The 55458-nt window shown below is 64.7% G+C and carries 56 protein-coding genes, 4 tRNA genes and 1 pseudogene (2 of these 61 cut by a window edge); 25 read left to right on the plus strand and 36 right to left on the minus strand.

The features are described from left to right. The 10 genes from rpoB to ACRECX_RS01965 form a co-directional block, all read right to left on the minus strand. On the minus strand, nt 1–349 hold the 5' end (the start) of the coding sequence (gene rpoB, locus ACRECX_RS01920) for a DNA-directed RNA polymerase subunit beta (RefSeq protein WP_431557126.1). The gene continues 3785 nt to the left of window position 1, outside the view; only the first 349 of its 4134 coding nucleotides appear in the window; the start codon lies at nt 347–349; its stop codon lies off the left edge, out of view. Between the two features lie 157 nt (nt 350–506). After that, a complete protein-coding gene (rplL, locus tag ACRECX_RS01925) occupies nt 507–884 on the minus strand; it encodes a 50S ribosomal protein L7/L12 (protein ID WP_431557127.1) in 378 nt (125 codons plus the stop codon). 44 nt (nt 885–928) lie between these two features. Then, the gene (gene rplJ / locus ACRECX_RS01930) at nt 929–1447 is read right to left on the minus strand and encodes a 50S ribosomal protein L10 (protein ID WP_431557128.1); all 519 of its coding nucleotides are present in this window, start codon (nt 1445–1447) and stop codon (nt 929–931) included. A gap of 334 nt (nt 1448–1781) precedes the next feature. Further along, nucleotides 1782–2480, minus strand: coding sequence for a 50S ribosomal protein L1 (rplA, locus tag ACRECX_RS01935; RefSeq protein ID WP_431557129.1), 699 nt, complete (start codon nt 2478–2480; stop codon nt 1782–1784). Nucleotides 2481–2483: 3 nt separating this feature from the next. Next, nucleotides 2484–2912 carry a 50S ribosomal protein L11 gene (gene rplK, locus ACRECX_RS01940; RefSeq protein ID WP_431557130.1) on the minus strand — a complete coding sequence of 143 codons (429 nt, stop codon included), beginning with the start codon at nt 2910–2912 and terminating at the stop codon, nt 2484–2486. Nucleotides 2913–2954: 42 nt separating this feature from the next. After that, nucleotides 2955–3485 (minus strand): transcription termination/antitermination protein NusG, encoded by a 531-nt coding sequence (gene nusG, locus ACRECX_RS01945; RefSeq protein ID WP_431557131.1) that lies wholly within the window; start codon nt 3483–3485, stop codon nt 2955–2957. Nucleotides 3486–3489: 4 nt separating this feature from the next. Continuing rightward, nucleotides 3490–3687, minus strand: a complete 198-nt coding sequence (gene secE, locus ACRECX_RS01950) for a preprotein translocase subunit SecE (protein ID WP_431557132.1) — start codon at nt 3685–3687, stop codon at nt 3490–3492. Nucleotides 3688–3749: 62 nt separating this feature from the next. Further along, nucleotides 3750–3826, minus strand: a tRNA-Trp gene (locus ACRECX_RS01955). Nucleotides 3827–3956: 130 nt separating this feature from the next. Continuing rightward, nucleotides 3957–4030, minus strand: a tRNA-Gly gene (locus tag ACRECX_RS01960). 121 nt (nt 4031–4151) lie between these two features. Beyond that, a tRNA-Tyr gene (locus ACRECX_RS01965) sits at nt 4152–4236 on the minus strand. Between the two features lie 191 nt (nt 4237–4427). On the opposite strand from ACRECX_RS01965, the gene rlmB reads away from it, so the two are divergent. Further along, nucleotides 4428–5219, plus strand: a complete 792-nt coding sequence (gene rlmB, locus ACRECX_RS01970; protein WP_431557133.1) for a 23S rRNA (guanosine(2251)-2'-O)-methyltransferase RlmB — start codon at nt 4428–4430, stop codon at nt 5217–5219. A 50-nt stretch (nt 5220–5269) separates the two neighbouring features. On the opposite strand, the gene ACRECX_RS01975 is transcribed toward rlmB, so the two are convergent. Both ACRECX_RS01975 and ACRECX_RS01980 read right to left on the minus strand, forming a co-directional pair. Further along, nucleotides 5270–5677 (minus strand): hypothetical protein, encoded by a 408-nt coding sequence (locus ACRECX_RS01975; RefSeq protein WP_431557134.1) that lies wholly within the window; start codon nt 5675–5677, stop codon nt 5270–5272. Nucleotides 5678–5898: 221 nt separating this feature from the next. Beyond that, nucleotides 5899–6222, minus strand: coding sequence for a hypothetical protein (locus tag ACRECX_RS01980; RefSeq protein ID WP_431557135.1), 324 nt, complete (start codon nt 6220–6222; stop codon nt 5899–5901). 265 nt (nt 6223–6487) lie between these two features. Here ACRECX_RS01980 and ACRECX_RS01985 point away from each other — a divergent pair, with 265 nt between their 5' ends. The 4 genes from ACRECX_RS01985 (at nt 6488) to ACRECX_RS02000 (ending at nt 8609) form a co-directional block, all read left to right on the plus strand. Further along, the gene (locus ACRECX_RS01985; protein ID WP_431557136.1) at nt 6488–6757 is read left to right on the plus strand and encodes a DUF883 family protein; all 270 of its coding nucleotides are present in this window, start codon (nt 6488–6490) and stop codon (nt 6755–6757) included. Between the two features lie 9 nt (nt 6758–6766). After that, complete coding sequence (locus tag ACRECX_RS01990) at nt 6767–7186, plus strand: hypothetical protein (RefSeq protein ID WP_431557137.1); 420 nt, start codon at nt 6767–6769, stop codon at nt 7184–7186. Nucleotides 7187–7310: 124 nt separating this feature from the next. Continuing rightward, complete coding sequence (locus tag ACRECX_RS01995) at nt 7311–8315, plus strand: hypothetical protein (RefSeq protein WP_431557138.1); 1005 nt, start codon at nt 7311–7313, stop codon at nt 8313–8315. Between the two features lie 218 nt (nt 8316–8533). Continuing rightward, a tRNA-Thr gene (locus tag ACRECX_RS02000) sits at nt 8534–8609 on the plus strand. A gap of 64 nt (nt 8610–8673) precedes the next feature. Here ACRECX_RS02000 and ACRECX_RS02005 read toward each other — a convergent pair. Beyond that, nucleotides 8674–8916: a hypothetical protein gene (locus ACRECX_RS02005; protein WP_431557139.1), complete on the minus strand. Its 243-nt coding sequence runs from the start codon at nt 8914–8916 to the stop codon at nt 8674–8676. A 172-nt stretch (nt 8917–9088) separates the two neighbouring features. Between ACRECX_RS02005 and ACRECX_RS02010 the strand changes: the two genes are divergently transcribed. After that, entirely contained in the window at nt 9089–9373 is a 285-nt protein-coding gene (locus ACRECX_RS02010) for a hypothetical protein (protein ID WP_431557140.1), read from the plus strand. 1 nt (nt 9374) lies between these two features. Here the strand turns inward: ACRECX_RS02010 and ACRECX_RS02015 are convergent, their stop codons facing one another. Both ACRECX_RS02015 and ACRECX_RS02020 read right to left on the minus strand, forming a co-directional pair. Beyond that, nucleotides 9375–9614 carry a hypothetical protein gene (locus ACRECX_RS02015; protein WP_431557141.1) on the minus strand — a complete coding sequence of 80 codons (240 nt, stop codon included), beginning with the start codon at nt 9612–9614 and terminating at the stop codon, nt 9375–9377. A gap of 55 nt (nt 9615–9669) precedes the next feature. After that, complete coding sequence (locus tag ACRECX_RS02020; RefSeq protein ID WP_431557142.1) at nt 9670–11550, minus strand: hypothetical protein; 1881 nt, start codon at nt 11548–11550, stop codon at nt 9670–9672. A 555-nt stretch (nt 11551–12105) separates the two neighbouring features. Between ACRECX_RS02020 and ACRECX_RS02025 the strand changes: the two genes are divergently transcribed. Beyond that, nucleotides 12106–13656: a S10 family peptidase gene (locus ACRECX_RS02025; RefSeq protein ID WP_431557143.1), complete on the plus strand. Its 1551-nt coding sequence runs from the start codon at nt 12106–12108 to the stop codon at nt 13654–13656. An 81-nt stretch (nt 13657–13737) separates the two neighbouring features. Beyond that, a complete protein-coding gene (locus ACRECX_RS02030; protein WP_431557144.1) occupies nt 13738–14343 on the plus strand; it encodes a hypothetical protein in 606 nt (201 codons plus the stop codon). Nucleotides 14344–14362: 19 nt separating this feature from the next. On the opposite strand, the gene ACRECX_RS02035 is transcribed toward ACRECX_RS02030, so the two are convergent. After that, nucleotides 14363–15874: a sodium:solute symporter family transporter gene (locus ACRECX_RS02035; protein ID WP_431557145.1), complete on the minus strand. Its 1512-nt coding sequence runs from the start codon at nt 15872–15874 to the stop codon at nt 14363–14365. A gap of 53 nt (nt 15875–15927) precedes the next feature. Continuing rightward, nucleotides 15928–16857 carry a LysR substrate-binding domain-containing protein gene (locus ACRECX_RS02040; RefSeq protein ID WP_431557146.1) on the minus strand — a complete coding sequence of 310 codons (930 nt, stop codon included), beginning with the start codon at nt 16855–16857 and terminating at the stop codon, nt 15928–15930. Between the two features lie 173 nt (nt 16858–17030). Between ACRECX_RS02040 and pqqA the strand changes: the two genes are divergently transcribed. From pqqA to pqqE, 4 genes are all read left to right on the plus strand, one after another. Then, the gene (gene pqqA / locus ACRECX_RS02045; protein ID WP_069624483.1) at nt 17031–17120 is read left to right on the plus strand and encodes a pyrroloquinoline quinone precursor peptide PqqA; all 90 of its coding nucleotides are present in this window, start codon (nt 17031–17033) and stop codon (nt 17118–17120) included. Between the two features lie 374 nt (nt 17121–17494). Next, nucleotides 17495–18217 carry a pyrroloquinoline-quinone synthase PqqC gene (gene pqqC, locus ACRECX_RS02050; protein WP_431557246.1) on the plus strand — a complete coding sequence of 241 codons (723 nt, stop codon included), beginning with the start codon at nt 17495–17497 and terminating at the stop codon, nt 18215–18217. Then, nucleotides 18214–18519 carry a pyrroloquinoline quinone biosynthesis peptide chaperone PqqD gene (gene pqqD, locus ACRECX_RS02055; RefSeq protein WP_431557147.1) on the plus strand — a complete coding sequence of 102 codons (306 nt, stop codon included), beginning with the start codon at nt 18214–18216 and terminating at the stop codon, nt 18517–18519. Before pqqC ends, pqqD begins: the two co-directional genes overlap by 4 nt. Further along, entirely contained in the window at nt 18516–19748 is a 1233-nt protein-coding gene (gene pqqE / locus ACRECX_RS02060; RefSeq protein WP_431557148.1) for a pyrroloquinoline quinone biosynthesis protein PqqE, read from the plus strand. The genes pqqD and pqqE overlap by 4 nt, the downstream gene beginning before the upstream one ends. Before the next feature lie 43 nt (nt 19749–19791). Here pqqE and ACRECX_RS02065 read toward each other — a convergent pair whose 3' ends face one another. Beyond that, on the minus strand, nt 19792–20457 hold the full coding sequence (locus ACRECX_RS02065; protein ID WP_431557149.1) for a hypothetical protein: 666 nt from the start codon (nt 20455–20457) through the stop codon (nt 19792–19794). A 364-nt stretch (nt 20458–20821) separates the two neighbouring features. Between ACRECX_RS02065 and ACRECX_RS02070 the strand changes: the two genes are divergently transcribed. Next, nucleotides 20822–22057: an ABC transporter substrate-binding protein gene (locus ACRECX_RS02070; protein ID WP_431557150.1), complete on the plus strand. Its 1236-nt coding sequence runs from the start codon at nt 20822–20824 to the stop codon at nt 22055–22057. A 2-nt stretch (nt 22058–22059) separates the two neighbouring features. On the opposite strand, the gene ACRECX_RS02075 is transcribed toward ACRECX_RS02070, so the two are convergent. Next, complete coding sequence (locus ACRECX_RS02075; protein ID WP_431557151.1) at nt 22060–22935, minus strand: quinoprotein dehydrogenase-associated putative ABC transporter substrate-binding protein; 876 nt, start codon at nt 22933–22935, stop codon at nt 22060–22062. Between the two features lie 112 nt (nt 22936–23047). Then, complete coding sequence (locus ACRECX_RS02080; protein ID WP_431557152.1) at nt 23048–23551, minus strand: hypothetical protein; 504 nt, start codon at nt 23549–23551, stop codon at nt 23048–23050. Between the two features lie 215 nt (nt 23552–23766). Here ACRECX_RS02080 and ACRECX_RS02085 point away from each other — a divergent pair, with 215 nt between their 5' ends. Beyond that, nucleotides 23767–25167, plus strand: a complete 1401-nt coding sequence (locus tag ACRECX_RS02085; protein WP_431557153.1) for a flavin-containing monooxygenase — start codon at nt 23767–23769, stop codon at nt 25165–25167. A gap of 129 nt (nt 25168–25296) precedes the next feature. Next, entirely contained in the window at nt 25297–26721 is a 1425-nt protein-coding gene (locus ACRECX_RS02090; protein ID WP_431557154.1) for a caspase family protein, read from the plus strand. A 15-nt stretch (nt 26722–26736) separates the two neighbouring features. Here the strand turns inward: ACRECX_RS02090 and ACRECX_RS02095 are convergent, their stop codons facing one another. Next, on the minus strand, nt 26737–28038 hold the full coding sequence (locus tag ACRECX_RS02095) for a UDP-glucose dehydrogenase family protein (RefSeq protein WP_431557155.1): 1302 nt from the start codon (nt 28036–28038) through the stop codon (nt 26737–26739). A gap of 189 nt (nt 28039–28227) precedes the next feature. On the opposite strand from ACRECX_RS02095, the gene ACRECX_RS02100 reads away from it, so the two are divergent. Both ACRECX_RS02100 and ACRECX_RS02105 read left to right on the plus strand, forming a co-directional pair. Beyond that, a complete protein-coding gene (locus tag ACRECX_RS02100; RefSeq protein ID WP_431557156.1) occupies nt 28228–30444 on the plus strand; it encodes a CHASE2 domain-containing protein in 2217 nt (738 codons plus the stop codon). A gap of 5 nt (nt 30445–30449) precedes the next feature. Then, nucleotides 30450–30842 (plus strand): DUF3307 domain-containing protein, encoded by a 393-nt coding sequence (locus ACRECX_RS02105; protein WP_431557157.1) that lies wholly within the window; start codon nt 30450–30452, stop codon nt 30840–30842. A gap of 136 nt (nt 30843–30978) precedes the next feature. On the opposite strand, the gene ACRECX_RS02110 is transcribed toward ACRECX_RS02105, so the two are convergent. The 6 genes from ACRECX_RS02110 to cutA all read right to left on the minus strand — a co-directional run bounded on the left by ACRECX_RS02110 (nt 30979) and on the right by cutA (nt 37432). Beyond that, a complete protein-coding gene (locus ACRECX_RS02110; RefSeq protein WP_431557158.1) occupies nt 30979–33201 on the minus strand; it encodes a SulP family inorganic anion transporter in 2223 nt (740 codons plus the stop codon). Nucleotides 33202–33309: 108 nt separating this feature from the next. Further along, nucleotides 33310–33681 carry a cyclic nucleotide-binding domain-containing protein gene (locus ACRECX_RS02115; RefSeq protein ID WP_431557159.1) on the minus strand — a complete coding sequence of 124 codons (372 nt, stop codon included), beginning with the start codon at nt 33679–33681 and terminating at the stop codon, nt 33310–33312. Between the two features lie 60 nt (nt 33682–33741). Beyond that, the gene (locus tag ACRECX_RS02120) at nt 33742–34545 is read right to left on the minus strand and encodes a leucyl/phenylalanyl-tRNA--protein transferase (protein WP_431557247.1); all 804 of its coding nucleotides are present in this window, start codon (nt 34543–34545) and stop codon (nt 33742–33744) included. A gap of 37 nt (nt 34546–34582) precedes the next feature. Beyond that, complete coding sequence (locus tag ACRECX_RS02125) at nt 34583–35512, minus strand: leucyl/phenylalanyl-tRNA--protein transferase (RefSeq protein ID WP_431557160.1); 930 nt, start codon at nt 35510–35512, stop codon at nt 34583–34585. Between the two features lie 76 nt (nt 35513–35588). Beyond that, nucleotides 35589–37094, minus strand: a complete 1506-nt coding sequence (gene glpK / locus ACRECX_RS02130; protein ID WP_431557161.1) for a glycerol kinase GlpK — start codon at nt 37092–37094, stop codon at nt 35589–35591. After that, nucleotides 37091–37432: a divalent-cation tolerance protein CutA gene (gene cutA, locus ACRECX_RS02135; RefSeq protein ID WP_431557162.1), complete on the minus strand. Its 342-nt coding sequence runs from the start codon at nt 37430–37432 to the stop codon at nt 37091–37093. The genes glpK and cutA overlap by 4 nt, the downstream gene beginning before the upstream one ends. A gap of 102 nt (nt 37433–37534) precedes the next feature. Here cutA and ACRECX_RS02140 point away from each other — a divergent pair, with 102 nt between their 5' ends. Further along, nucleotides 37535–38305, plus strand: coding sequence for an NAD kinase (locus ACRECX_RS02140; RefSeq protein ID WP_431557248.1), 771 nt, complete (start codon nt 37535–37537; stop codon nt 38303–38305). A 65-nt stretch (nt 38306–38370) separates the two neighbouring features. On the opposite strand, the gene ACRECX_RS02145 is transcribed toward ACRECX_RS02140, so the two are convergent. The 3 genes from ACRECX_RS02145 to ACRECX_RS02155 form a co-directional block, all read right to left on the minus strand. Then, complete coding sequence (locus ACRECX_RS02145; protein ID WP_431557249.1) at nt 38371–42507, minus strand: HAMP domain-containing protein; 4137 nt, start codon at nt 42505–42507, stop codon at nt 38371–38373. Between the two features lie 413 nt (nt 42508–42920). Next, the gene (locus ACRECX_RS02150) at nt 42921–43256 is read right to left on the minus strand and encodes a hypothetical protein (RefSeq protein WP_431557163.1); all 336 of its coding nucleotides are present in this window, start codon (nt 43254–43256) and stop codon (nt 42921–42923) included. A gap of 14 nt (nt 43257–43270) precedes the next feature. Continuing rightward, a complete protein-coding gene (locus ACRECX_RS02155) occupies nt 43271–43843 on the minus strand; it encodes a nitroreductase family protein (RefSeq protein WP_431557164.1) in 573 nt (190 codons plus the stop codon). 190 nt (nt 43844–44033) lie between these two features. On the opposite strand from ACRECX_RS02155, the gene ACRECX_RS02160 reads away from it, so the two are divergent. Then, a complete protein-coding gene (locus ACRECX_RS02160; protein ID WP_431557165.1) occupies nt 44034–45962 on the plus strand; it encodes a vWA domain-containing protein in 1929 nt (642 codons plus the stop codon). A gap of 48 nt (nt 45963–46010) precedes the next feature. Here the strand turns inward: ACRECX_RS02160 and ACRECX_RS02165 are convergent, their stop codons facing one another. The 4 genes from ACRECX_RS02165 to ACRECX_RS02180 all read right to left on the minus strand — a co-directional run bounded on the left by ACRECX_RS02165 (nt 46011) and on the right by ACRECX_RS02180 (nt 49971). Next, nucleotides 46011–47099 (minus strand): bifunctional transcriptional activator/DNA repair enzyme AdaA, encoded by a 1089-nt coding sequence (locus tag ACRECX_RS02165; RefSeq protein ID WP_431557166.1) that lies wholly within the window; start codon nt 47097–47099, stop codon nt 46011–46013. A gap of 60 nt (nt 47100–47159) precedes the next feature. Then, a complete protein-coding gene (gene thrS, locus ACRECX_RS02170; RefSeq protein ID WP_431557167.1) occupies nt 47160–49103 on the minus strand; it encodes a threonine--tRNA ligase in 1944 nt (647 codons plus the stop codon). Nucleotides 49104–49166: 63 nt separating this feature from the next. Continuing rightward, nucleotides 49167–49499, minus strand: coding sequence for a membrane protein insertion efficiency factor YidD (yidD, locus tag ACRECX_RS02175; protein ID WP_431557168.1), 333 nt, complete (start codon nt 49497–49499; stop codon nt 49167–49169). Further along, nucleotides 49492–49971, minus strand: coding sequence for an iron-sulfur cluster assembly scaffold protein (locus ACRECX_RS02180; protein ID WP_431557169.1), 480 nt, complete (start codon nt 49969–49971; stop codon nt 49492–49494). The genes yidD and ACRECX_RS02180 overlap by 8 nt, the downstream gene beginning before the upstream one ends. A 175-nt stretch (nt 49972–50146) precedes the next feature. On the opposite strand from ACRECX_RS02180, the gene folE reads away from it, so the two are divergent. The 3 genes from folE to ACRECX_RS02195 all read left to right on the plus strand — a co-directional run bounded on the left by folE (nt 50147) and on the right by ACRECX_RS02195 (nt 52390). Then, on the plus strand, nt 50147–50791 hold the full coding sequence (gene folE, locus ACRECX_RS02185) for a GTP cyclohydrolase I FolE (RefSeq protein ID WP_431557170.1): 645 nt from the start codon (nt 50147–50149) through the stop codon (nt 50789–50791). 31 nt (nt 50792–50822) lie between these two features. Next, nucleotides 50823–51311, plus strand: a complete 489-nt coding sequence (gene hisI, locus ACRECX_RS02190; protein WP_431557171.1) for a phosphoribosyl-AMP cyclohydrolase — start codon at nt 50823–50825, stop codon at nt 51309–51311. A 110-nt stretch (nt 51312–51421) separates the two neighbouring features. After that, nucleotides 51422–52390 (plus strand): patatin-like phospholipase family protein, encoded by a 969-nt coding sequence (locus ACRECX_RS02195; protein WP_431557172.1) that lies wholly within the window; start codon nt 51422–51424, stop codon nt 52388–52390. Here the strand turns inward: ACRECX_RS02195 and ACRECX_RS02200 are convergent. Beyond that, entirely contained in the window at nt 52372–52803 is a 432-nt protein-coding gene (locus ACRECX_RS02200; protein ID WP_431557173.1) for a CBS domain-containing protein, read from the minus strand. The genes ACRECX_RS02195 and ACRECX_RS02200 overlap by 19 nt on opposite strands. A 147-nt stretch (nt 52804–52950) precedes the next feature. Beyond that, on the minus strand, nt 52951–53682 hold the full coding sequence (locus tag ACRECX_RS02205) for a rhomboid family intramembrane serine protease (protein ID WP_431557174.1): 732 nt from the start codon (nt 53680–53682) through the stop codon (nt 52951–52953). 141 nt (nt 53683–53823) lie between these two features. Between ACRECX_RS02205 and ACRECX_RS02210 the strand changes: the two genes are divergently transcribed. From ACRECX_RS02210 to ACRECX_RS02220, 3 genes and pseudogenes are all read left to right on the plus strand, one after another. Continuing rightward, the gene (locus ACRECX_RS02210; protein WP_431557175.1) at nt 53824–54360 is read left to right on the plus strand and encodes a DUF1801 domain-containing protein; all 537 of its coding nucleotides are present in this window, start codon (nt 53824–53826) and stop codon (nt 54358–54360) included. 85 nt (nt 54361–54445) lie between these two features. Then, a pseudogene (locus ACRECX_RS02215) lies at nt 54446–54535 on the plus strand (DUF1801 domain-containing protein); the annotation flags it as partial. A 290-nt stretch (nt 54536–54825) separates the two neighbouring features. Then, nucleotides 54826–55458, plus strand: partial view of an ATP-binding protein gene (locus tag ACRECX_RS02220; protein WP_431557176.1) — the 5' portion only. The gene runs 903 nt beyond the window's last position; 633 of the gene's 1536 nt are visible here — the first part of the coding sequence; it begins with the start codon at nt 54826–54828; its stop codon lies off the right edge, out of view.

Here is a 55458-nt window from a genome sequence, read left to right on the forward strand (position 1 = left end):
CGCCGGTCTCCTCGTTGACATCGAACACGATGAGCCGGAGCGTCACCTTGAGCGGCGCGGCGTAGGTCATGCCGCGCTGCTGGCACTCCTCGACGTCGTATTTCGGCAGCTCGAACGCGTAGCGGACGAACTCGAGCTGGGCGCGCTCGCCGAAGTCCCTAATGGGAAACACGGAGCGGAATACCGACTGGAGCCCCTCGTCGCCGCGGCCGCCTTCGGGCTCCTCGACCATCAGGAACTGATCGTAGGATTGCTTTTGAACCTCGATGAGGTTCGGCATCTCGGCCACTTCAACAATGTGGCCGAACATCTTCCGGTATCGCTTGTGACCATTAGTCTGCTGCGCCATGTGGTCCTCTTGGGCTCGTCGCGACGGCTCGCCGGAGACTCCACGCTGTGGGCGCGGAGACTCTGGAGACCGGTCACATCACTCGATTTAGGTGGGTTTGGGGGCCCGGGTCGAACCCCCCTATATGGGGCCGGCCCGGGCGCCTTTCAACCCGAGTTTACTTCAGCTCGACCGTGGCTCCCGCCGCTTCGAGCTGCTTCTTGACCTTCTCGGCCTCGTCCTTGGACACGCCTTCCTTCACGGGCTTCGGCGCGCCTTCGACAAGGTCCTTGGCCTCCTTCAGGCCAAGGCTGGTGACTGCCCTCACCTCCTTGATCACATTGATCTTCTGGGCTCCGGCTGCGGTCAGGATGACGTCGAATTCCGTCTTCTCCTCAGCCACAGCGGCCTCGCCGCTGCCGCCGGCGGCGGCCATCATGGCCACGGGCGCTGCGGCCGAAACGCCCCATTTCTCTTCCAGCAACTTGGCGAGCTCGGCGGCCTCAAGCACCGTGAGGGTCGAAAGCTCGTCCACAATTTTCTGCAGGTCTGCCATTGGTTTGTCCTCGTATGTTCAACTCTCGTATTGGGTTTCCAGCGTCACGCCGCCGCTTCCTTGCTGCCATAGGCCGCAAACAGCCGCGCAAGTTGGGCGCCGGGTTCGTTCAAGGTGCGGGCGATCTTGCTCGCCGGCGCCTGAATGAGGCCGATCAACTTGCTGCGCAGTTCGTCGAGCGATGGCAGTTCGGCAAGCGAGCTCACCGCCTTGGCATCGAGCACCGTGGCGCCCATCGCGCCGCCGAGGATCACGAACTTCTCGTTCCCCCTGGCGAACTTGACGGCCACCTTCGGCGCCGCCATGGGATCGTCGGAAAACGCGAGGCATGTCGGCCCCTTCAAAAGATCCGCGATACCCTTGGCGTCGGTACCTTCCAGCGCGAGCTTCACGAGCCTATTCTTCGCAACCTTGACCCGGCCGCCAGCGCTTCGCATATCGCTGCGCAACTTGGTCATGTCGGCGACCGACAGGCCCGCATAATGAGCGACGACGACGACGCCGGTCTTGGCGAAGACGTCGTGAAGCGCTGACACGACTTCGCGCTTCTCAGCTCTTTCCATGCTCACTCCGTCTCTTAGAGGCCGCGAGCAAAGTTCGCGGCCTTCGGCCACAACGTGCCGCTCGAAGTCCGGGGCAAGGCACGAAGCCGCCCCGCTCTTGCAAGCGGCGCTCTGTTGCCTGTCCCGCTCGCACGCGAAATTGCGTTAGAGCCACATACGAGGTTCAAACCGATCTCCTGGTTGCGGCAGTCCCGCATCCATCGAACCGTTCGTCTCCCGTCTCATGCAGGCCCGAAAGGCTTAAGCGGTTTCCCGCACCTGCAATCTCGGACAGGTTTGGATCGCTTGGACTGCCAAGCGATCCTTCGGGACCGAGGTCCCGAAATTCTTGTCACTACCCGCTGCCGAGGCTCGCGGGCTCGACCTTGACGCCGGGCCCCATGGTGGAGGTCACGGCGATCTTCTTCATAAACGTTCCCTTGGCGCCCGAGGGTTTCGCCTTCATCACCGCGTCGGCGAACGCGCGGATGTTCTCCACCAGCGCCTGCTCGCTGAAGCTCGCTTTGCCGACACCGGCATGGATGAGCCCGGCCTTCTCGACGCGGAACTCCACCGCGCCGCCCTTTGCCGCCTTCACGGCCGGGCCGATATCGGCGGTGACGGTGCCGACCTTCGGGTTCGGCATCAGGCCGCGGGGCCCGAGGACCTTACCCAGGCGTCCGACGAGCGGCATCATGTCCGGCGTGGCGATGCAGCGGTCGAACTCGATCACGCCCTTCTGCACCTGCTCGACGAGATCCTCCGCGCCCACCAAGTCGGCGCCAGCCTTCTTCGCCTCTTCCGCCTTGGCGCCCTTGGCAAAGACGGCGACGCGCAACTTGCGCCCCGAGCCGTGCGGCAAGGCGCACACACCACGCACCATCTGGTCGGCGTGGCGCGGATCGACGCCGAGATTCATGGAAATCTCGATCGTCTCGTCGAACTTGGCTTTCGCCCCCTCCTTCACCAGCTTCACCGCCTCTTCGATCGCGTAGAGCTTCTCGTGATCGATCGGCTCGGCGGCCGCGCGAAACCTTTTGCCGGGTTTGCTCATTGTCTACTCCTGCACCTCGAGACCCATCGAGCGGGCGGACCCGGCGATGATCTTCATCGCTTGCTCGACGGAATTGGCGTTCAAATCCTGCATTTTAAGCTCGGCGATCTCGCGGAGCTGCGCCTGCGTCACACTGCCTGCGCCCGTGCGGCCCGGCTCCTTGGAGCCCTTGCCGATACTCGCCGCCTTCTTGAGCAGAAAGGACGCCGGCGGCGTCTTCATCTCGAACGAGAACGAGCGGTCGGCATAGACCGTGATCACCGTCGGGATCGGCGAGCCCGGCTCGAGCTTTTGCGTCGCCGCGTTGAACTGCTTGCAGAACTCCGGGATGTTGACCCCGCGCTGACCGAGCGCAGGTCCGATAGGCGGCGAGGGATTCGCCTGCCCCGCCGGTACCTGCAGCTTGATGTAACCGTCTATCTTCTTCGCCATCCCTTACACGTCCCGCGTTCCCGCTTATCTCACGCGAAGCTCTCAGAGCTTCTCCACTTGCGCATATTCCAGCTCGACCGGCGTTGCCCGGCCGAAGATCGATACCGCCACCTTGAGCCGCGCCCGCTCCTCGTCGACCTCTTCGACGAGGCCGTTGAACGAGGCGAACGGACCGTCGGCGACGCGCACCTGCTCGCCGATCTCGAAGGTAACCGACGGCTTCGGCCGCTCGACGCCCTCCTGCACCTGCTGCAGGATCCGCCCGGCCTCCTCCTCGGTGATCGGGATCGGCTTGTTGTCGGTGCCGAGAAAGCCCGTGACCTTCGGCGTCGACTTGATCAGGTGATAGGTCTCGTCGTTGAGATCCATCTTCACCAGCACGTAGCCCGGAAAGAACTTGCGCTCGGAGGCGATCTTGCGGCCGCGGCGCATCTCCACGACCTCCTCCATTGGCACCAGCACCTCCTCGAACTTGTCGCCCAGTCCGGCGGCGGCGGAGCGCTCCCTGATGGACTCCGCGACCTTCCGCTCGAAGTTCGAATAGGCGTGGACGATGTACCAGCGCATTGCCATCGGACTACCGGCCCATACCCAGAACGAACTTGACGAGGATGCTCAACACCCAATCGACACCGAGGAAGAACAGCGCCGCGGCGAATGACATGAGGATCACCATGAAAGCGGTGATCAGCGTCTCCCGGCGCGTCGGCCAGGTGACCTTGGACACCTCGGTCCGCACCTGCTGGATAAACTCAAACGGATTCGTTCTCGCCATCTCTGTCCTTGCCGCGGGAACCTGTTCCGGTCCCTTGTCCTTCTTGTTTGAGCCCCTGACCGTGGCAGGAGTGGAGGGACTCGAACCCCCAACCCCCGGTTTTGGAGACCGGTGCTCTAGCCAGTTGAGCTACACTCCTATTCAGGTTCAGAAGTCAGAAATCGGAACTCAGAACTCTTCGCGCTGACTCTGTCGCCCATTTTCCGTTGCTCTTTCTTGCCCTTATCTCTGTGCTTCGATCTGATTTCTGATCTCTGACTTCTGATCCCTGGAGCGGGTGAAGGGAATCGAACCCTCGTATTCAGCTTGGAAGGCTGCTGCTCTACCATTGAGCTACACCCGCATCAGGATTCAGAAATCAGAAGTCAGAAGTCAGAATCAGCGCCGCGAGTGCTATCTCGTCCGTTCCCTCTAAATCTCATCGATCCCTTCTGATGTCCGAGTTCTGCTCTCTGATCCCTGAATGGTGGAGGGGGTTGGATTCGAACCAACGTAGGCATAGCCAACGGGTTTACAGCCCGTCCCCTTTAGCCACTCGGGCACCCCTCCTTGGAGTTCAGATGGATTGACTGGTGATTGTAACCAAGCAAAAACACCCCGCCGTCGGCCGGCAGGGTCCGCAATTGGTGCGTTTATGGGTAGCCATTTGCCCTCTGTCAACTGTAAATCAAGGCGAGCGGACTGGATTTCCTAGGTTTTATCGTCCTAGCCGCCCCTCCCGCCGAGCCACAAACGAACCCATGCCCCGCCAAAAACGTAAGTTTTCCAAACCCTTCGTTCAAGGGCAACGCGGCAAGGCAAGGCCCCCGCGGAGCCGTCCTGAGAGCGACGGGACGATGATCTTCGGACTCCATGCCGTCGAGGCGGCTTTAACCAACCCAAATCGGCCCGTCCTCCGTCTTCTCGCCACGGAGAACGCCGCGCACCGGCTCGGCCCCCTCCTCGCCCGGCTCAAGCTGACGCCCGAGCCAGTCACGCCGAGGGATCTCGACCGGCTCTTGGGTCCCGACACCGTGCATCAGGGCATCCTCCTCGAGACCGAGCCTCTACCGCCGGTCGGCCTCGACGACGTCGATCCGCACGGCATCCTTCTCGTCCTCGACCAGGTGACCGACCCGCAGAATGTCGGCGCGGCGCTGCGTTCGGCTGCCGCCTTCGGCGCTTCGGGGCTTGTCTTGACCGAGCGGCACAGCCCGCCGCTTTCAGGCGCGCTCGCCAAGGCGGCGAGTGGCGCGCTCGACCTCGTGCCCATCGTGCACGTCAAGAATCTGGCGCAGGCGCTGACCGAACTCGGCGAGCGCGGCGTCTTGCGCGTCGGTCTGGCGGAGGAAGCGGACGAGGCGCTCGAGGAAGCTGTGCTCACACGGCCGCTCGCGCTCGTCCTCGGCGCCGAAGGTAAAGGTTTACGCCAGCTGACGCGCGAGCGTTGCGACGTCTTATGCCGCATCTCGACGGCGAGCGCGCTCGCAAGCCTCAACGTCTCCAACGCCGCGGCCATCGCCATGCATTGGGCGCGCCTCAAGACCCGCTAGTCGCAAACCTCTGTCCCGTCATGCCCGGCCTTGTGCCGGGCAGCGCACAGTTAGTTGCAGAAGCGGCGGCCGAACGAATCGTACCAGCAGTTCCTGCGCCAATAGGTGTTGCAGGTGCTTAAGCCGCACTCGCCCCAATAGGCGGGCTGCTTGTAATAGGCGTAGTAGGCCGGCGCCTGATAGCGATACGCGGTCGGGCCGGGTGGCAGACCGCACGGCGCAACGCAAGGCGCGGGTGCCACGGCGACTGGCGCAGCGCACGGCGCAACACAAGGGGCAGGCGCCACGACACGAGGCCTCATCCGGCGGAGCGGGATGGGATTGGGAGCGGGAACGAGAACGGCGGCGTTGCAGCGCCAGCCGGCGCGGCACCAGCCGGCATCCGCTTCGTCGACCGCCGTCACACCGACGCCAACCGCCAGCGCCAGCACGGCGGCAACACTCAACACGACTTTCATCTTTGGGACTCCACTCGGACGAGATACCCCCTCCTGGCGCTTGTCCGGGCCGCCGGAAGGCTGAGCCGAGACTACGCGTCCCAAGTATCGGTAAAGTTAATGAACGCCTGTTTTGGGGACCAAAGACATAAGTAAAACACTAACGATCGGCCCAAAATGAGACAAATCGGCTGGACGTCAAATATTATGGCAAGATAAACTGTGCCGAGACTTCGCGGGTCTTAGCGATAATAGTTGTCCGACTTTGCGCGAGGCGGCCCGTAGGCGGGCTCGAGATAATGGAAATACGGCTCGCAGCGCGGAAAGTCGGCCGGCGCCGTGGTGTAGGGCCGATAGAACCACCAATAGGTCCGGTCCAGGCAATAGACGGTTTTGCCGCGCCGGCCATGGTGGAAGCGCGGCCCCCCCTCCTGAGCTGCATCGAGGACCAGCGCCGCCGCCGTCACGGTTAGTGGAGGCGCCCTCATCGCCTGCGCGGCATTCTGCGGCGCTGCGGCGAACAGGCATGCGGCCGCAAGCGCGGCGAGCCCAAGCTTGTATCCCATGCCGGTTTCCCCCTGCGGCACCCCTCTTAAGCAATCGGACTCTAAACAAAAAGAGAGGAGCAGGCAACGCAAGGCTCCGGCAACGAATGGCCATGCATGGTTCGCGCGCCAGCATGCGACAGCCCTTGACAGCGGCGCACCCGTGTCCCTCAACTCAGCCAACCAAGGCTTTAGCCATAACCCCGCAAACGGAACGAAGCTTTAGCCGCAGAGTTACTTCCTCATATGTACTCACACGAAGCTTCTTCAGGAAGGAAACCCCCCAATGTCCTCAACTGATACCGCGGGCAGCTCCAAACGGAGCCAGGGCCGCGACACGGAAGACTTGGCCGCGCAGCTCGATGCGATCCGGGCCGACATGCAGAACCTCTCCTCGACGGTGAGCCGGATCGCCGGCAAGCAGATCAACCGGGCCCAAGACAAGGCCATGGAGACGGCGCAAGAGGCCGAGGAAGCGATCAAGCGCAATCCGCTCCAGTCCGTCGCCATCGCCGCCGGTCTCGGCTTCTTGCTCGGCATCCTCACCCGCCGCTAGGACGAGCCGATGTTCCGCCTCGCGCTCTCGCTCCTCTCATCTCTCCAGATCGGGGCGCGGATCAAGGACACAGTCGAGCGGTCGATGCGCAAGGCGATCGTCATCGCCGTCGCCATCGTCGTCCTTTTGTTCGCCGCAGGCTTCGGCTTGGTCGCCGCCTATCAGGCGCTCATCGCAGTGTATGGCTTCACGGCGCTTGGCGCGGCGGGGATTGTGGCGGGCGCGCTCGCCGTGCTCGGACTCCTCATCCTCGCCACCCTGCCCTTGTTCGATCGGCCGCGGCGGCGGAGAGAAGACTATGTGGCGGCGCCGGCCGAAGGCCTCGGCATGGTCGACCAGAGCGTCGGCAAGGCGATGCAGCAGGTGGGGCCCCTCACCCTCCTCCTCATCGCCTTCGCCGCCGGGCTCCTCGCCAGCCGCCGCCGCTAACTGACTTCTGATCCCTGGTTTCGTCTCATCCCAGCACGCATTTTAATCCCGTCTTAACCACCCGCCTTGCACCCTTGCGCGTAAGCAAGGGACCCATCCCAACCAAGGGCAAGGCGGACTTGAGATGCTGAGAGGCTTGTGTCTGGTGCTGCTGGCCACGGCCTGCATCGCGGGCGGCGCTCACGCGCAAGTCTATGAGGTGCCGCGGCCCTACGCCATTCCGCTGCCGCCTGGCGCCAACGCCCCGCCGCAATGGGAGCTCGGCCTGCGCTATTGGTGGAGCGAGGGCTCGACCCGCTTCGACATCAATTCGAGCAAGAAGGCGCCGCTCCTCGGCAACCCGACCTCCACGCTCACTTATGACGGCATCAACGCCAACGCGCTCGAGTTCGTGTGGAGCGCGCGCAACGAGACCCGCACCTTCGCCAAGGGCTTCGTCGGTGGCGGCTGGCTCGACGGCGGCAGCCTCGACGACGAGGATTTCTTCGTCGGCCAGATCAAGTTCTCCGACACGTTCAGCCGACTCGATGGCGACGACTTGATCTACGGCACCATTGACGTTGGCCAGGACTTCACCCTGGTCGAACGCGCGCGGGCCAACCTCGTGGTCAGCCCCTTTGTCGGCATCAACTATTGGGAAGAGACGGTCGACGGCTACGGCGCCCGCTGCAACCCGGACGATGTCGGCGGCGCGTTTTGCGGTCCCGCCGGCTCCATCGCCGTGCCGTTCTCGACACGCGTCATCACCAACGAGGCGAGCTGGGCGTCGATCAGGCTCGGCGCCGAGATCAAGGCCAAGCTCTGGAACCGGCTCACCCTACGCGGCGACCTCGCCATAGTGCCCGGCGCCTATCTGTGGAACGAGGACAGCCACTATCTCCGCACCGACCTCGGCCGGGTGCCGAACATCGAGGACCACGGCACCGGCTGGGGCTATCAGCTCGAAGGCGAGGTGCGGCTCGACGTCACCGACTGCTGGGCGCTCGGCGCCGGCGTCCGCTACTGGTACGCCGAGACCAACGGCAAGTCGGACTTCGTCAATCTCGGCGTGACCACCAAGCTCCAGGATTTCGAGAGCGAGCGCTTCGGCGTGTTCGGCAACGCCACCTACCGCTTCTCGACCTTCTGAGGGACCGCGCTCCTCCAACGCCCTCGTCATGCCCGGCCTAGTGCCGGGCATCCAATAGGGCCGTGCAGCTTGGCTCAAGAGGCGAACCGGCACAGGGTCATCATTGGATGGCCGGGACAAGCCCGGCCATGACAGCGTGTGAGTAGAAAAGTAGAGTAAGTCAGGCTAAGACGCTGGGGTTGAAACTGACAGACGTGCAGGCCCATCTTCGGCTCGGGGCCGGCTTAGCTCAGGTGGTAGAGCGGCTGATTTGTAATCAGTAGGTCGGGGGTTCGAATCCTCCAGCCGGCACCATTTCCAAAGCACATTGGGTTTTCTGCGACGGTAGAGGGCGGACGAGATCTCCGGCGAGGCCGTCTTACTCGGCGTCGGCGTCCATGTCGGCCGATTCCATCATGGCCGCGGCCGCATCCTCGTTCTTGAACAGAACGAGCATCCGTTCGTAGCGCGCGAGGCCGTCATCCACCTCGACGATCAGGTCCTCGATGCGCGTCCCCCCGACATCGCGCTTGCCGCCGCTTCGATCGGCGGCGAGCCTGAGATGCAAGGCCGTCTTGGCGCGGATGATCTGCTCAATGAGTTGTGCGGCCGACTTCTTCATCGGCTCCGAGATTTCCCCGAACCGATGAACAATCCCCTAACCCGCGGTACAGCTATGCTAGCCTCGTTGCCAGGGCGCTGACTTGGTTTATGATCCGGGGGCGGGGGAGCCCGCGAAGGCAGGCTCCTTTGTACAGTCGAGCGCTCGGGGACGGCGTCGGGGTAGCGTGATAATGACCAGGATCGTGTTGCTGGCTCTTGGGCTCTTGTTGGCGCCCGCCGCGCTCCTCGCCCAAGAGCCCCTGCAATCCTTGCGACCGACCCAATCGGCGTGCGCCCCAGGCAGTCAAAGCCTGCGCGTCTGCCAGAACGACATCGTCTCCTGCAACAGCGTGTGCAACGCCCGGGCCTTGGACGCCTCCGCCGACATCGCCGGCTGCGGCACCCGCTGCTGCGTCCAGTTCAACACCTGCCTCAGGCTGCGCGGTTGCGGCGCGCGCATCATCGACTGCGACTAGGCTAGGATCTGCGATCGCGCGAATCGGTCGCCCGCTTCAGCGCCGCCTTCGTCTCGGAGTCTTCCGCGAGTTCGTCGTCTTGCGTGATCATGGCCGCGCCCATGGGCAGCATGTCGGCCCTAAGCAGGCGCGCCGCCCGGCGCTGGCGGTGGGTGTCGGGATCTTCAGGTCGGCTGACGGCTTCGTTGGCCTCGGCAAGTCCTTCACGTTTCCCGCTGCGTTTCGGGTTGCGCTTCGTCATTGGCGTCTCCATTCGGAAGGATCAACGCCGCGCGTCGCGCCTCAGTTCCCGGCGCCTATGAACCGGCCGCCACCTCGTCCAACTGCGATCTGAGCATCTGCGGCGGCAGATATTGGATCAGCGATTTGCGGTTGCCGTCGATCTCGTAGGTGAGATTGAGCACGAGGCCGCCATAGGACTCGAAGAACTCCTCCACCGTGATCCCGTCCTCGCCGTCCATCGCTTCCGGCGGGAATGAGAACACGAGCCGGAACGGCGCGTGCGGCGGCACCGTGTGCTCCGGCACGACTTCGAGCGATTGCGCCTGATCGTCGCCGTCATCGATCGCCACCCCCGCCTTGTCGACTTGGAGGGTGAGCTTGAGGGCAGGTCTCTGCACGTCCGGCTTGAGCACGGCCTGAACCGAGGTCAAAGGCTGGTCCGATTCGTTGATGCCGCTGATCTTCAGCCCGTTGATGCGGAACGACGCCGGCGTCCCCGAGAGCGTGAACACCGCCCGCTCCGGCAGCGGCCGGTCGGGTTCCTCGAACGTCCAGGAGATGCCGGCCTCCATCTCCTCCTCGGCGGCCTGTTGCGTTCCCGCGCCGGCCCGCAAGATGAGACCGCCGCCGAGCAACAGCCCGCCACAGACTAGCAATACGGCGCCCGCGATGATCATCATCTGACTTAGGTCGACGTCCCTCGTTCGAGCCCATGAAGACCGAGCCCATGAAGGCCAAGCCCATGAAGGCCAAGCCCGTGAAGGTCCAGCCCATGAGGATAGCGCGTTTTCGCTTTCGACCGGAGGCGCAACGGGCGCCTCCGCAGCGACGGAGAGCGGCTCGTTGAGCGAGACGCCGTTAATGCGATACCCGTCGGGGAACGGCCCGTAGATTTCAACGGCGGCACCTTGCGAACCGGCCGATGGCGCGCCCCGCGCCGGCACGGCCTCCTTGGCGCGGGCGGCGGCCGCCCTCGCATAGCGCTCCGCCTGCCGCCCGGCCTTGGCAATGCGCACATAGAGCGCGGGCGCGAGTGCCTGCACCCTCGGCTTGCTCCACGCGTATGCCGCGGAAATACCGCGCTTGCCCGCAGCCGCACCCGCCGAGGCTTGGCGGGAGGCGATCGCGAGCCCGCGCCTGCACGTCTGGGCGGTTGCATCAGCAAGCCCCGATCCCATGATAGCGGCAAGTGAGAGTCCTTTGCCAAGCGACCGGCCCGCGGAGTGCCCCAGGGCGCCGGCTCTCGACGCCATGAGCGACGACCCCGCCGCGAGCCCGCGCGCGCCCGCGCGCGCAGAGGATTGCGCCGTTGCCGCGACGACTGCCGACCCCACGGCCAGCGCCGCGCCGCCCGCGCGCGCCGAGGCCACAGCCTTGGTCCCGCTCCACTCCGCACCCGACGACACGACACCACCAACCCAGCGCGCTAAGGCCATGACCTTGGCGCCCGTCCATCGCGCCGCGGCGGCGGCTTGGCGCGCGTCGGCGAGCACGAGGCCACGCACACCGGCATAGACAGCAGCAACGCCCCGCGCGATGAGCGATCCGACAAATCTAATGGCGCCGACAATTTTCGCGACGATGAGAAGGACGAGCGAGCGCACGAACAGCCCGGCTGCCCAAACCGCCTGCTGCACCGCGCGTAACGCGCGTTGCCGCATGAGCTGGCGGCGGCGGCGGGTCCGTTCCTTGCGCGCGATCGCCACGCGATGGTCGCGCTGGCGTTGCAGCCAGCGCTCGTGCCGCGCGCGGTCGCGCTCCACGGCGACCGTCTGCGCCTGCAGCCAGCGGCGATGATCGGTAAGATCTTCTTTGGCGGTGGACAGGAACGCGCCGGACTTGGCGGCGGTGTCCTTGGCGGCGGCAACGGTCGCTTCGAACGCCGCCGTCTCTTTGGATTCGGCGTCGTTTTCCTGCGTCGACCAGGCACGTTTCTCACGCATCGGACTGGCCATGCCGAGAGGCTCCGCTACCGAACCGATCCGGGTTGAGCCTCAGCATCATCAAGACTCATTGCCACCACCCGGGGGAACGCAACACTGTCGCCGCCCAAGGCTCCCCGCCCCCGATCTCGGAGCCTCGGCCGCGATGGACTGCCACCCATGCCCCGCCTTGAGCAAGGCGAACGTCCCGGCACCGCCCCCACCCAAAGGCCGCACGGTCTGGATCGTCACCGGGAAGCGCGGCAGGACTGTTGGCTGTCAGCTCTCCGCTTGCCTTAGCTTATCTGGCAAACCGATTGGGGCCAACGGCGAAACCCCGCCTCCAGGCGATTTATCGGAAGTGTGGCACCGGCAACGCGGAGCCTCAAAGGTCGTCAAGTCCGCCCAGGACGCGGTCGAAGTCGCGCCTCTTCTGGTACTCGATCTCGGCCTTGCTGCTCCACAATGATGGCGCCGTGATGGTCGTGAACTTTGGCCGGCCTACACCCAGGGGCGCCTTGAGACTGCCCGTTTGGCTGCTTAAGTCCGTGAGCAGCCCGCCTTCTAACCTCGGAGCATCGACCGGACGTGACAGACGCCCTCCGCCGTATCGCCGGTGTCCTTTGCCTTGGCGCCGTCCTCGCCCTGTTCGCCCAAGCTCCCGCTCTGCGCGCCGAGGAGTCCCAGGCCCCCAAGGCCGAGCAGGTGAGCCCAACCGAGACGCCAGTTCTACGGCTCCCGCCGGCGGCGATCACCTTCCACACCAAGACCTTCGGAACCGAGAGCTTGAGTTACAGCGCCACGGCCGGCGCCGTTGCGCTTCGCGAACAAGGCACCGCCAAGGCGGAAATCTTCTACGTCGCCTACGCGCACCAGCCGGAGGACGCCAAGCGGCCTGTCACCTTTGTCTTCAACGGTGGACCTGGCGCCGCATCGGCCTATCTCCATCTCGGCGCCCTGGGGCCGAGGATTGTCGAAGCCAACTCCAATGGCGAACTGCTCGGTCCGCCGCCACGGCTGATCGACAACGACGCGAGCTGGCTGTCGTTTACCGATCTCGTGTTCGTCGATCCGGTCGGCACCGGTTACAGCCGCACGGTCGGCGACAAGAATGAGCATGACTTCTGGGGTGTGGAGCAGGACACCGAAGCTCTCGCCGAGTTCATCCGGCTTTACCTGATCGAGAACGGGCGTATGTCCTCCCCGGTATTCCTGGCCGGCGAGAGCTATGGCGGCTTCCGCGCGGCGACCATCACGCGCAAGCTGCAAAAGTCGAGTGGTATCTCGCCTAGCGGGCTTGTGCTGGTGTCGCCTGCGCTCGAGTTCTCCCTCCTCTATGGTGAGGACTACGACCCGCTGCCGTGGGCGCTCGCCCTTCCCTCCTATGCCGCCGTCAAGCTCGAGACCGGAGGCATCACCACGCGCGAGGAACTCGCTGAAGCGTTGAAAGACGCCGAGACCTATGCCTTGTCCGATTACCTCGTGGCGCTCGCCTCCGGCGGCGAGGAAGGCGGCAAGGCGGCAAGCGCGCGCGTGGCCGAACTGACCGGCCTGCCGCTTGACATCGTGGAGCGTCACCTTGCGCGCATCTCGCCCTCTCTCTTTATCAAGGAGTTCGACCGCGCCAATGGCAAGCTCCTGAGCCGCTACGACGGCAGCGTGAGCGGTCCCGACCCGCACCCGTCGAGCTCCTGGCCACGCGGGCCCGACCCCGTGCTCGACGCGACGGTGCCACTGTGGACCTCGGCGTTCGTCCAATACGCGCAGGACGATCTCGCTTATGAAACCGACGAGGCTTACCGCCTGCTCAATCGCGAGATCCGCGGCAAGTGGGACTTCGGCACGAGCCCGACGCGCCAGGGCTATGCCGGGGTGCTCGACGACATCCAGCAGGCCCGTGCCGCGAACCGCGGGCTCGAAGTGCTGATTGCCACCGGCTACACCGACCTGATCACGCCCTACCTCGTGCCGACCTATCTCGTGAAGCAGCTGCCGACGCTCGAAGGCGCGGCCCCGATCACCGTCCAGGACTACGCCGGTGGCCATATGCTGTATCTGCGCCCCGACTCCCGGCGCGCGCTGAAACAGGACGTTGAAGCGATGTACCGCCGTGCGCTGGGCACGCCCTCGCAAGGCTGACCCATGCCGCCTTCCGGATGAACCCGCGCAAGTGATCGGCTAGAATTGCGATTCTGGACAAACCGCACGAAGGAATTGCGAATGTTTGCTCGTCGCCTCGCACTGGCAGCCGCCCTGCTTGTTGCCGCCGCTTCCCCAGGCATCGCCGAGGACAAGACCGAAACGCCGGAGCCTGAGGCCCCGCAATGGCAGGAGTTTCACTTCTCCGAGCGCGGCTTCGTCGCGTCCTTTCCCGGCGTGACGAGCAAGCCCAAGGCGGCGAGCACGCCGGTGTCGGGACAGAATCCGCTGCTCCAACATGACTATCAGGTGAGCGTCGGCGACGACACCGTCTATAGCGTGGTGGTGTTCGAGTATCCTGAAGGGCGCGCCCCCAACCCGCCAAAGCCCGACTATTTTACCAAGGTCATCGACGCTTACACCAAGGGCAGCGGCACCCGCGTGCGCTCGAAGCAGGCCAGGACCATCGACGGACGCCCCGGCTACGAAGCGCAGGCGGAGGACGGCCGAGGCACGCTCAACCACCTGATCGACATCGTGGCCAACGGCGACCGCATCTACATGCTGGTGACAGCCGGCCCCAAGAATCACGCCAAGAGCGAGGACGCGTTGCGCTTCCGCGACAGTTTCCGCCTGCTCGGCGGCCCGCCGCCCCCACAAGCCGCCGCCGACTCACCGTCGGAATAGGGACGCGGAATAACAGCGCCTAAGCCGCGCCGGCGCGCATTTCCTCGACGAAGCGCTGCACGTCCTCTGACGGCGCCCGCGTCAGCAGGCTGACCCCGATCATCACCAGGAACCCGATCGGGACCGCGAACAGGCCGGCGAACGGCCACCGCACGCCCCACCAATTGGCAATCCGCCTCGTCGTCGCCTCCCAGTCCGAAAGCACCGCCTCTTTGGTCGCGCCCTCGGCAAGGTAGTAGCCTTGCTGCATCGCCTCGTAGGCGGAGGCTTGCGCCTCCGTCGCGTTGGAGAGGAAGCTCGACGATTCGTAGAAGGCGAACGGGATGATCTCCGGCGCCAGCATGTAGTAAAGGCACACCAGGAGCCCGGCGGTCATGCCCGCCAATGCGGCGTCGCTCGTGGCGCGCTTCCACCACACCCCGAGCACGAGCGCCGGCAGGAACGCGCTGGCCGCAAGCGACAGGGCCGCGGCCGTCGCCGTCAGCATCGCTTGCGGCTCGGCCACTGCGGCGAGCGCCGCAAGTCCGGCGACGAGAACGACCGACAAACGCGCCACGAGCAGCAGTCGGCCGGTGGACGCCCTTGGCTGCACGGTCTTGTAATAGAAGTCGTAGGACAGCGCGTTGGCGATCGCGAGCGCGAGCGCGCTTCCCGAGGCGAGCAGCGCGGCAACCGCGCCAACGGCGAGCAACGCCTCGGCGGACATGGACAAGCCGTCATCGGCACCGACCCATGCCGCCTCGAACAGCGCCGCAAAGGCCGGGGCGGCGAGACACAGCACGCCGGCGAACGGCAGCGCCGCCAGGAATGACCCCCTCGCCTCCGCAGGCGAAATCGCCGTCAAGCTCCGCATCAGGAGAAAAGGCAGCGCCGCCGTGCCTGCCGCGACGCAGAAGATCAGGCCAACACGGTTGGCGGCGCCGTGGTGCGCGAACGCCTGAATCCCGATTTTCGGGATGACCTCATCGAGGAGGAGCACTTCGGCGCTGAATATGGAGCCGGTCTGCCACAGCACCACGCCTAGTCCGGTCAGCGCGACGATCAGCGCGACGGTGTACTGCGCGATCTGCGCGAGACTGAGCGACCGCATGCCGCCGATCAGAGTGCACAGGAAGATCATCGCCACGCCCGCCCCCACCCCAAGCGGCAGCGTGACCGGGAACACCGAGGATGCGATGAGGCCGAGCGCGAGCAGAGCGGCGGCGAGCGCGGGGAACGAACAGAGCAGCACCGCCACGACCGCGAGCGGCCGCACCTTGTCGCCGCCGAACCGCTCGGCGAGAAAGTCGGGAATGGTGTAGCCGCCATACATGCGCAAGTAAGGCGCGAGCACAAGCCCACCAAGGATTAGCCCCAACGCGCCGCCGACGGCGAGCGCAGTGCTGCCTTCCCAGGACGGGCCGATGCCGCCGGCGAGCCCGATGAACACCGGAACCGGCATCAGCGACACGGCGATCGCCATGCCATTGAACAGAGCCGGCATCAGCCGCGCCGCGACGTAGAAGTCGGACACGGGCCGCACGATCCGCACGAAGCCCGCCCTCACGAAGATGAGCAGCGCCAGCCCTATGGCGATTTGCGTGGTCAGCGTCGCCGGCCTCCCTTCTTACGCGGCTTCCGCACGACGTCGCACAAAAGCTGCGCGAACTGAACGAACTCCGCCTTGCGCGGCGACGTCTTGCGCCACGCGAGCCCGATCTCGCGCTTCGGCTCCGGCGCCGGAAAGCGCAGCAGGTGAATATCGCCGCCCCGATGGATTTCGCTCGAAATTGCCATCTCCGGCAGCAGCGTGATGCCATAGCCGTTGGCGACCATCTGCACGATGGTAGCGAGGCTCGATGCGCCGAAGCTTTCGCGCGCCTCGCGGGTCATCATGTGGCAGTACGATAGCGCCTGGTCGCGCAAGCAGTGCCCCTCCTCCAACAAAAGCAGCCGCTCGTCCGACAGCATGTCGGCCGTCGCGCTGCGTTGCCGCGCGCGGCCCGGCGTCGCCTTGGTCGCCTTAGTCGCCAAGATGAAGACGTCGTCGAACAGATAATGCGTCTCCACCTCCGGATCGTCGATCGGCAACGCGATGAGAATAACGTCCAGATCGCCGGTCACAAGCTCGCGCACGAGATTCTCGGTGAGCGTCTCGCGCAGCTGGAGGTTGAGCGCAGGAAAGCGGCGCTGCAACTCGGGCAGCGCGGCCGGTAAAAGATACGGCGCGATCGAGGGGATGGCGCCCAGCTTGAGCACGCCCGAGAGCACCCCCTCCTGCCCTTTGGCGTAGTCTATGAGATCGCGCACCGAAGCGAGAATAGTGCGCGCGCGCCGCGCCACCTCCTCACCTTTCTCGGTGAGCTCGATTCCGGACTTGCGCCGCTCCACCAGGCTCAGCTTGAGATCGTCCTCGAGCTCCTTGATCTGCATGCTGAGCGCCGGTTGGCTCACGGCGCACGCCTCCGCGGCGCGGCCGAAATGGCGCGTTTCCGACAGCGATTCGAGGTAGCGCAGCTGCCTAAGGGACACCATTGGCGATAAGGGCGGCTTATGCTTCCTATAAGGTTTTACGATTTGAAATTATCACCCGCGGCACCCAATATAAAGGGGCAGAGTCGGGCTGTCCCACTGAGTTCGGGTTCGCAAAGCCGCAAGGGGGCCGCCCCGACCGACGCTTGGTCTTAAACTCGCGGAAGGAGAGCAATATGCGTGAGTGGCACAAGCCGACGATCGAGGAGACGGAGTCCGGCATGGAGGTGACGAGTTACCTGCCGGCCGAGCTGGATCGCGCTTAATTCGGCTTTTCTCATCTCGGAAATCGCGAAGCGGCGATCCGGCTCCTGCCAGGTCGCCGTTTTGCTTTTGGCTCGGGACGCAGCAATGGCGCCCCACGATTGTTCGGATTACGATGCGCCAGCGGAAGGCCGGAGCCGCTTCAGGCGTTCTTAATCCGGCATCAACGCAGTGTTCATGAACGAGTCATGAAACTCTCATTCGGCCTCACCATGTTGCGACATGGTATAATGTGTTCAGAAGGCGCCGGTTCAGAAGCGCGATTAGTGGCAAATATTTGAGGATTGACGCGCATCAAGTAGGCGGCAGCAGCGCTGGGCTACGTTATCCTCTGAAGCCAATGGTTGAGATCGAGGTATAGACCGTGACCAAGATTATGAGCCCCGACGAACTGGAGCAGGAGCTGCGCGCCATCGGCGCCGCCCAATATCACGACAGGCATCCCTTTCATAAGCTCTTGCATGGCGGCAAGCTAAACAAGGGCCAGGTCCAGGCCTGGGCCTTGAACCGCTACTGCTATCAGTCCGCCGTGCCGCGCAAGGACGCGGCCCTGCTCAGCCGTTGCCATGACCGCGAGCTCCGCCGCGAGTGGATCCATCGCATCATGGACCATGACGGCTTTGGCGACGAGGAAGGCGGCATCGAGCGCTGGCTCGTATTGACCGACGGTCTCGGTCTCGACCGCGACTACGTCATCTCGCGCAAAGGCGCCCTGCCCGAGACCATCTTCGCCGTCGAGGCCTACGTCAACTTCGTGCGCGAGAAGACCCTGGTGGAGGCCGTGGCCTCCTCGCTGACGGAGCTGTTCGCGCCGAAGATCCACAAAGAGCGCATCTCCGGCATGCTGGAGAACTACGACTTCATCAGCGACGACGTGATGCAGTATTTCAAGCGCCGCCTGACCCAGGCCCCGCGCGACGCCGAGTTCGCGCTCGAATATGCCAAGAAGAACGCGCGCACGCCCGAGGCGCAGACCGCGGTGCTCGAGGCGCTCAAGTTCAAATGCAACGTGCTGTGGGCGCAACTCGACGCGCTGCACTACGCCTATGTCGAGCCGGGAAACATCCCCCCGGGCGCGTTCGTGCCCGGTGAGGCATGACGAACGAACACAAGTCTCCCGGCCGGCTCATTGTCGGCCGAGAGACGCGGCCAAAATTGCCGCCCTATTTGAAGCTCCGCCATGACGCGGGGCGCGGGCGGTGGGTGCTTCTGGCGCCAGAGCGAATTCTGACGCCTGATCAGACTGCCGTCGCGGTGCTGCAACTCTGCGACGGGAACCGGACTGTGGAGGAGATCGCCGCCAAGCTTGCGGAGGAATATTCGGCGCCGGCCGATGTCATCGCCGCCGATGTCGTCGAGCTGCTGCAAGACTTGGCCGATAAGGGATACATAAAGGGATGACCGAGGAGTTCAAAGGCAACGGACATATCGAGTCGCTCGCCGTCGATGACGAGCCGACCGAGGGCGTGGTCGGCAGCGAAGACACGACCGCGGCTCTGTGCGCCCGTGCGCCCGTCGGCCTGCTCGCCGAGCTGACCCATCGCTGTCCGCTCCAGTGCCCCTATTGCTCCAACCCGGTCGAGCTGGAGGGCGTCAAGAACGAGCTCACCACCGAGCAGTGGTGCTCGGTGATGCGCCAGGCCGGCGAGATGGGCATCTTGCAGGTGCACCTCTCGGGCGGTGAGCCCACCGCGCGCAAGGACCTCGAGGCCATCGTCTCCGCCGCCACGGAAGCCAGCCTCTACTCGAACTTGATTACGGCCGCCGTCACCTTGAAGCGCGATCGCCTCGAAGACTTGAAGGCGCGCGGCCTCGACCACGTTCAGATCTCGTTCCAGGACGTCGATCCCGCGAACGCCGAGAAGATCGGCGCCTATCCCGGCGCTACGCAGAAGAAGCTCGACGTCGCCCGCTGGGTGAGCGACATGGGGCTACCCCTCACCATCAACGCGCCCATCCACCGCCACAACATCCACAACGTGCCGCGCTACGTCGACCTCGCCGTCGATCTCGGCGCGCAGCGTCTCGAGATCGCGCATGCGCAGTATTACGGCTGGGCGTTCCTCAACCGCGCCGCGCTCATCCCGACCTATGAGGAAACCTTGGCCTCGATCGAGTTTGTCGAGGCGGCGCGCGAGCGGTTGAAGGGCGTGCTCACCATCGACATGGTGGTGCCCGACTACTACGCCAAGCGCCCGAAGCCCTGCATGGGCGGCTGGGGCAAGGGCTTCATGAACATCACGCCGGCGGGCAAGGTGCTTCCTTGCCATGCCGCCGAGACCATTCCCGAGCTTCACTTCGATAATGTGAAGGACCGCAAGCTTCTCGACATCTGGCTGAACTCCGACGCGTTCAACGCCTTCCGCGGCACTGACTGGATGAAGGAGCCGTGCCGCTCTTGCGCCTTCAGGGAAATCGACTTCGGCGGTTGCCGCTGCCAGGCCATGGCCATCACCCGCGACCCGCGCAATACCGATCCGGCTTGCGCACTCTCGCCCTACCACGCCGAGATGGTGGCGCTGGCCAAGGAAGAGGCGGCCAAGCCGCCGGCGGAGTTCGTCTACCGCAACCCGCGCAACGTCCCGAGCGCGGCAAAGAAAGAAGAGCGCCAGCCCGTCCCCGCCGAGTAGGCGGCGCGCGGCAACCTTGCTTCCTTTAGGATCGAGCCGCGCGTCAGGGAGCGAGTGTCGCGTCCTGGACCCGTGGCGGGATCTGCCCTGCTTTGGCCGACAGCACCCGGTAGACGTGCACGAACGCCAGCGTCGTGACCGGTACCGCCACCAGAAGCCCAACCAGAAGCGCAAGCGCGCCCGCCAGCATCAGCAGCGCGACCACCAGGATGAAGCCGAGCAGCGGCCAGCGGTAACCCTTGGTGATGCGCATGCTCTCTTTCATCGCCTCGATCGGCCCAAGTTCGCGGTCGATAACGATGAACGTCGTGAAGATGAAGAACAGCAAGGCGATGACGCCCGGCACGATGAGCAGCAGGAAGCCGATGCCGATTGTCAGCCCCACGAGGATCGAGGCGCCGAGAAACTTCCAGAACGGCCGCGGATGCCACAGCGCCGAGAATTCCACCCCCTGCGGGTTGTGATGGGCGGCAAGGAAGAATGCCGTCACACCCATATTGATAAGCGTGCTGAGACCGATATTGACGATGGTACCGAGCAAAGTCGGCTCCTCCGCGGAGCCGCCCGTGGTCGTGTCGATCGCCGTCGTAAGGGTGCCGAGGACGAGATAGGCGATGCCCATGATGACGGTCGCGCCCACGAAGAACCATGGGCGCGTCTTGAACGTCTCCCACCCGAATCTGATTGCCGATCCGACCGTGAAATCCATGCTCAATAGTCTACTCCCCCCGACGGCATGCAATCCCTGCCAATTTCGCACCGCACAACTTTTGTCCGGTCGGGATGCACCTTTGCAACACTCGGCCCGACTGCGGCTCAACGTTGCCCGGCAAAATACGGTGCCAGTCATTCCTGTCTAAGTTTCCACCTTGCAATGCCTCTTTCTTTATCGGTACCATGCGCCTGCCCGCTCGATCGGCCTTTTTTGGGCCGGCAACGGCCCTTCCCGGGTTCGAGCAACGCTCCGACAAAGCCGTGTCATCGGTCCGATCGTCATGAAGCTTGCGCTTTTGTCGCCTCATCGCCCCCGCCGATCGCCCGCCTTGCTCGCCTGTCTCCTGGCCGTAGGCCTGTTGAGCGCGCCGGGTGCGGGCTTCGCCGAGGACGCCAAGAAGCAGCGGCCGGAAGGCGGCGTCGAATTCCAGCTCCCGCAGTCGCCGGAGATGCTGCCGCTGCGCATCGGATACATCCGCGAGGAACCTGACGGTCCACGGCCCGCATCCCGCCTCGATGTCGAACCGGAGAACGCCGGCATCGCCGGCGCCGAGATGGGCATCGAGGAGAACAATGCCGGCGGCCGCTTCACCGGACATGCCTATACGCTCGATGCCGAGACGGTCGCCTCGCCGGAGGATGCGCTCGCCGCGCTGGAGAAGCTCCACGGCTCCGGCCACAACTATTTCATCGTCGATGCCTCTGCCCCCACACTGCTCGCGCTCGCCGATTGGGCGAAGGATAAGAAGGTTCTGCTGTTCAACGTGCGCGCCACCGATGTCGCGCTCCGGCAAGACGACTGCCGCATCAACGTCATGCACATCGTGCCTGACCGTCACATGCTGGCAGATGCGCTGGCCCAGTACCTGATCAGCATGGACTGGAAAGACTGGCTCCTGGTACATGGGTCGACGGAGCCCGACCTCGCCTACACCGAATCGATCAAGCGCGCCGCCAAGCGCTTCGGTGCCATCATCGTCGATATCCGCGAGTACGCGGACGTCTCGGGCGGCAGGCGTGACGACGTGGGTGTCATTCCGGAGCCGACACCGAGCAAGCAGGCGAGCGCCGATAGCGCCATGGTGCCGAGCCAGAGCTACGACGTCATCGTCGTCGCCGACGAGCAACAGCAATTCGGTCCGCTGATGCCCTATCGCGGCGGCGGCGAGCCGAAGATCGTCGCCGGTACCACGGGCCTCACCGCGACCACCTGGAGCCCCGGCCACGAGAAATGGGGTGCTACCCAGGCCAACAACAATTTCGAGAAGGACTTCGACCGCCTGATGCTGCCCATCGACTATCAGGCCTATGTCGCGGCGCGCACCATCGGCGAGGCGGTAACCCGCAACCCGGACAACGACTTCGCCACCGTCGCCGCCTTCATCCGCGGGCCCGAGCTTCAGCTCGCGACGTTCAAGGGCATCAAGCAGCAGTTCCGCCCCTGGGACGGGCAGTTCCGGCAGCCGATCCTTATCGCCACCGACAAGGTGCCGGTCTCGGTATCGCCGCAGCGCGGCTTCCCGCACGCGAGTCACCCTGAGATCGAGGTTGATACGCTCGGCATCGACGAGCCGGAGAGCCTCTGCAAGATGTGAAGTTAGCGGTCGGCGGTTCCGGCCGCGATCAGCTCGCCCTCTTGAGTCAGGATCGGCACGTTATAGTCCCGCAAGATCACGTTGATGTCGGCCTGGTTCTCGGCCAGCACCTTGTTGATCTCATGCTTGAACCTTGGCTCGTTCGGCCGCACGCCAAGCGTAATGCCGTAAATGATGCTCGGCCCCGCGGTTTCCTTGACCAAGGGAACGACCGAAAGCGGCACGTCGGCCTTCTGCGCAAAGTAGCCGCCGACCGGCCCCCACAGGATTGCGGCATCGAGCTTGCCTGACGCAATCTCGGCGATCATTTGCTCCGCAGTCTTCGCGGCGCTTTCGCCTGCATAGGTTTCAAACGGCTTGGCGTTGTCCTCCAGCCCAATCATGGCAAGCAGGCTCGCCGGCGGCGTGCGCGCGAACAGCCCGATCCGCTTGTTCTTGAGCCGCTTGTCCGACAGCCGATCGACGCCTTTGAGGTCCGGGTCGTCCGCGCGGTAGATCAGCACATACGACGTGTAATAGTAGGGATTGGTGTCGTCGATCAGCCCTGTCCCTTGCGCGTATCCCATGACGAGGTCGCAGGCGCCCTGGCCCATCGTGCTGGGCACATAGCCCGTCGACTCCTCGAACCAGGTGTATTCGAGCTCATCGCCCAACCGATCGGCGATAAACTCGGCGAGCTTGTTCTCGAAGCCCTCTTCCTTGCTGTTGGAGAACGGCATGTTGTCGGGATCGGCGCACACGCGAAGCAGCCGGTTCGCGCCGGCCTCCTCGAGCGCCGCCACGCACAGCACCGCAACGAGGCCGAGCGCGCCGGCGCCCACGCCAATGGCACGGGCGCCCGCCCGTACCCAACGCCCTATCGACGCTCTCCCGCTCAACACCGCCTCTTCGTCATCTCGGAACCGGCACAATAGCACGCAAGGCGCGGGGAGCAGCCCCGGCCGCGCGCGGCGTTAAGGATATGGAGATGCGCGAGCCGCCCCGCCAGCCCTATTCGGCTTGCGTCGCGCAGGCCGAGATGTTCGCGGCGCGCTCCTCGCCGGTCGGGTAGTAGGCCCCTGTCGGCTGCTTGCCGAACGTCACCATCGTGCTCCGCGCCGCTTCGATGCTGTCGGCCTCGTGGCGCTGCCGCAGCAACTTGACGGCGCAGCAATCGGCGTCGAGTTCCATCTGTTTCAACGCCGGCGCGATGTAGAAGAACGGCTGCGGTCCGATATGGCCGAGCCCCTCGCGATATTTGCCGACATGGCCGAGCGTGTGGTGGCAGCATTCATGCGCCATCAGGAACCGTCCGTAGGATGGGTCGTCGCGCAGCGTCGCGAGATTGACCACGATCACCGGCCGGCCGCTGGAGTCGCTCATCGACGACGCCTGTTCCGGTACATCGCGCAAGGTGTACGTGGTGACCTCGCAGTAGGGGTTTTCGACCGTCGGCAACCAGCGCCCGGCGTCGGCGCTGCCCCAAAACAGCCCGAGACTTGCGGTAGCAGCCATTGCCACGGCTGGAAGACGCAACCCAAGCCCTCCGCGAAAAGCTCCTTTTCGTGCAAAGCGTAACGCTAGGCCGAGGTAGCGCCAAAGCGATTTGTCGGTCTTGTCCATAGCCGCCATAGTATGCCACGGGCCAAGAGAGCCGGTTATAAACACTGCGTTATCAGGGATATGGGTTCTGTAACCGGAGTCACAAAGACGCCAGGGACGGCTCACCAATGGACGTCAACGCCACTCCCGACAAGGTCTGCATCATCGGCGCCGGCTCCTCGGGGCTCGCCGCCGCAAAGACCTTCAAGGAGCGCGGCATCCCGTTCGATTGTCTGGAGCGGGAGCCCGACATCGGCGGCTTGTGGAACCAAGCGACCGGGACTGGCGTGGTCTACGACACCACCTATCTCGTGTCGTCCCGCGACCATACCGGCTTCGAGGATTATCCTTTCCCCGAGGAATATCCGATCTACCCCTCGCACCGAGAGACGCTCGTCTATTTGCGCGCCTACGCGCTGAACTTCGGCATTCTCGACCACATCGAGTTCAATGCGGCCGTCGAGCGCGTCGACCGCGCCGACGGCGGCTGGAGCGTGAAGATCGCCGGCGAAGAACGGCCCCGCTTCTACCGCGCGCTCGTCATTGCCAACGGTCACCACTACGCGCCGCGCATGCCGGACATCCCCGGCGCGTTCTCGGGCGAGATCCTGCACTCCCGCGACTACCGCACCCTCAAGCAGCTCGCCGACAAACGCATCGTCGTCGTCGGCACCGGTAACTCTGGCTGCGACATCGCTGTCGACGGCGCGAGCGTGGCGCAGCGGGTCTGGCTCAGCATGCGTCGCGGCACGTACTTTGTGCCCAAGTTTCTGTTCGGCCGTCCCATGGACGGCATCATCAATGTCTTCGAGAAGGTGCCGATGCCGCGCGGCTTCCGCAACTGGCTCTACACGCGTTGGCTCAGGCGCATGGTCGGCAGGAACGAGCGCTACGGCTTGCCCGAGCCCGAGCATCGCATCTTGGACGCGCACCCGACCATGAACACGGTGTTGCCGCAGCTCGTCGCCCACGGCCGCATCGGCATCAAGCCCGAGATCGCCGCATTCGCCGGCAACAAGGTGCGCTTCAGCGACGGTACCGAGGTCGAGGCCGACCTCGTCGTCTTCGCCACCGGCTACGACATCGCCATGCCGTTCATCGACACCAGCCTCGTCTTCGGTCCCGACAAACGCCCCCTGCTCTACCTAAACGTGTTTCACCCCGAGTTCGACGATCTGTTCGCCGTCGGCCTGATCCAGGCCAATGGCAGCATCTGGCGCCTTGCCGACCTCCAGTCGCAACTCGTCGCCAGCTTTCTCGTGGCGCAAGCCGAGGGTCATGAGCGCGCCGCCTGGTTCCGCAAATCGAAAGCGCGCGGCCACGCGTCGATGTCGGAGGGAACCTTTGTGCCGAGCGAACGCCACAGGCTCGAGACCAATTATCATGCCTACCGGCGGACACTGAGACGGCACTTGCGGCGCTTTGGGGCGATGGCCACGGCCGGACTGAAGTTCGGGCGTCTCATGGGGCCGCCTCAGGGCTGGACCGCACCCGAATCCGCCAAATCCGGCTTCGAAACCCGCCGTTGACTGAGCCGGTCACGGGACTAGATTCAAACTGCGGCGCGGCGGTCAGCTACCGTTCATCGGTTTGCGGCTAGTCGTGTCGCGCGGCCTCTCTTTCAGGAGACCGGCCCGACCCGGCGGATGGAGACGTTCATGCTCCGGCCTCTCGCCGCTTGTATCTTCTGCCTAGGTCTCGCGATGGCGTTCGGCCCCGCCAGCGCCGAGCAGCGCGTCGCCTTGGTCATCGGCAACTCGGCGTATCAGCACACCGCGCCCCTGAAGAATCCCAGCAACGACGCCACCGACATGGCGGCGCTCTTGCGGCGGCTCGGCTTCGAGGTCATCGACGGCACGGATCTTTCCAAGCGCGACATGGTCGCGCGCATCAGAACGTTCGCCGACAAGGTTCGCGGCGCCGACGTGGGTCTCTTCTACTACGCGGGCCACGGCCTCCAGGTCGAGGGACGGAATTTCCTGGCGCCGGTCGATGCCAGACTCTCTTCCGACGTGGATCTCGACTTCGAGGCGGTCGAGCTCGACCTCGTGCTGAAGCAGCTCGAGCGCAGCAGCCGGCTGTCGCTGGTGTTCCTCGACGCCTGCCGCGACAACCCGCTGGCTTCGAATCTGGCGCTCGCCAGCCGCTCGCTCAGTGTCGGCCGCGGCCTCGCCCAGATCGAGAAGGCGGTCGGCATGATGATCGCCTTCGCCACCCAGCCCGGCAACGTCGCGCTCGACGGCGAGGGCCGCAACAGCCCCTATACCGCCGCGCTGCTGCGGCACATCTCGACCCAAGGCTCGAGCATCAACGACGTGATGATCGAGGTGCGCAAGGACGTGCTGGAGCAGACCGGCGGCAAACAGGTGCCGTGGGAGAACTCATCGCTCACGGGCCAGTTCTTCTTCAAGCCTGGCCCGGCGCAGGCCGTTGCCGGCGGCGACAAGACCGCGGCGGAGATCGCCGCGCTGCGCGAGGAGATCGAGCGCCTCAAGGCCGGTCAGGCGCTGGGCGAGACCAAGGACCGCCAGATCGCCGTCGAAGCCGCCGGCGCCGGCGCTGACACCAAGGTCGCCGCGATCGACGGCAACGCCGAGCCGCAGCCCGAGGCGCCATCGCAATCCACGCCCCCGCCTCTACCCCCGGAGCGGACCGAACAGGAGCTTGCCGCGGATATCTCGGCCGAGCTTAAGACGCTCGGCTGCTATGACGGCACGCCGAGCGCAGATTGGGACACGCTCTCCCAAGACGCGCTGCAGCGTTTCAACACTCTCTCCAAGTTGGACCTGCCGCTCGAAGCGCCGCAAGCCTCGACTCTCGATGCGCTGAAGGCGTGGAAGGGCGGTCCCTGCCCCGCCACGAAAGTCGTGGCACCCACCCCGAAGCCCGATGTCGCGCCAAAGGCCGCCCCTAAGAAACAGGCGGCGCCGACGCCCCAGCCCAAGACCAAGAAGACGGTGAAGCAGCCGGCCGCTACGCCGAAGGCCGCGCAGCGAAAGAAGCCCGCAGACGACGGCATCAGCGACGCGCAGCGCGAATTGCAGCGCGCCTTCCCCTCCACCAACTGGCCGGGCGGCAACTAGCCGCGACGTCACGAGCTAGCGCCCGATGCTCGCGTAGGTAAAGCCCGCCGCGCGCGCCTGCTCCGGCAAATAGACGTTGCGCAGGTCGACGAGCACGTCGCCGCGCATGCGCGCCTTGAGCCGCTTGAGATCGAGCGCGCGGAACTCGTTCCACTCCGTGACCACCACGGTCACGTCCGCGCCCTCTGCGGCCTCGAGCGCGCTGCCGCACCACACCGTGCCGGCGAGAATCGGCTCCGCGTTCTCGCGTGCGTGTGGGTCGTATGCTCTCACCACGGCGCCGCGCTCTTGCAGCATGGGAATGAGGATCAGGCTCGGCGCGTCGCGCACGTCGTCGGTATCGGGCTTGAAGGCGAGACCGAGCACGGCGACCGTCTTGCCGGCGAGCGACCCGCCGGCGGCGCGCTCGATGCGCCCCGCCATGGCGATCTTGCGCTCCGAGTTCACCGTCTGCACCTGCTCGATCAGCGACAGCGGCTGGCGCGCCTCGCGCGCCGTGCGGATCAGCGCCGCCACGTCCTTGGGGAAACATGAGCCGCCGTAGCCTGGCCCCGGATGCAGGAACTTGTTGCCGATGCGGCCGTCGGCGCCGATCGCCGTGGCCACTTCCTGCACGTCGGCGCCGACCGCCTCGCACAGATCGGCGATCTCGTTGATGAAGCTGATCTTCATGGCGAGGAAGGCGTTGGCGGAATACTTGGCGAGCTCGGCCGACTCCCGGCTCACGACGATGACCGGCGCGTTGCGCAAGGTGAGCGGCTTGTAAAGGCGCTCCATCAGCGCCCGCGCGCGCGGCTCGTCGCAGCCCACCAGCACCCGGTCCGGGTGGGTAAAGTCGTAGATGGCCGAACCTTCGCGCAGGAACTCCGGATTGGAGCAGACGGCGAAATCGGCATCGGGGCGGATCGCCTTGAGCCGCCGCTCGATCTCGCGGCTCGTGCCGACCGCCACCGTCGACTTGGTGGCGATCACCGTGAAGCCGTTGAGATGCGGCGCCAGCTCCTCGACCGCCTGGAACACGAAGGTCAGATCGGCGTGCCCGTCGCCGCGCCGCATCGGCGTGCCGACGGCAAGGAACACGAGGTCGGCCGCGCCCACCGCGGCTCCGAGCTCGGTTCTAAAATCGATGCGCCCGTTGCGCAGATTGCGCTCGAGCAGCTCCTCGAGGCGGGGCTCGTAGATCGGCACGCGCCCGCGGCGCAGTTGCTCGATCTTATCCGCATCCTTGTCGACGCAGGTGACCTTCCAGCCGAACTCCGAAAAGCAGGCGGCGGACACGAGGCCCACATAGCCTGCCCCGATCATGCAGATGTTCACGAAACGTCCCTTTGGATTCGAGAGGTCCCCCGCCGCCTGGTTCCTAGGCCATTCGGCCTTTCCGTTCAATGCCGGGCCGGCCCCAGGCTTAGGGCAAGTTGCCACTGGAGCAGGCCAGCGCCAGCGGTTAGGGTTTGCCGGCTAGCGCCCATCCGGCGCGATCGGGAAGGGTTAGGCTCAAGCAACGGGATGGGTAAGCGCCTCCTTTTTTATGTCCTCCTGATTGGGACGGTCATCGCCGCCTCGCTTGCGCTCAGGGTCTGGGACCCGAGCCCGGTGGCGCGGCTGCGGGCCCTCGTCTTCGACGCCTATCAGCAGGTCGACCCGCGCAGCTTCGACCCATCGCAGCCGGTGCGCATCGTCGATATCGACGAGGAATCGCTCAAGCGGCTCGGGCAATGGCCCTGGCCGCGCACCCTGCTCGCCGAGTTGGTCGACACCCTCGCCGCCAACGGGGCCGCGGCCATTGCCTTCGACATGGTGTTCCCCGAGCCCGACCGCATGTCGCCCGCCAACGCGGTCAAATTCTGGCCGCCGTCCCCCGCGCTCGACACCCTGAAGTCCGAAGTCGAGAAGCTCCCATCCAACGACGACGTCTTCGCCGAGGCCATCGCGCGAGCGCCCGTCGTGCTCGGCTTCATCGCTTCGCCGCACGCGAGTTCCTTGCCGGAAACCAAAGCCGGTTTCGCCCATGGCGGCGACGATCCGCGGCTGTTCGCGCCGTACTACCCGGGTGCCGCGGAGAGCCTCGAGGTGCTGCAAGACCCGGCGCAAGGCACCGGTGCCCTCAACTGGATCCCGGACCTCGATCAGATCATCCGCCGCATGCCTATGGTGGTGCGCATCGGCGACACGCTCTTTCCCTCGCTCGCCGCCGACGTGCTGCGGCTCGCCCAAGGCGCCACCACCTACATGGTCAAGTCCTCGGGCGCGAGCGGCGAGAAAGCGTTCGGCGAGAAGACCGGCATCGTCAAGGTCCGCATCGGCGACTACGAAGTGCCGACCGAGGCCAACGGCCAGATGTGGCTCCGCTTCACCCCACAGTCGCAAGGCCGCTATCTGCCCGCCTGGAAAGTGCTGAACGGCGACATCGGCGAGGAGGACATCGCCGGCCGCATCCTCCTCATCGGCACGAGCGCGGCCGGGCTGCTCGATCTTCGCGCCACGCCGCTCGAAGCCTCGGTGCCCGGCGTCGAGCTTCATGCCCAGGCCGTCGAGCAGATCCTCAAAGGCGATTTCCTGCTCAGGCCAGACTTCGCCACCCCCGCCGAGCTGCTCTACATTCTCGTGCTCGGCATCCTCATCGCCGTTCTCGTCTATCGTTCCGGCGCGCTCGGCAGCGCCGTGATCGGCGCCCTTGCCGTCGCCGCCGTCATCGGCATCTCGTGGTACGCCTTCACCGCGCTTGGCTGGCTCGTCGATCCCATCTATCCCGCGATCGCGCTCACCGCCATCTACCTCGCCGGCTCGCTGTTCATGTTCTTGCGCACCGAGCGGGAGCGTAACCGCGTGCGCAACGCCTTTTCACACTACATGGCGCCGGAGCTGGTCAAGCGCCTCGCCGACGATCCCTCGCGGCTCAAGCTCGGCGGCGAGACGCGCGACATGACCTTGCTGTTCAGCGACGTGCGCGGCTTCACCACCATCTCCGAGGGACTTGACGCGGAGGAGCTCACGCGCTTCCTCAACGGCCTATTCACGCCCTTGAGCAACATCATCCTCGAAGAGCAGGGCACCATCGACAAATTCATGGGCGACGCGCTGATGGCGTTCTGGAACGCGCCGCTCGAGGACGCCAAGCACCCGAGCCATGCCTGCAACGCGGCGCTCCGCATGATGCGCGAGATGGAGGTCCTGAATGCGCGCTGGCGGCAGGAGGCCGAGGCCAAGGAGCGGCCGTTCAAGGAGGTCAAGCTCGGCATCGGCCTCAACACCGGCGTGTGTTGCGTCGGTAATCTCGGCTCAGAGACCCGCTTCGACTATTCGGTCATCGGCGACAACGTGAACGTCGCCTCGCGCCTCGAAGGCCAGTCCAAGACCTACGATCTCGTCACCATCGTCGGCCAGGAGACCAGCGCGCGCGCCCCCGGCTTCGCCTTCCTCGAGCTCGATCTCCTCAAAGTGAAGGGCAAGACCGCGGCGACGCGCATCTTTGCGCTGCTCGGCGACAATGCGCTGAAGCAGAGCCAGCCGTTCATCGACTTGACCGCCAGGCACAGCGAGTTCCTCGCCCGCTACCGGGCCAAGGACTGGGATGCGGCGGAAGCGCTGAGCCGCGAATGCGAGAAGCTGAACTCCGCCCATCTCGACCGGCTCTACGCGCTCTACCGCGAGCGCATCGCGGCATTTCGCGTGTCCCCTCCCCCGCCCGATTGGGACGGCACGGCAGAGGCTTTATCGAAGTAGCGCCGATGCCCGAGACCGCGACCCTCGTCCTCGCCGCCGTGGCCGTGCTCATGATGAAGCACACGGCCGCCGATTTCTTTCTTCAGACACCGTACCAGTATTGCAACAAGGGAACTTACGGCCATCCCGGCGGCCTGCTGCACGCCGCCATACACATCGCACTGACGCCGCTCGTCTATCTCATCATCGCCCCGGCCTCGTTGCTGCTTGCGGTTTGGATCGCGCTCGGCGAATTCGCCGTGCACTACCACGTCGACTGGGTCAAAGAGCAGCTCACCCGCGCCAACAATTGGACGCCGCAACGGCCTGGCTTCTGGCATGCGCTGGGCCTCGACCAGCTCCTGCACGGCCTGACCTACCTCGCCATAGTCGCCGCGCTGGTTTGGGCCGCGACTTAACCCAATCTCGTCATGCCCGGCCTTGTGCCGGGCATCCAATAGGGCGGCACAAGAGCCTCAGAGCAGAGCGCGTCGAGCGTCATCATTGGATGGCCGGGACAAGCCCGGCCATGACGAGGAAGAGTGTGGGGTGACGCTACAGCAGCGCCGAGATCTCGCGATTGGCGAAATCGAGGCGGTCCGACAAGAGCCGAATGATCAGCTTGTGCAGGGCCGCCGCGGCGGCGGGGTCCTCCTCCTGCATCTTGTCGAACGCCTCGCGCGTCAGCCGGTAGACCACCGTCGGCTCCTCGGCCACCACGTTTGCCGTGCGCGGCATGTGTCGGTAGAAGCCCATCTCGCCCACCACCGTATGGCCGACCATGCGCCGGAGCCTGATCGGCCGGCCGTGCTCGTCGATGATGGTGATGGCGACGCAGCCCGACGCCTGGAACACCACCGAATCCGACGGCTCGCCCTGCCTGAACAGCAGCGCGCCATTGTCGAGTTCTTGGTGCTGCATATAGGGCGCAATGTGCGCGAAATCGATCTGGCCGCCGAACTCCTTCTGCAGCCAGCTCTCGAAACTGTGGGTCGACGCGTCGCCCACCTCGTGGTGCATCAAGAGCATGTCCTCGCACCACTCGACCGCTTCGTTGCGGCTGCCGAACACTTGGTGCGCCTTAGCGCTGCCGAAGAACCCTGCCCGCTCGAAGCTCGCCCGCATGCCCTCGTTCAAGCCCGAGAAGGCGAGCGTCACGTCATGCTCCTCGCAATAGTTGCGCAGCTTGACGAGGCTCAGCACCGCCGAAGAGTCGAACCCCGGCACGCCGCCGAAATCGAGCACCACATAGCCGACCGGCTTCTCGGCCTGCACCTCGATCACCCCCTTGATACGCTCGAACAAACCGTTCGACGAGCCGAAGAAGATGAAGCCCGACAGCCAGAATACGTGGACGCGCCGGCCCTCCTCGTGCAAGAGCCGCGACTGCTCCGGCGAGCGCTCGACATTGCTCGAAAACTCGTAGCGTGTGAGATGGCGCCTGACCACGCCGATGCGGCTGTAGTTCATCGCAAACATGAGACAGGCGCCGATGACGCCGACCACGACGCCCATGAAATACCCGAAATTGATGATCACCAAGGTCATCACCCCGGTCAGCGCCCACTCGGTCCACGAGCTTTCGGCCGGCGTATCGAGTAGCTCGATGATGATGACGGCGCCGAGATAAGCCAGCATGCCGCCGAGGATGGCCTTCGGCACCACGCTGCCGATATCGGCGCCGGAGAACAGGACGATGGCGCACACGATGCCGACAATGGCCCCGGCCCACCGCGTCGTCGCGCCCGACTCGTCGAGGAGCACGGACGCGTTCATCGACAGCGACCCGCCGAACCCGCCGAGAACCGACGCGAGCAGGTTGGCGAGGCCGTTCGAGCGGAATTCCTGATCGAGATCGCCGCCCTTCTGCCGCGCTACCTCCAGGCTCGACACGTCGAGCAGAAGGGCAATCGCCATCACGCCGCAGAACGAACCGATCTCGGCCGAGCTTGTGGCGATCACGCCCCAGTCGACCTGCGTACCCATGATGGCCGTCACCGGCCACCACAGGGTGAGCTCGCCGAGGCTCGGCAGGAACCACGCGTCGCGCACGGCTTCATCGCTGACGACGAACAACAGCGCGACATCCATAGCCACGACGAAGCCGAAGAAGGCGACCGGCAAGGCCAGATAGACGGGAATCACGCGCGCAAGAAGCGGTATTGCGACGGCGAACAACGCGCCGATTGCGATCTGCGGCCCGTAGCGCATGGAATAGAGCGGCTCCCAGCTTTCCGGAGCAAGCGAGAGATCGGTCTGGGTGACCACCTCCATGCCGCCGAGGATGAGCAGAATGCCCGAGGCGACGAGGAACCCGCCGATGACGGGATACGGAATGAAGCGTAGCCATTGTCCGAGCTTCAGCGCACCAACGCCGTAAAGCAGGACACCTGTGAGTAGCGTGCTGACCGAAAGCGCCACGAGAATATTGATGACAATTTGCTCGGTTGGAGCGCCCTTGGAGGCAAGGGCCGTGGCGATCGACGCCGCGAGCACGCTCATCACCGCCACCGCGGGAGAGTCGGGCCCGCCGATGGTTGGCGAGAAGGTCGACGTCAGCGCGATGACAATGCAGGTCACCACCGTGCCCATGATGAGTCCGGCGAGACCGAGCGAGAAGCCGCTGGCGAGGTCGCCCGTAAAGATGAGTGCGGCGAAGGAGATGCAATAGGCGATCTGCACGACCGCCGAGATGACGCCGGCGACGGCATCGCGCCCGAGCTTCGGCACATCGACGTTGCGCGGGCGCCGGAGCGCCAAATTTTCAAGCGACAGCAAGGCGGTTACGCCGGCGGGCTAGGGGATGGGCCGTGGCCAATCATGGCCGGGGGCCGGGACAATGCAAGGCAAAAATGGCGGATTGCGGGTGCTTAGGCCCGCGACACGTCAGCCGCGCGGCACCGAACGCCTCAGCCGTTCGGCCAGGGTGCGCATGACGGCGATGGCGAAATACGGGGTTTCGTGCACGAAGAACAAAAAGCTCTTTTCGTTGATGGGCGCGAGCTCGCAAGGAGTCTTGGCCCGCGCCGTGGCGCTACGGGGCGACCCGTCGATCAGCGCCATCTCCCCGAAGATTCCACCAGGCGACAGGGTTTCGACCACCTTCCCGTCCCGCGTGATTTCGACCTCGCCCGAGCGGACCACGTACATGTGGTCGCCTTTGTCCCCTTCGGCGAAGATCCGGGCGCCAGGCTCGAAGCTGACAGCGGGAAACCCGGCATTAGCCAGCATGTTCAGATCGATTCCGGGAATCGCCACGGATTTCAGGCCCTTCTGCCAGCTTTCACGGCTTATGCGGCAACATAGCGTATGACGGTATCACGACGGTAGCGTGAAGGGCAGGATCGACGCCCGCGTGCCGCTCCGCGCCCTGGCGGACCCGGGCATTTTCGGGTTCCACCGCGACACGTCCAGCGTCTCGTCGATTGCCCATTTGCCGCTGCGGCTGGGGTCTCGACAGGCTTTCGCCAACAGGCGATTGAACGCAGGCCTCGGGATCGGCATGAAACCGAGCTGGCTCAAAGCGCCGCTCATGCGCTTGCCGTCGTTCACCACGAACCCCCAATGCTGCAAATGGCAGCTTAAGGTGATGAGCCCGACTTTCGCGGCTGTTCGTGCGCGGGAAACCATCCTCTCGGTGAAGAAGGCACGGCCGACCGCGACACCGTACAGTCCGCCGTCGAGCCGTCCCGCACGGTCCCAAACTTCGACCGAGTGGGCGTGTCCCGCCTCGTGCAGTGCCAAAAAGCTTCGCTCTATCTCGGTCCCCGGCGCGCACGCACGAACGACTCGGGCAAAGTCTTGATCGAACGTCACGTCGTAGGCGCGCGTCTGCAGCAGTCGCCGCACGGTCTTTGCGACGTAGACATTGTCGGGAAACGACACCATGCGCTCCGCCGGCGCCCACCATTTCCCTTGGTCCGCATAGAGGCCGCGCGCGTACGCTTCGAGCAAGGCCGGCACGTTCAATGCGCCGCAGACGCCGGCAAGTCCGTCAGGACGGCGCAACGCCCGTTCGGGATCCGGCAAATCCTCTCCGCCGAACCGGGCATAGCGCTTGGCCATCATCGCCAGCGTCGCGGGCGCATGCAGCAGCTCCGCGGTCATGCGGTGCAACAACACTTCACGCAACGAGCCACCCCCCCTCATGCGCTTGGGCTCACGCCGCCTTGTCGGTACCCGGGCTTCCCGGGTGCCAGTCCGCGATCGCCTCAGACCCAGCCTCGACCGTCCAGCGCCCCGGCCGTCCTCCCTCGCCCACATTCTCGGCGAGCAGACGTAGGAACCTCTCGCGCGGGACCATGCGGAACCCCATGTCGAGAATGGTCGGCGTCGCCCACTTGCCATCGTTCAGCGCGTAACCCCATCTGGCGAGATGCCAATTGAGCACCGAGAAGCCGAGCTTCGAGGTGTTGTCCGTGCGCGAGAACTGCGACTCGGTGAAGAACACGCGGCCGATGGCGACCCCATAGCCGCCGCCGGCGAGCGCGCCGTCCGCGTTCCACACTTCGAACGAATGCACGAGGCCCGCGTCGTAAAGCGCCGCATAAGCGCGCATGATGCGCGGCGTGATCCAGGTGAGATGCCAATGGCCTTCGCGTTTTCCCGCGCAGGCCTTGATCACGCCCTCGAAGTCGCGGTCGAAGGTGACGGTGTAGGCGCCTTGGCGCATGAGCCGTCTGACCCGCTTCGATATGTGATAATCGTCGAAGAACAGGACGCAGCGCTCCGGCGGCGACAGCCATTTGGTCGGTCCGAAATGGGCGTGAGGAAAGAGGCCCTTGGCATAGGCCTCGGCCAAGGTGGCCACCGAGAGATCGTCGGCGATGCCAACAAGCTCGCCCGCGCCCGGCATCTTGATGAGATCGGGCAGCGCGTCGTCCGGATCGAGAAGGTGGGCGATCGACAGCCGGGCGAGCGCCGGGAGTCTGTCGAGGCGTTTCGGCTGTAGCGACCAGACCGCCCCGAGGGCGATGCGTTGCAGTGTCTCGGCTACAGTCTCGCGGAATAGAGCGTCGCGTCGCGCCTGCAAATCCTGCGGCGCGAGCTCCGGCCCAATGAGCGCGTCATCCGGGAAAGGACTGAGCAACGGCACCTTCTACTCCAACGCGGAACTGACGCGTGCAGGGTGCCTGGAAAAGAATTCGCAACGGGTTAACGAAGCCCTATGGCGCGGCCTCGGACCGCACGCGGCTGACCGCTTCGAGCCAGCCGTCATAGCGTGCCTCGCGCTCGGCCTCGGTCATTTTCGGCGCGTACACGCGGGACGGCGCCCACGCTCTGGCCAAGGCCGCATCGTGGCCATAGAAGCCCACGGCCTGGCCGGCATGGTAGGCGGCGCCGAGCGCCGTGGTTTCGGGGGTCGCCGCCACCTCGACCGTCTCGCCGAGAATATCGGCGAGCCGCTGCATCGCCCAGGCGTTGGCCGTCATGCCGCCGTCGACCCGCAAAGCATGCGCCGCGGCGATGCCGCTCACCGCCATGTCCTGGCGCATGGCGGTCAGGAGATCGCGGGTTTGGAAGGCGACCGCCTCGAGCCCTGCCGCCACGATGTCGGCTTTGGACGCGGCGCGGCTCAAGCCGACGATGGCGGCCTTGGCGCCCGCATCCCAGAACGGCGCGCCGAGCCCCTGGAACGCCGGCACCAGATACACCCCCGACTTGGGGTCGGCGCGCTCCGCCAGCGCCTCGCTCTCGGCCGCGGTGGCGATGACGCCGAGACTGTCGCGAAGCCATTGGATCGTCGCGCCGGCCATGAAGATCGCCCCTTCGAGCGCATAGGTCCGCCTGCCTTCGCGCTGATGCAGGATGGTCGACAGCATGCGCGTGGCCGAGGCGACCTTCTCCGCGCCGGTATTGGCCACCACGAAGCAGCCGGTGCCATAGGTCGCCTTGAGCATGCCTGGCGCGAAGCACGCCTGCCCATAGGCCGCCGCCTGCTGATCGCCGGCCACGCCTCTGATCGGCAGGGCCGCGCCGAAATGCTCCTCCGCCACGAGCCCGAAATCGCCCTGGCTGTCGCGCACCTCCGGCAGCATTACGAGCGGCACGCCGAGCCGGTCCATGAGCCGCGCGTCCCATGTGCCCGACCTGATGTCGAACAGCTTGGTGCGGGCGGCGTTGGTGGCGTCGGTGGCGTGCAGCCTGCCGGCGGTGAGCTTGAACAACAGGAACGAGTCGATGGTGCCGAAGCACACCTCGCCGCTTGCGGCGCGCTCGGCCAAGCTCGGTACGTTGGCGAGCAGCCAGGCGAGCTTGGTCGCCGAGAAATAAGGATCGATGACGAGACCCGTGGTCTCGGCCACGTGCGCCCCCCAGCCCTCGCGCTCGAGCGCGGCGCAGAGCGGCGCGGTGCGCCTGTCCTGCCACACGATGGCGTTGGCGAGCGGCTTGCCTGTCGCCCGCTCCCACACAACCGTCGTCTCGCGCTGATTGGTGATGCCGACCGCGGCGATGTTCCCCGCGCCGGCCTCAGCCAAGACTTCACGGCAGACCTGGAGCACCGCGCGCCAGATCTCGTCCGCATCATGCTCCACCTGCCCCGGCGCCGGGTAGATCTGCGTCAGCGGCACCTGCGCCGTGGCTGTCGCTTTGCCGCCCTCGTCAAACAAAATGGCGCGCGTGCTCGTAGTGCCCTGGTCGATGGCAAGGACGTAAGACCCCTTGCTCATGGCGCGGCCGCGCCGCCCGTCTCGCGAACGATCCAGTCGCAATACTCGGCGCTGCCGCCTTCGGTGGGGAGCACGAGCAGAGCCGGGACCTCGTAAGGGTGCAGCCGCTTCGTCTCGGCGAGCACCTCCTCGGTGAGACCCTCCCGCGTCTTGATGATCATGGCGACCTCGCTCGCCTCCTCCCGCGCGCCTTTCCACTCATAGATCGAGATCATGCCCGGGAACATGTTGACGCACGCCGCAAGGCGCCCCGCGACCAGCGCCTCGCCCACCCGCTTGGCGTCGTCGAGCGTGGGAAAGGTCGTGTAGATCAGGACCGGGCGCTCCTCACTCCCCATGACACTCCCTTTTCACCGTTAGTTGAGAGACTTGCATTACTCGGTCGCCACGGCCTTATAGTGCCCCGATCTTAAGCCCGGTGAAAGCGCATCGACTTGACCATGGGTAGTTTCGACAAGATCGCCTTCGTCGCCAGCGACACCAAGGAGGCGGAGGACGCGCTCAAGACGCTCGCCAGGCGCTACGGCAACGTGGCGCCCGAGGACGCCGACGCCATCGTCGCGCTCGGTGGCGATGGCCTGATGCTGCAAACCATGCACCGCCACCTGAACAGCCGCATCCCCATTTACGGCATGAACCGCGGCTCGGTCGGCTTTCTCCTCAACGACTATGAGGAGAACGGCCTGAAAGAGCGCCTGGCGCGCGCCGAGGTCACCGTCATCCACCCGCTGCGCATGACCGCCCATGACAAGGCGGGCGCCAAGCACGAAGCCCTCGCCATCAACGAGGTGTCGCTGTTCCGGCAGATCTATCAGGCCGCCAAGCTCAAGATCTCGGTCGACGGCACCACCCGCATGGCCGAGCTGATCTGCGACGGCGTGCTCGTATCGACGCCCGCCGGCAGCACCGCTTACAACCTTTCGGCCCATGGGCCGATCCTGCCGATCACCGCGCCCCTGCTCACGCTCACCCCCATCAGTCCGTTCCGGCCGCGGCGCTGGCGCGGCGCGCTGCTGCCCAACGAGGCCAAGGTGACCATCGAGGTGCTTGAGCCCGCCAAGCGGCCGGTGAGCGCGGTTGCCGACCACACCGAGTTTCGCGACGTCGTCACCGTCGAAGTCAAGGAAGAGAGCAAGGTCGACATCTTTATGATGTTCGATCCTGGCCATACCCTCGCCGAGCGCATCCTCGCCGAGCAATTCGGGTATTGAGCCGCGCCCCGGGTTTCGTTCATCCCATAATGAGAATGGCGACCCGGTCCTCAATAAAATTGCGCTCAGGCCAATTTGGCCAAGCTAGGGTGCTTTTGCGCTAAGAGAAGTTGCAATGTCTCGTGGTCTACCGGCTTTTGCAAAACGGGGGCATTCGCGTATTTGCGCGGCAAGGCTTCCGTGCCGTATCCCGTGATGAACGCGAAGGGAACGTTCTTGGAAGCAAGAATATCCGCGATAGGATAGACGGCTTTGCCGCTGAGATTCACGTCGAGCAAGGCAGCATCGACTTCCATTTCAACCGCTGCTGCGGCCGCCTTGGCTAACGTCGAATATGGACCGACGACATTAAACCCTAACTCCGCGAGACTCGTGGTCAAGTTCATGGCGACGAGAGGCTCGTCCTCCACGACCAGGATCCTATTCCCGACCATCGCCAGCGAAGTCGACCTCGTAGCCTCGCCAGTTCGTTCCGCGTGGAAGCCCTTGTGCATGGACTTGGTATTAGCCCCAAGCGGTATAACGACACAGCATCGCAGTCCTGAGGGCTGCCATTCGAACGATGCTGCTCCGCCGAGCTGCTCTGCACTCCCTCCAATGACTCGCATGCCATAACCACTTGCGATTGGACCTCGTACGCTCGGGCCTCCAGCCTCTTCCCAGGTCATGTTGAGAGCACCATTTCCAATATCCCATTGGAGCGTCACCGTTCCCGACGGCGCGGTCAGGGCGCCATACTTGGCCGCGTTGGTGGCAAGCTCATGCAGCGTTAGACCAATCGTCTGCGCCGTTCGGGGCTCGAGGAGAATGTCAGGCCCTTGCGTGCTGGTTGCGCCGGGTCGATATGGCGCAAGGACTTGGCCGACAAGTTTGCGCAAATCGGCTCCCTCCCACCTGGACTCGGAAAGCAGTGTATGCGCGATTGAAAGCGACCTGATTCGACCTTCGACAGCCACCATGTAGGCTTCAGGATTTTCGGCTTTACTCAAGCGACAGATTGATTGCACCACGGAAAGGATGTTTTTGGCGCGGTGGTCGACCTCGCGAGCCAGGAACTCCAACTCCGCCGTCCTCTCGGCGACACGATTTTCGAGTTCGCGGTTGAGTTCCTCGGTTTGCATTGTGGCCGCGATACTATTGAGCACAATGCCGATGCTGTTGGTGAGCTGCTCCAAAAACATGATCTGCAGGTTAGTGAATGATTCGACCGACCCAAGTTCGATGACCGCCTTTGTCTGGCTCTCGAACAACACAGGCAGCACAATGATGTTTCGTGGAGCCATCTTCACAAGCGCCGATCCGATCAAGGTCGTATCGCGAGGCAAATCTTTGACCAGGATTGTTCGCCCGTCGGCGGCACACTGACCGGCGAGACCTTCCCCAATTCGTAAGCGCTGGAGATGGCCGTTTGCGCCATCAGTCGCGTAGGAGGCCAAGAGGCGAAGTTCTGCTTCACTCTCACCCTGATCGACCTGATAAATTACACCGACCTGTGCGCTAACAAGAGGCGTAAGCTCGCTGAGCAGCGTCCGCCCAACCGTGGCAAGGTCCCGCTGTCCCTGCAGCATATTGGTTAAGTTGGCGAGATTGGTCTTCAGCCAGTCCTGTTCCGTGTTCTGGTCAGTGGTGAGCCGAAGGTTGTCGATCATCGTGTTGATGTTGTCCTTGAGCTCGGCGACCTCGCCCTTGGCTTCCACTTGAATTGATCGCGTGAGATCCCCTTTTGTGACGGCTGTCGCGACCTCGGCAATCGCCCGGACCTGATTGGTTAGGTTGGCCGCAAGTAGGTTCACGTTGCCGGTCAAGTCTTTCCAGGTGCCGGCAGCGCCAGGCACGTTCGCCTGGCCGCCAAGGCGGCCTTCCACGCCAACCTCGCGCGCGACCGACGTCACCTGGTCGGCGAAGATGGCGAGGGTGGCAATCATGTTGTTGATGGTATCTGCGAGAGCCGCCACTTCGCCCTTGGACTTCACGGTGAGATTCTGTTTGAGATCGCCGTCGGCGACTGCAGTCACGACTTTGACGATGCCACGCACCTGCTCGGTGAGGTTGGCGCCCATGACGTTCACCGTGTCGGTCAAATCCTTCCACGTGCCGGCGACGCCCGGCACCTGGGCCTGACCGCCGAGCTTGCCTTCGGTGCCCACCTCGCGCGCCACGCGCGTCACCTCGGAAGCAAAGGCGTTGAGCTGATCCACCATGGTGTTGATGGTATCTTTCAGCTCGCGGATCTCGCCTTCCACGTCGACGGTGATCTTGCGCGAAAGATCGCCGCGCGCCACCGCCGTGGTCACTTCGGCGATATTGCGCACCTGCGTCGTCAGGTTGGCCGCCAGCAGATTCACGTTTTCGGTCAGGTCCTTCCAGGTGCCTCCCACGCCCGGCACCACGGCTTGGCCGCCGAGTTTGCCTTCGGTGCCCACCTCGCGCGCCACGCGCGTCACCTCGCCGGCGAACGCGTTCAGCTGGTCGACCATGGTGTTGATGGTCTCCTTCAGCTGAAGGATTTCGCCGCTCACATTCACAGTAATCTTCTTCGACAGGTCGCCGCCGGCGATGGCCGTCGCCACTTCGGCGATGTTGCGCACCTGCGCCGTCAAGTTCGACGCCATGGAATTCACGTTGTCGGTCAGGTCCTTCCAAGTGCCAGCGACGCCTGGAACCTCGGCCTGACCACCGAGCTTGCCTTCGGTGCCCACCTCGCGCGCAACGCGCGTCACTTCGGAAGCGAAGGCATTCAGCTGATCCACCATGGTATTGATCGTATTCTTCAGCTCGAGCATTTCTCCCTTCACGTCCACGGTGATTTTGGTCGACAGATCGCCGCGCGCCACGGCGGTCGTCACCTGGGCGATGTTGCGGACCTGCGCCGTAAGATCACCCGCCATCGAGTTCACGTTGTCGGTGAGATCCTTCCAGGTTCCGGCTACGCCAGGCACATGGGCTTGGCCGCCGAGCTTGCCTTCGGTGCCCACCTCGCGCGCCACGCGCGTCACCTCGGCGGCGAAAGAGCGCAACTGCTCGACCATCGTATTCAAGGTCTCCTTGAGCAGGAGGAGCTCACCGCGCACGTCCACGGTAATCTTCTTGGACAAGTCGCCGCCGGCGATGGCAGTCGCCACCTCGGCGATGTTGCGCACCTGCGCCGTCAAGTTCGACGCCATGGAATTCACGTTGTCGGTCAGATCCTTCCAGGTGCCCGCGACGCCCGGCACCTCGGCCTGGCCACCGAGCTTGCCTTCGGTGCCCACCTCACGCGCGACGCGCGTGACCTCGAAGGCAAAGGAATTGAGCTGGTCGACCATCGTATTAATGGTGTCCTTCAGCTCGAGAATCTCGCCGCGCACGTCCACCGTGATCTTGTGTGAGAGATCGCCGCGCGCGACGGCGGTTGTCACCTGGGCGATGTTGCGCACTTGCGCTGTCAAATTGCCGCACATGGCGTTGACCGAGTCGGTCAAGTCCTTCCATGTGCCGGCGACACCGGGAACGATAGCCTGTCCGCCGAGCTTGCCGTCGGTGCCCACCTCGCGCGCCACGCGCGTCACCTCCGAGGCAAACGATCGCAGCTGATCCACCATGGTGTTGATGGCTTCTTTGAGCTGGAGGATTTCGCCGCGCACGTCCACCGTGATCTTCTTCGACAGGTCGCCGCTTGCCACGGCGATCGTCACATCGGCGAGATTGCGCACCTGGTCGGTAAGATTGTTGGCCATGGAGTTGACGCTTTCAGTCAAATCCTTCCACACGCCGGTGACGCCTGGAACCGCGGCTTGGCCGCCAAGCATGCCTTCAGTGCCTACTTCGCGGGCAACGCGTGTCACCTCCGAAGTAAAAATTTCGAGCTGCCTGATCATGGTGTTCACAAGCGTAGCCGAGCTGAGAAACTCTCCCTTAAGGGGGCGCCCATCGACTTCCAGGGGAACTCTATTCAAGAGGTCACCCTTCGCGACGGCGGCAATCGCGCCTGTTACCTGGGCGGTGGGCCAAAGTAAGTCATCGATCAGCGCATTGATCGATTCTTCCATTTCTCGCCATGCACCTTGGCGAAGCGCCATAGCGACTCGTTTTCTTGTTTTTCCCTCGCGTCCAACAACCTGACCGACGAGCTCTAGCTGCTGGGCCATTTGCTGATTGGCGGCGACGATCTCATTAAGCGTATCCGCAATCTTGCCCTCAATGCCGACGCTGTCTCCAGGCATCCGGACGGAAAAATCGCCACCCCGGATCAACTGCAGCGACCCAAGGAGGCTTTGCAGATAGCTTCCTTCACCTTGCTGTTCAGGCGTTGATAGATCGAGAGGTGTTTCCATCGATCGGTTCCCTTACAAATCGGTATTCCCGTACGAGGGGCCCGCTACGCTCCAGTTTGAGGCTAATTCAGAGGTCCCTCCTTAGATGGCAAACGAAAAAAGCGGCAGCCAATTCAAAGGATCGAAAGCATACAGGAAGACCTTGGCCATGCCACTACCTGCCATAGGTCATTCGCCTTTATCGTCTCCCGAGACAGGACAAGGCTGATATCTGGTTTGGCACTTCCCGGAAGTGCGCTCTGACCCATTTGAAGGCCGCTTACCGTTCCATACTGGCGGACCATTCTAGCTTGTTTATGAGTTCACGCCCTGGGCAGAGTGAACACCTCGTCGATCACCGCATAGTCGCCATAGCCGAGCCGCGCGATCGGCTTGAGCCGCGTCACGTCCACTTTGCCCCCGACGATCACCTCGTCGGCGATATGTACGCCGACCACCTGGCCGAGCACGATGGCGTGCGTGCCCGGTCCTCCATCGGGTCCGGGCAATTCGATGGTGCGCCAATAGCGGCACTCGAAGGCGACCGGCGATTCCTTCACGCGCGGCGGCGCCACGAGCTGCGACGGCGCCGGCGTGACGAGCGCCATGAACGGATCGAGGCGAAGCCCGTGCGTATTGGCAACCGCATCGTAGAACATGTGATCCCCGGGGCTTAAGGACGCCATGACGTGACGATGTCGGCCAGCGCCGGCCGCTCGCGTTCGTCGGGCTTCTCCTTGGGCGTGCCAATATAGACGAAACCGGCGACCCGCTCGTTGTCGGCGAGCTTGAGCGCCTGGCGCACCCCGTCGCTATAGGCGCACCACTCGGTGATCCACTGCGCCCCGAACCCAAGCGCCGACGCGGCGACGATAAGGTTCTGGCACGCGGCGCCGGCCGACAGGATCTGCTCCCATTCCGGCGCCCCCGCGGTCTTGGTGATCCGCGAGACGACGGCGACGACGAGCGGCGCCCGCAAGAAGCGCTTCGCCTCGTTCTCGAGCCGAAAGGCGCCAGGATCGGTTTCCTCCGCCCGGCACACCTCCGCCAGCACCTTGCCGAACGCCTCCCGCGCTTTGCCCTGAAACAGCATGAAGCGCCACGGCACGAGCTTCTTGTGATCCGGCACGCGCGCGGCGGCGGTGAGAATTTGCGTGAGCTCCGCCTCGCTCGGCCCGGGCTCCGAGAGCGCGTTGGCCGAGACCGAGCGGCGGGAGAGGAGGTGGTCCAGAGTTGGGTTGGACATTGGCTTATGCTATTTGGCGAGAGCCATGCTCCCTATCGCGAATAAGGCCCTCGAACAATGGCGGAATCCTGCGGCCCCAGAGCCGCTTTGGGTCCAAAAATCGGCCTCATTCACAGCCGAATTTCGAGCCGTTATGCCCGCCGGAAACGGGTATAAGGGTTCGGCGGCCGACTGACCGGAAGAGAAAGCTATGCGGGGGAAACACTTCGCGGCGCTCAAGCTTTTGCTTTTGCCCGCAAGCGTCCTTGGCGTTGGCCTGGCCATCGCCGAGGATACGCCTCCCCTGCCCGCCTCAGGCGCCAACCTCCCTCCCGCAATGCTCGTGCTCGATGCCTCCACCAGCATGGGTGAGAAGATCGGCAGCACCGTCAAGCTGGACGCCGCCCGCGCCGGGCTTGGCCAGGCCGTCACCCAGTATGCGGACCGGCTCTCGTTCGGCGCCGTCGCCTTCGGCCACCGCAAGGCGTCGAACTGCGCCGACAGCGAGATCCTGGCGAAGCCGGGCGAGCTGACCGCGGCAACCCAGGACAAGGTGCTCGGCGCGATTAAGCCCACGGGTCAGGCCCCCATCGCCGCCGCCATCAGCGATGCCGCGAGCATCGCCGGCGAGACCGATACGCTCCTCGATGTTGTCCTCGTCGCCGACGGTGGCGACACCTGCGACGCCGATCTCTGCGTCACCGCCGACGCTCTCAAGCAAGAGTCGAAGGGTCTGCGCATTCATGTCGTCGGTCTCGGCGCCAAGCCTGAAGAGCTTCAGCCGCTGAGTTGCATCGCCGCGGCGACCGGCGGCAAATTTGTCGCCGCCGCCAGCGAGAGCGAACTCGGCGAAGGCTTGGGCGCGATCTTCGCGGACATCGCCAATCCTGCCGCGGCAAGCGCGCCCGTGGCCGCGCTGAACGGTGCATCCCCTGAGGCGCCTGCGCCCCAAGCCGCAGCGCCACCGGCAGCGCCGGTCGCAAGCGAGCCGCCGCCTGCCGGCGAAGGCGAACCGGGCCAGACCGCGATCCAGAAATCCCCGGGCGAGACCGCGGTATTCAAGTCGGGACCAGCCGCGCAGAACCCGCCCCCGGCATCGCCCCAAGAGGATGCTGCCGCGCCGGCGCCGCAAGCCGCCCCGCAGACCCTTGTGCAGCGTATCCTGCCGCCCGCGCCGCCCCAGCCGCTTCGTCCCGTGCCGGTCAGCTTCAAGGCCCTCATCACCGAGGTCGGCCCCAGTTTGCAATCCGGACTCACCTGGCGTGTCTACAACGCCAAGGCGTCGGCCAACGGAACTTATGAGCTGGTCAGCACCCACCGCGATGCGACGCCGACGGCCGCGCTGCTGCCTGGCGAATATCTCGTCAACGCCGCCTACGGCCTTTCCAATCTCACCAAGAAGATCAAGGTCGAGAGCGGCAAGTCCGTGGAGGAGACGTTCGTCCTCAACACCGGCGGGCTCGCGCTCCGGGGCGTTCTTGCCGACGGCTCACCCTGCCCCGAAGACAGCGTCCGCTTTGATATTCTCACCGACGAGGAAGATCAGTTCGGCAAGCGGCGCACCATCCTTGCCGACGCCGCGCAGAAGACCGTGATCAGGCTCAACGCCGGCGCCTATCACGTCGTCAGCCTTTATGGTGACGCCAACGCCAATGTCGGGGTGGACGTCACCGTCGAGCCGGGCCGGATCACCGAGGCCACCATCAAGCACACCGGCGCCAAGATCACGTTCCGCCTGGTCCAGATCCTGGGCGGCGAGGCCCTGGCCGACACCAAGTGGACCATCCTTACCTCCGCCGGCGACCCGGTAAAAACCGCCGCGGGCGCACTGCCGACCCACATCCTCGCCGCCGGCAGCTACGCCGTGGTCGCCGACCATGGCGGCCAAAGCTATACGCGCAAGTTCTCCATCGAGCCGGGTGCCGCCAAGCAGATTGAGGTCGCCATCGAGGACGGTCCCACTTCGCCCGAGGCGCTGAAGGCGTTGCTCGATCCGCCCGAGCCGCCGCCGCCCGGCGCGGGGACCTTGGCCGGCGACGGTCCTGGCGGCGCGGTCGGCTTCGACGGATTCTCGGCGCCCGCCGACCCCAACGCGCCGCTGCTCAACCCCGGCGCACTGTTCCGCCCGTCATCGCCTTGATGCCCGTAGCCCGTAGCCCGGGTGAAGCGAAGCGTAACCCGGGACAATTCAAGCAGCATTAGCGCTCGCCGCGCTAACCCCTTGCGCCATAGACCGTTCGTGGTCCAGCAGCCACTGTTTCCGCGCGAGGCCCCCGCCGTACCCCGTGAGCGAGCCATCGCTGCCGATCACGCGGTGGCAAGGAATGACAATGCCGCGGAAATTGTCGCCATTCGCCCGCGCCACGGCGCGCACCGCCTTCGGCGCACCGATGCGCTTGGCGATCTCCGCATAGGAACGGGTCTCGCCCGGCGGAATTTGCAGGAGCGCCTCCCACACAAGCCTCTGGAAGTCGGTGCCGCGCGGCGCGAGCGGCAAGGTGAACCTCGTTCGCGTCCCGGCGAAATACTCGCCGAGCTCGCGCTCCGCCTGTTCGAGCACGGGATGGTCGCCGGGCACGATGGCGAACTTGGTCTTCTGCCGCAGCCGCACGATCTCGCGCTCCAGGCCGCGCCGGTCCACCCAGTCGAGCACACAGAGCCCGCTGTCGTGCGCCAGCGCGAGGATCGCGCCAAGCGGCGTCTCGATCCACCGCGCATAGAGGCAGTGTACGCCGTTTGCTTTCGACGGCGCCGCACCGAACAATTTCGCGAAGGCTTCGCGGAACCCACTCGGCGATTCAAAGCCATGAGCCAATTGTGTGTCCAAGACATTGCTCCCATTTCTGACGGCGGCGAGCGCCGAGCCCATGCGCCGCGCCCGTTGATAGGCATGAAACGACATGCCGAAATAGCGCTGAAACTGCCGCCGCGCGGTCGACGGCTCGATCCCCATGTCAATCAGGTCCCGATCGCGCAGAGGTTCCGCCAGGCGCTGCTCGACCTCAAGCCGCAGGGTTTCCACCAACGGCGGCACCGTGCCGCCGACGTTCATCGGCTTGCAGCGGAGGCACGGGCGGAAGCCCGCATACAGCGCCTCGCTCTTACCCGGAAAGAACTCGACGTTCGCGCGCAACGGCTTCCGCGCCGGGCAGGTCGGCCGGCAGAAAATACCGGTGGTCCTCACGCCGACCACGAAGATCCCTTCGTAGGACGCATCCCGGCGTTTGAGCGCGCAGAAGAATTCGTTGCTTCGTTGGGTAAACTGCTTCGTGCTCATACCCCAATACTAGGGAACCTGCCCGGACCGTGCGACCGATTTCCAGGCACTGATTTTTGACTAAGCCGCTTTCGCCGCCCGCCGCAAATCCGGCGGCACGGCCTCGTCGGCGAGCATGGCGACCGCCGCGTCGAGGCTCATAACCTCCTGGGCTTGCGAGCCAAGCCGGCGGACCGACACGGTGCCGTCCTCCGCCTCGCGCTTGCCGACCACGAGCAGCACCGGCACCTTGGCCACGGAGTGCTCGCGCACCTTGTAGTTAATCTTCTCGTTGCGGAGATCGGCCTCGGCACGCAGGCCAACCGCCTTCAGGCGATCGAGCACGCGCTCCGCATAGCCGTCGGCGTCGGACACGATGGTCGCGACCACCGCCTGCACCGGCGCGAGCCACAGCGGCAAATGCCCCGCGTAGTGCTCGACGAGGATGCCGGTGAAGCGCTCCAGCGAGCCGAACATGGCACGGTGGATCATCACCGGCGTCTTCTTCTCGCCGTCGGGCCCGATATAGAACGCGCCGAGCCGCTCCGGCATATTGAGGTCGACCTGGATGGTGCCGCATTGCCAGTCGCGGCCGATGGCGTCGCGCAATACATATTCGAGCTTCGGCCCGTAGAATGCGCCCTCCCCCGGGTTCAGCTCGTAATCTAAGCCCGCCGCCTCGACCGCACGCTTCAGCGCCGCCTCCGCCTTGTCCCATACGTGATCGGCGCCGACCCGCTTCGCCGGCCGGTCCGAGAACTTGATGCGCACGTCGTCGAAGCCGAAGTCGCGATAGATCGACAGCATCTGCTCGTTGAGCTTCACGCACTCCTCGGTGATCTGGTCCTCGGTGCAGAAGATATGAGCGTCGTCCTGGGTGAAGTGGCGCACGCGGAGCAGCCCGTGCAGCGCGCCCGACGGCTCGTAGCGGTGCACCTTGCCGAACTCGGCGATGCTCAAGGGGAGGTCGCGGTAGCTCTTGAGACCGTGCTTGAAGATCTGCACGTGCCCCGGGCAGTTCATCGGCTTGCAGCAATAGACGCGCTCGTCTGGCGTCTCGGCGATGTACATGTTCTCGGCGAACTTCTCCCAATGGCCCGACTGCTCCCACAGGGTGCGCTCCATCATGTCGGGCGAGTTCACCTCGACATAGCCCCAGGCGTTCTGGCGCCGGCGCATATAGCCGATCAGCGCCGTGAACAGCGCCCAGCCCTTGGGATGCCAGAACACGGCGCCTGGCGCCTCCTCCTGGAAGTGGTAGAGGTCCATCTCGCGGCCGAGCCGGCGGTGGTCGCGCTTCTCCGCCTCCTCGATCTGGTGGAGATAGGCGGCAAGGTCCTCCTCGCTCGCCCACGCCGTGCCGTAGATGCGCTGGAGCATGGGCCGCGTGGAATCGCCCCGCCAATACGCGCCGGCGATCTTGAGCAGCTTGAACGCCTTGCCCACTTTGCCGGTCGACGTCATATGCGGCCCGCGGCAGAGGTCGAGCCATTCCCGTTGCGAGTAGATCCTGATCTCCTCGCCTTGCGGGATCGCGTCGATCAATTCCAGCTTGTAGATCTCACCCTTGTCGCGGAACAGCTTCTTCGCCGCCGCGCGCTCCATCACGTCGCAGGAGAACGGGGAATCGCGCGCGATGATCTCGCGCATCTTCGCCTCGATCTTGGGCAGGTCCTCCGGCGTGAACGGCTCGTCGCGCGCGAAATCGTAATAGAAGCCGTTGTCGATCACCGGGCCGATGGTGACCTGCGTGCCGGGATAGAGTTCCTGCACCGCCTCGGCCATGACATGCGCCGCGTCGTGTCGGATAAGCTCCAGTGCCTCCTTGTCGGTGCGCGCGATGAACTTGATCGAGGCGTCCGTATTGATCGGGGCGTAAAGATCGGCGAGCTCGCCGTCGAGGCTCATCGCCACCGTGCGCTTGGCCAGCGACGGGGAGATCGACTTGGCAATGTCGAGGCCCGTGGTGCCCTTGGGCACCGCGCGCTTCGCACCATCGGGAAATGTCAGGGAAACGTCGGACATCGTCTCGCTCCTCTCACTCCTGCGTACCAGCGCAGGTAAGGGATAGTGTTTGTGGCGGGGCTTTTAGCGAACTTTGCCCACCGCGTCACCTGCATTCATCCGCCACCTTCCATAGCGCCACGGCGCGAACGGATGATGCTCGGCCCGCACATCAGGCACGGGGTCGAGCCCGTGGCTTCCCCAGGGATGGCAGCGGCAGAGCCGCGCCAGAGTGAGCCAGAAGCCGCGCCACGCCCCGTTCGCCTCGATTGCTTCGCGCGCATAGTCCGAGCAGGTCGGCATGTGCCGGCAATTCGCGCCGACCAGCGCCGACAGCGTGTAGCGATAGGCCATGATCGGGGCCAGCAGCACGGCCTTGGCCACGTCCTTGCCCACGCGGGAGAGAGCTTCAGTCATGGCCGGCACCGGCATAGCCGCGAGCACCATCGCCCGCCAGCTTGGCCTCGATTTGGGCCAGCGCGTCCTCCACCGCGTCGAACACGAGCAAGGTCGAGGGCTGCCGCGCTTTGTAGTCGCGCACCGGCTCGAGCAGCGCGAGGTCGGCCCACCGCCCCGAGGGCGGCGACCCGCTCTCTTTCAGCATCTTGCGCATGGCGGCGCCAACTTCGCGGAGCTCTGCTGCCGTGGAGCCCACGATCTCCCGGCCCATCACCGCGGCGGAGGTCTGTCCAAGCAGGCAGGCCCGCACGGTCTGGCCGTAGTCGGTCACCTTGTCGCCCTCCATGACGAGGTCGATGCTCACCCGGCTGCCGCACAGCTTGGAATGGGCCATGGCGGTGGCGTGCGGCTGCGCCAGCCGCGCCGTGCGGGGCATGGCGGCCGCAATCTCGAGCAGCTTTTGGCTGTAAATGTCGTCCGGCACTGTCATTCTGCTATCCTAAAGTCCGTTGGGCTCGCCTTGCAGGGGGATTTCACGCATTATATATGCTGCCAGGCGGGCGATTGAGAGGCCCGGTTGACAGGCCTCTTATACTAGGCTTCTGCCATCGGCCGAACGGCCAGGCGGTTTCGCGCGTTAGGCCAGACAAGGGAAAGTTCAGTCGATGGACGTCAAAGTGAAGAACCGGCCGAGCGCGCCGCAAATCGAGATCGGCCGTGGCCCCGATATTGCCCGTCCGTCGCGGGAGGAGGCCGAGCAGGCCGTCCGCACGCTCATCGCCTATGCCGGCGACGATCCGGACCGCGAGGGCCTGCGCGAGACGCCGCGCCGCGTCACCGCCGCCTATGACGAGTTCTTCGCCGGCTATCGCGAGTGCCCGTTCGACGTGCTGTCACGCACCTTCGACGAGGTCGCCGGCTACGACGACATCGTCATGCTGCGCGACATCGAGCTCCACTCCCATTGCGAGCATCACATGATCCCGTTCGTCGGCAAGGCGCATGTCGCCTACTTCCCGACCGATCGCGTGGTCGGCATCTCCAAGCTCGCCCGCGTGGTCGAGGTGTTCGCCCGCCGCCTGCAGACGCAAGAGACCATGACGGCGCAGATCGCCGAGACCATCGACAAGGTGCTGAAGCCCAAGGGCGTGGCGGTGATGATCGAGGCGGTGCATCAGTGCATGTCGATCCGCGGCGTGCGCAAGCCGGACGTCGCCACCATCACCACCCAGTTCACCGGCATCTTCAAGGAAGATCCGGCGCAGCAGCAGCGCTTCATGATGTTGGCGACCGAGCGCGGCCGTCCGTAAGGCCGCCCCGGCCGCGAAGGACATTATCGCGGTGACCAAGGCCGACGACTTCCCCACCACCGACGACAAAACCGAGCGCGAAGAGGGCACCCTCTTCGCGCCGCAGTTCGATTCGCACGGCCTCCTGCCCGTCATCGTCACCTCGGCCAAGACCGGCGACGTGCTGATGTTCGCCTATATGAACGCCGAGGCGTTGGCCCGCTCCATCGAGACAGGTGAAGCGCACTATTGGTCGCGGTCGCGCGAGGCCCTGTGGCGCAAGGGCGAGACCAGCGGCAACGCCCAGCGCATCGTCGAGATGCGCACCGACTGCGACCAGGACGTGCTCTGGCTCAAGGTTGAGATGACCGGCGCGGAAGCGTCCTGCCACACCGGCCGCAAATCCTGCTTCTACCGCGCCATTCCCTTGAAGCAGGGCCTCTCCGGCTCCCTCGTCTTCGTCGAGGCGGAGCGGCAGTTCGACCCGGAGGCCGTCTACGGCCACGCTGACGCCGCAAAGGGAACCTTAAAGAGTTCATAGTATTGTTCTAGACGGCTTAGAGCTGCATTCGGCCACGCCGGTGGAACCTCCAAGCAGGGCCGCTTGCTATTTTGCAGTGCGGGACGAAAGTCCGGCATGAGGCGCGTGGCATGGCAAGACCAACGATCGGTTTGGCGCTTGGCGGCGGAGCGGCACGGGGCTGGGCCCATATCGGCGTCCTTCGCAGTCTGGTCGCGGCAGGGCTCGAGCCCGACATCGTCGCCGGCACCTCGATCGGCGCCGTCGCCGGCGCCTGCTACGTCACCGGCAAGCTCGCCGCGCTCGAGGAGTTCGCCGCCACCCTGACGCGGCGCCGCATTTTCGGCTTTCTCGACATCAACTTCGCGGGCTCCGGCCTGATCACCGGTCAGCGTCTCAACGCGCGGCTGGAGAATCACCTAAAGGGCTTCTCCATCGACAAGCTGCCGCGAAAGTTCGTGGCGGTCGCCACCGAGCTCGGCACCGGGCACGAGGTGTGGCTCAACAAAGGCGACCTGGTGACGGCCTTGCAGGCCTCGTTCGCCCTGCCCGGCATCTTCCGGCCCGTACTGATCAACGGGCGCTGGCTGATCGACGGCGCGCTTGTGAATCCCATACCGGTGTCGGTCTGCCGCGCGTTCGGCGCCCGCATCGTCATCGCCGCCAACCTGAGCTGCGACGGGTTCAGCAAGGGCGGCGTGATCCACGATCAGGAGGCGCTCGCCGATCCTAGGGGCGAGGACGACGCGGAGCTTCCCGGCACCAACGGCCGCGCCGCCGTGCATCTCCTGCACCGGCAGATTTTCGGCAGGAGCGGCGCCCCCGGCATGTCGGCGGTGATGATGGACGCCATCAACATCACCCAGGACCGCATCGCCCGTTCGCGCCTCGCCGGCGACCCGCCGGACATCACCATCGGCCCGAAGACCGGCCATATCGGCCTGTTCGACTTTCACCGCGCCAACGAGGCGATGGCGCTCGGCGCCAGGGCCGCCGAAGCCCAGCTCGAGGAGATCAGGCTTGCCGTGCGGGCGCTGTCGACGCCCGGCATGGCAGACCGCCAGGCGCCAAGCCCGCCGGATCAGCCCGTGGCGATGTAGTCGCGCATCGCCGCCGCTTCCATCTCGGCTTCGGCGATCCGCATTCTCACCACGTCACCGATCGACACGAGGCCGACCAGGCGCCCACGATCCACCACCGGCATGTGCCGGAAGCGGTGCGCCGTCATCTCGCCCATCAACCGGTCGATCGTGTCCGACTCCCGGCAGCTGACCACGGCCTTGGTCATGCAGGCCTCGACCGGCTCCTTGAGCACGGAGGCTCCCGCTCTCGACAGCTCGCGGACGATGTCGCGCTCCGAGACAATGCCGATAACCTTGCCGTCGGGCCCAACAATGACGATGCAGCCGATCCGGTGCTCGCTGAGCAGCCTGGCGATGTCAAGCAAGGGCGTGTCCGGGGCGGTCGTGAAGACCTCCCTGCCCTTCAACTTCAGGATTGCAGCGACGTTCATTGGTTTCCTCCCGCCCGGGAACTTGCGTCCCGGAGCTGCGACATTCTGTCCTGTCAAGAAACGAGAGGCAAGTGTCCCGCGATTAGGCGCTGAGTCTCCGGCGTTTACGGGACAAATAGCCCGGATGGAGCGCAGCGAAATCCGGCGTCATCCCATCAATCCCGGGTTCCGCTCCGCTTCACCCGGTCTACTCCTTCTGTCGAAATACCCGAAGGTGAGGAGCCCGGTGAGGAAGCCGCCGATATGGGCCTCCCAAGCGATGCCGCCCTCCGTCCCGCCGAGCGAGACCGCGCTCAGGCCGAAATAGGCATTGAGCACCACCCAGAACACCAGGAACGCGACAATTCGGCGATCCTTGAGCGTAGTCCCGAGGCTCGCCAGCGGCGCGTTGACGAAGTCAGGCGCGCGCTCCCCCGGCCCCCGCCCCGCGAAGAAGATGAAGCGGAGCGCGCCGGCCATCTGCCCCGAGATCGCGGCCGAGGCGCCCACGACCGGCGCCACGCCGCCCCAATGAAACGCAAGATGCGTCAGCGCCCCGGCGATGCCGCACAGAATCGAGAATTCGAAGAACCCCCGCGTGCCGATGCGCCGCGCCACGGCGCTGCCGAAGGCGAGCATCCACAGCACGTTGACCACGACGTGCAGCCAGCCGCCATGCACGATCATGTAGGTCACAAACGAGGTGACCGCGGTGACGTAACCCCCTGGAAGGTCGAGCGCGGCGCCGCTATAGCGCGCCGGAATGAAGGCGAGCGCGAGCAGCACCGTGACGTCGATCTCGTCCGGCAGAAACCCCCTGACGGCCTGGACCCCGACGATCAGCGCCGAGGCAACCACGACGGCGCGCGGCACGTTCAGGATCGGCTGGTGTTCTGCCATGCGCGGACGGCCCCCCCAAATCGATTATCTTCGATATGAGTCTATCAGTTGGAGCGAACGCAATGGCCAACAAGACGACCAGCCTGTAGCCCGGGTGGAGCGAAGCGTAACCCGGGGACAATATCAGTTGGAGCGAACGCAATGGCCAACAAGACGACCAGGAAGCCGGCGAAGGCATCAAAGAAGGCGCCCCGCAAACGGGCGGCTACGAAGGCCAAGCCGCGCAAGGCCGCGAAAGCCGCCAAGCCGCGCAAAGCCCCGCCGAAGCCGAGGGCGGGCAAGGTCGTCCTCCTCTCTGGCGGCAATCCGCAAATCGCCAAGGGCTATGGCGACACGCCGGTTGAGGCCTATATCACCGCCATGCCGGGCTGGAAGCGTGAGGTCGGGCGGCGCCTGGATGCGCTCATCGCCCGCGCCGTCCCCGGCGTGAAGAAGGCGGTCAAATGGAACTCGCCCTTCTATGGCGTCGAGGAAGGGGTCTGGTTCCTCGCCCTCCATTGCTTCACGAAGTACATCAAGGTGACGTTCTTCCGCGGCGCGGACTTGCGTCCCGTCCCGCCCGGCCCGTCCAAGCACAAGGACACGCGCTATCTCGACATTTACGAGGGCGCGCTCGACGAAGCGCAGTTCACCGCCTGGGTGAAGCAAGCCGCGGCATTGCCGGGGGAACCCATGTGAGTTTGTAGCCCGGATGGAGCGCAGCGAAATCCGGGGCCCTACCAACCCTTTCCCGGTTTCGCTTCGCTTCAACCGGGCTACTTGCTACCTCGACATCTACGAAGGCGCGCTCGACGAAGCCCAGTTCACCGCCTGGGTGAAGCAAGCCGCGGCACTGCCGGGGGAAAAGCTGTGAGGAAGAAGTCGAGAGGTGCCGACAAGCGCTTGACGGAGGGGCGCAGCAGCCATACGCTTTTTGGTGATCTGGTGCAGAGCATCGGATCAGCGACTGCTAGGCCTTACTTCGTGTCTATGGACATGGAGAAAGACGATTGAGCGGCAGCTTTGGTTGCCCCTCTTACGTTGCTGATACGCGATTGTCCGCGCCAGGTCTCATTTGAGGCATGGCGTATTTTTTTGCGCCATGCTTTCGTCCCGCACCCGCTTGGTGTGTGTCTCGCACATCGAGCATTAGGAGACTCAAGCATGATTACCTTCAACAAATCGAACAACCCCAACCCCTCACGACTTATCGAGTCGCTCCGCCACATTGGCTACAGCAACTACGAGGCAATCGCAGACCTTCTCGACAACTCTTTTGATGCAGAGGCCAACAAGGTCTCGATCGAGATCTCAAAGATCCGCGAAGACTTCGAGATCACGATCGCGGATGATGGCACTGGCATGGATCAGGATACGCTGGACGAAGCGCTGCGGCTTGGCTCCCTCACCGAGCGCAACCCTGCGACCGACCTTGGCAAGTTTGGCATGGGCCTCGTGACCGCAGGGCTGTCGCTTTCACGCCGGACGCAGGTCATTACAAAGGAGAATGCTAACTACTGCACCAGCATCGTCGACGTCGAAGAAATTCAGCGCACAAACCGCTTTTGCAAGCATTTGGAGAAAAGCACTGATGACGAGAAGCGTCTGTTCGATAGCAAGATTGGTCAAGTGGAATCGGGCACACTCGTCATCTTGACGAAGACGGATGCGCTCACCAACCGAAACACAACGCAGTTCGCCAATGTGCTGCGGAAGCACCTTGGTGAGGTTCATCGGCATTTCCTGCTGGCCGGAAAGCAGATCAGCGTCAATGGTGAACCTGTCCGCACCATTGAC

Source organism: Methyloceanibacter sp. (genome assembly GCF_050726195.1).
Taxonomy (GTDB): domain Bacteria; phylum Pseudomonadota; class Alphaproteobacteria; order Rhizobiales; family Methyloligellaceae; genus Methyloceanibacter.

Bases quoted from the DNA above. Each gene is read 5' to 3' on its own strand.
- ACRECX_RS02180 (WP_431557169.1), bottom strand. From the start codon at position 49,971: ATGACAGTGCCGGACGACATTTACAGCCAAAAGCTGCTCGAGATTGCG.
- ACRECX_RS02010 (WP_431557140.1), top strand. From the start codon at position 9,089: ATGACCAGGATCGTGTTGCTGGCTCTTGGGCTCTTGTTGGCGCCCGCC.
- ACRECX_RS02155 (WP_431557164.1), bottom strand. From the start codon at position 43,843: ATGTCCAACCCAACTCTGGACCACCTCCTCTCCCGCCGCTCGGTCTCG.
- pqqD (WP_431557147.1), top strand. From the start codon at position 18,214: ATGACGAACGAACACAAGTCTCCCGGCCGGCTCATTGTCGGCCGAGAG.
- ACRECX_RS02165 (WP_431557166.1), bottom strand. From the start codon at position 47,099: ATGAGCACGAAGCAGTTTACCCAACGAAGCAACGAATTCTTCTGCGCG.
- ACRECX_RS02020 (WP_431557142.1), bottom strand. From the start codon at position 11,550: ATGGCCAGTCCGATGCGTGAGAAACGTGCCTGGTCGACGCAGGAAAAC.
- glpK (WP_431557161.1), bottom strand. From the start codon at position 37,094: ATGAGCAAGGGGTCTTACGTCCTTGCCATCGACCAGGGCACTACGAGC.
- ACRECX_RS02195 (WP_431557172.1), top strand. From the start codon at position 51,422: ATGGCAAGACCAACGATCGGTTTGGCGCTTGGCGGCGGAGCGGCACGG.
- ACRECX_RS02015 (WP_431557141.1), bottom strand. From the start codon at position 9,614: ATGACGAAGCGCAACCCGAAACGCAGCGGGAAACGTGAAGGACTTGCC.
- rplA (WP_431557129.1), bottom strand. From the start codon at position 2,480: ATGAGCAAACCCGGCAAAAGGTTTCGCGCGGCCGCCGAGCCGATCGAT.
- ACRECX_RS01995 (WP_431557138.1), top strand. From the start codon at position 7,311: ATGCTGAGAGGCTTGTGTCTGGTGCTGCTGGCCACGGCCTGCATCGCG.
- pqqA (WP_069624483.1), top strand. From the start codon at position 17,031: ATGCGTGAGTGGCACAAGCCGACGATCGAGGAGACGGAGTCCGGCATG.
- ACRECX_RS02160 (WP_431557165.1), top strand. From the start codon at position 44,034: ATGCGGGGGAAACACTTCGCGGCGCTCAAGCTTTTGCTTTTGCCCGCA.
- ACRECX_RS01990 (WP_431557137.1), top strand. From the start codon at position 6,767: ATGTTCCGCCTCGCGCTCTCGCTCCTCTCATCTCTCCAGATCGGGGCG.
- ACRECX_RS01975 (WP_431557134.1), bottom strand. From the start codon at position 5,677: ATGAAAGTCGTGTTGAGTGTTGCCGCCGTGCTGGCGCTGGCGGTTGGC.
- ACRECX_RS02005 (WP_431557139.1), bottom strand. From the start codon at position 8,916: ATGAAGAAGTCGGCCGCACAACTCATTGAGCAGATCATCCGCGCCAAG.
- ACRECX_RS02200 (WP_431557173.1), bottom strand. From the start codon at position 52,803: ATGAACGTCGCTGCAATCCTGAAGTTGAAGGGCAGGGAGGTCTTCACG.
- ACRECX_RS02140 (WP_431557248.1), top strand. From the start codon at position 37,535: ATGGGTAGTTTCGACAAGATCGCCTTCGTCGCCAGCGACACCAAGGAG.
- ACRECX_RS02090 (WP_431557154.1), top strand. From the start codon at position 25,297: ATGCTCCGGCCTCTCGCCGCTTGTATCTTCTGCCTAGGTCTCGCGATG.
- rplK (WP_431557130.1), bottom strand. From the start codon at position 2,912: ATGGCGAAGAAGATAGACGGTTACATCAAGCTGCAGGTACCGGCGGGG.
- ACRECX_RS02040 (WP_431557146.1), bottom strand. From the start codon at position 16,857: ATGGTGTCCCTTAGGCAGCTGCGCTACCTCGAATCGCTGTCGGAAACG.
- nusG (WP_431557131.1), bottom strand. From the start codon at position 3,485: ATGGCAATGCGCTGGTACATCGTCCACGCCTATTCGAACTTCGAGCGG.
- ACRECX_RS02030 (WP_431557144.1), top strand. From the start codon at position 13,738: ATGTTTGCTCGTCGCCTCGCACTGGCAGCCGCCCTGCTTGTTGCCGCC.
- ACRECX_RS02210 (WP_431557175.1), top strand. From the start codon at position 53,824: ATGGCCAACAAGACGACCAGGAAGCCGGCGAAGGCATCAAAGAAGGCG.
- rplJ (WP_431557128.1), bottom strand. From the start codon at position 1,447: ATGGAAAGAGCTGAGAAGCGCGAAGTCGTGTCAGCGCTTCACGACGTC.
- folE (WP_431557170.1), top strand. From the start codon at position 50,147: ATGGACGTCAAAGTGAAGAACCGGCCGAGCGCGCCGCAAATCGAGATC.
- ACRECX_RS01985 (WP_431557136.1), top strand. From the start codon at position 6,488: ATGTCCTCAACTGATACCGCGGGCAGCTCCAAACGGAGCCAGGGCCGC.
- ACRECX_RS02100 (WP_431557156.1), top strand. From the start codon at position 28,228: ATGGGTAAGCGCCTCCTTTTTTATGTCCTCCTGATTGGGACGGTCATC.
- ACRECX_RS01980 (WP_431557135.1), bottom strand. From the start codon at position 6,222: ATGGGATACAAGCTTGGGCTCGCCGCGCTTGCGGCCGCATGCCTGTTC.
- ACRECX_RS02065 (WP_431557149.1), bottom strand. From the start codon at position 20,457: ATGGATTTCACGGTCGGATCGGCAATCAGATTCGGGTGGGAGACGTTC.
- ACRECX_RS02205 (WP_431557174.1), bottom strand. From the start codon at position 53,682: ATGGCAGAACACCAGCCGATCCTGAACGTGCCGCGCGCCGTCGTGGTT.
- ACRECX_RS02085 (WP_431557153.1), top strand. From the start codon at position 23,767: ATGGACGTCAACGCCACTCCCGACAAGGTCTGCATCATCGGCGCCGGC.
- ACRECX_RS02080 (WP_431557152.1), bottom strand. From the start codon at position 23,551: ATGGCTGCTACCGCAAGTCTCGGGCTGTTTTGGGGCAGCGCCGACGCC.
- pqqE (WP_431557148.1), top strand. From the start codon at position 18,516: ATGACCGAGGAGTTCAAAGGCAACGGACATATCGAGTCGCTCGCCGTC.
- ACRECX_RS02105 (WP_431557157.1), top strand. From the start codon at position 30,450: ATGCCCGAGACCGCGACCCTCGTCCTCGCCGCCGTGGCCGTGCTCATG.
- pqqC (WP_431557246.1), top strand. From the start codon at position 17,495: ATGAGCCCCGACGAACTGGAGCAGGAGCTGCGCGCCATCGGCGCCGCC.
- ACRECX_RS02145 (WP_431557249.1), bottom strand. From the start codon at position 42,507: ATGCCTGGAGACAGCGTCGGCATTGAGGGCAAGATTGCGGATACGCTT.
- rlmB (WP_431557133.1), top strand. From the start codon at position 4,428: ATGCCCCGCCAAAAACGTAAGTTTTCCAAACCCTTCGTTCAAGGGCAA.
- ACRECX_RS02150 (WP_431557163.1), bottom strand. From the start codon at position 43,256: ATGTTCTACGATGCGGTTGCCAATACGCACGGGCTTCGCCTCGATCCG.
- rplL (WP_431557127.1), bottom strand. From the start codon at position 884: ATGGCAGACCTGCAGAAAATTGTGGACGAGCTTTCGACCCTCACGGTG.
- secE (WP_431557132.1), bottom strand. From the start codon at position 3,687: ATGGCGAGAACGAATCCGTTTGAGTTTATCCAGCAGGTGCGGACCGAG.
- yidD (WP_431557168.1), bottom strand. From the start codon at position 49,499: ATGACTGAAGCTCTCTCCCGCGTGGGCAAGGACGTGGCCAAGGCCGTG.
- thrS (WP_431557167.1), bottom strand. From the start codon at position 49,103: ATGTCCGACGTTTCCCTGACATTTCCCGATGGTGCGAAGCGCGCGGTG.
- cutA (WP_431557162.1), bottom strand. From the start codon at position 37,432: ATGGGGAGTGAGGAGCGCCCGGTCCTGATCTACACGACCTTTCCCACG.